Source organism: Clostridium sp. 1001271B_151109_B4 (assembly GCF_015670405.1).
Taxonomy (GTDB): domain Bacteria; phylum Bacillota; class Clostridia; order Clostridiales; family Clostridiaceae; genus Clostridium.
Genome location: NZ_JADPBQ010000001.1, coordinates 221,604 through 267,737, shown reverse-complemented (window position 1 = coordinate 267,737; position 46,134 = coordinate 221,604). Strand labels below are relative to the sequence as shown.

Annotated in this window: 42 protein-coding genes and 1 other annotated feature; of the genes, 37 read left to right on the top strand and 5 right to left on the bottom strand. The window is 27.5% G+C overall.

Features of this window, described 5'->3' with window-relative positions; translation table 11 throughout:
• The first annotated feature begins 105 nt into the window (after positions 1–105).
• The 8 genes from ribD (at position 106) to I4V63_RS01230 (ending at position 6,923) form a co-directional block, all read left to right on the top strand.
• Positions 106–1,188: a bifunctional diaminohydroxyphosphoribosylaminopyrimidine deaminase/5-amino-6-(5-phosphoribosylamino)uracil reductase RibD gene (gene ribD, locus I4V63_RS01265; RefSeq protein WP_195999487.1), complete on the top strand. Its 1,083-nt coding sequence runs from the start codon at positions 106–108 to the stop codon at positions 1,186–1,188.
• 11 nt (positions 1,189–1,199) lie between these two features.
• Positions 1,200–1,856, top strand: coding sequence for a riboflavin synthase (locus tag I4V63_RS01260; protein ID WP_195999486.1), 657 nt, complete (start codon positions 1,200–1,202; stop codon positions 1,854–1,856).
• Positions 1,857–1,876: 20 nt separating this feature from the next.
• A complete protein-coding gene (locus tag I4V63_RS01255; protein ID WP_195999485.1) occupies positions 1,877–3,079 on the top strand; it encodes a bifunctional 3,4-dihydroxy-2-butanone-4-phosphate synthase/GTP cyclohydrolase II in 1,203 nt (400 codons plus the stop codon).
• A gap of 183 nt (positions 3,080–3,262) precedes the next feature.
• Positions 3,263–3,724, top strand: coding sequence for a 6,7-dimethyl-8-ribityllumazine synthase (gene ribE, locus I4V63_RS01250; RefSeq protein ID WP_195999484.1), 462 nt, complete (start codon positions 3,263–3,265; stop codon positions 3,722–3,724).
• A 4-nt stretch (positions 3,725–3,728) separates the two neighbouring features.
• Positions 3,729–4,376 carry an HAD family hydrolase gene (locus I4V63_RS01245; RefSeq protein WP_195999483.1) on the top strand — a complete coding sequence of 216 codons (648 nt, stop codon included), beginning with the start codon at positions 3,729–3,731 and terminating at the stop codon, positions 4,374–4,376.
• 169 nt (positions 4,377–4,545) lie between these two features.
• Positions 4,546–5,001, top strand: coding sequence for a flavodoxin domain-containing protein (locus I4V63_RS01240; RefSeq protein WP_195999482.1), 456 nt, complete (start codon positions 4,546–4,548; stop codon positions 4,999–5,001).
• Positions 5,002–5,167: 166 nt separating this feature from the next.
• Positions 5,168–6,223 carry a nitronate monooxygenase family protein gene (locus I4V63_RS01235; protein WP_195999481.1) on the top strand — a complete coding sequence of 352 codons (1,056 nt, stop codon included), beginning with the start codon at positions 5,168–5,170 and terminating at the stop codon, positions 6,221–6,223.
• 172 nt (positions 6,224–6,395) lie between these two features.
• Positions 6,396–6,923 carry an FmdE family protein gene (locus tag I4V63_RS01230; protein ID WP_195999480.1) on the top strand — a complete coding sequence of 176 codons (528 nt, stop codon included), beginning with the start codon at positions 6,396–6,398 and terminating at the stop codon, positions 6,921–6,923.
• A gap of 101 nt (positions 6,924–7,024) precedes the next feature.
• On the opposite strand, the gene I4V63_RS01225 is transcribed toward I4V63_RS01230, so the two are convergent.
• Both I4V63_RS01225 and I4V63_RS01220 read right to left on the bottom strand, forming a co-directional pair.
• Positions 7,025–7,597, bottom strand: coding sequence for a biotin transporter BioY (locus I4V63_RS01225; protein ID WP_195999479.1), 573 nt, complete (start codon positions 7,595–7,597; stop codon positions 7,025–7,027).
• On the bottom strand, positions 7,598–8,578 hold the full coding sequence (locus tag I4V63_RS01220) for a biotin--[acetyl-CoA-carboxylase] ligase (RefSeq protein WP_195999478.1): 981 nt from the start codon (positions 8,576–8,578) through the stop codon (positions 7,598–7,600).
• 151 nt (positions 8,579–8,729) lie between these two features.
• Positions 8,730–8,979 (top strand) — a binding site (T-box leader).
• A gap of 110 nt (positions 8,980–9,089) precedes the next feature.
• On the opposite strand from I4V63_RS01220, the gene trpS reads away from it, so the two are divergent.
• Positions 9,090–10,106: a tryptophan--tRNA ligase gene (trpS, locus tag I4V63_RS01215; RefSeq protein ID WP_195999545.1), complete on the top strand. Its 1,017-nt coding sequence runs from the start codon at positions 9,090–9,092 to the stop codon at positions 10,104–10,106.
• Positions 10,107–10,152: 46 nt separating this feature from the next.
• On the opposite strand, the gene I4V63_RS01210 is transcribed toward trpS, so the two are convergent.
• Positions 10,153–10,725, bottom strand: coding sequence for a TetR-like C-terminal domain-containing protein (locus tag I4V63_RS01210; RefSeq protein ID WP_195999477.1), 573 nt, complete (start codon positions 10,723–10,725; stop codon positions 10,153–10,155).
• A gap of 270 nt (positions 10,726–10,995) precedes the next feature.
• Between I4V63_RS01210 and I4V63_RS01205 the strand changes: the two genes are divergently transcribed.
• From I4V63_RS01205 to I4V63_RS01080, 26 genes are all read left to right on the top strand, one after another.
• Positions 10,996–13,095, top strand: coding sequence for an MMPL family transporter (locus tag I4V63_RS01205; protein WP_195999476.1), 2,100 nt, complete (start codon positions 10,996–10,998; stop codon positions 13,093–13,095).
• Between the two features lie 21 nt (positions 13,096–13,116).
• The gene (locus I4V63_RS01200; protein WP_195999475.1) at positions 13,117–15,087 is read left to right on the top strand and encodes a hypothetical protein; all 1,971 of its coding nucleotides are present in this window, start codon (positions 13,117–13,119) and stop codon (positions 15,085–15,087) included.
• 123 nt (positions 15,088–15,210) lie between these two features.
• Complete coding sequence (locus tag I4V63_RS01195; protein WP_195999474.1) at positions 15,211–15,621, top strand: C-GCAxxG-C-C family protein; 411 nt, start codon at positions 15,211–15,213, stop codon at positions 15,619–15,621.
• 263 nt (positions 15,622–15,884) lie between these two features.
• Positions 15,885–16,085, top strand: a complete 201-nt coding sequence (locus I4V63_RS01190) for a hypothetical protein (RefSeq protein ID WP_195999473.1) — start codon at positions 15,885–15,887, stop codon at positions 16,083–16,085.
• Positions 16,086–16,333: 248 nt separating this feature from the next.
• Positions 16,334–19,993, top strand: coding sequence for a methionine synthase (gene metH, locus I4V63_RS01185; protein ID WP_195999472.1), 3,660 nt, complete (start codon positions 16,334–16,336; stop codon positions 19,991–19,993).
• Between the two features lie 507 nt (positions 19,994–20,500).
• On the top strand, positions 20,501–20,749 hold the full coding sequence (locus I4V63_RS01180; RefSeq protein WP_042402670.1) for a TM1266 family iron-only hydrogenase system putative regulator: 249 nt from the start codon (positions 20,501–20,503) through the stop codon (positions 20,747–20,749).
• 8 nt (positions 20,750–20,757) lie between these two features.
• Positions 20,758–21,894: a [FeFe] hydrogenase H-cluster radical SAM maturase HydE gene (gene hydE, locus I4V63_RS01175; protein WP_195999471.1), complete on the top strand. Its 1,137-nt coding sequence runs from the start codon at positions 20,758–20,760 to the stop codon at positions 21,892–21,894.
• An 11-nt stretch (positions 21,895–21,905) separates the two neighbouring features.
• The gene (hydG, locus tag I4V63_RS01170) at positions 21,906–23,282 is read left to right on the top strand and encodes a [FeFe] hydrogenase H-cluster radical SAM maturase HydG (protein ID WP_195999470.1); all 1,377 of its coding nucleotides are present in this window, start codon (positions 21,906–21,908) and stop codon (positions 23,280–23,282) included.
• Positions 23,283–23,291: 9 nt separating this feature from the next.
• The gene (gene hydF, locus I4V63_RS01165) at positions 23,292–24,485 is read left to right on the top strand and encodes a [FeFe] hydrogenase H-cluster maturation GTPase HydF (RefSeq protein ID WP_195999469.1); all 1,194 of its coding nucleotides are present in this window, start codon (positions 23,292–23,294) and stop codon (positions 24,483–24,485) included.
• Between the two features lie 470 nt (positions 24,486–24,955).
• Positions 24,956–25,486: a 2'-5' RNA ligase family protein gene (locus tag I4V63_RS01160; protein ID WP_195999468.1), complete on the top strand. Its 531-nt coding sequence runs from the start codon at positions 24,956–24,958 to the stop codon at positions 25,484–25,486.
• Positions 25,487–25,604: 118 nt separating this feature from the next.
• Positions 25,605–25,844, top strand: a complete 240-nt coding sequence (locus I4V63_RS01155; RefSeq protein ID WP_195999467.1) for a hypothetical protein — start codon at positions 25,605–25,607, stop codon at positions 25,842–25,844.
• A gap of 692 nt (positions 25,845–26,536) precedes the next feature.
• The gene (locus tag I4V63_RS01150; RefSeq protein WP_195999466.1) at positions 26,537–28,216 is read left to right on the top strand and encodes a peptide ABC transporter substrate-binding protein; all 1,680 of its coding nucleotides are present in this window, start codon (positions 26,537–26,539) and stop codon (positions 28,214–28,216) included.
• Between the two features lie 262 nt (positions 28,217–28,478).
• Positions 28,479–29,864, top strand: a complete 1,386-nt coding sequence (locus I4V63_RS01145) for a cellulase family glycosylhydrolase (RefSeq protein WP_195999465.1) — start codon at positions 28,479–28,481, stop codon at positions 29,862–29,864.
• Positions 29,865–30,044: 180 nt separating this feature from the next.
• The gene (locus I4V63_RS01140; protein ID WP_195999464.1) at positions 30,045–30,299 is read left to right on the top strand and encodes a hypothetical protein; all 255 of its coding nucleotides are present in this window, start codon (positions 30,045–30,047) and stop codon (positions 30,297–30,299) included.
• Positions 30,300–30,500: 201 nt separating this feature from the next.
• Entirely contained in the window at positions 30,501–30,749 is a 249-nt protein-coding gene (locus I4V63_RS15880) for a hypothetical protein (RefSeq protein ID WP_347707703.1), read from the top strand.
• A 74-nt stretch (positions 30,750–30,823) separates the two neighbouring features.
• Positions 30,824–31,678 (top strand): MurR/RpiR family transcriptional regulator, encoded by an 855-nt coding sequence (locus I4V63_RS01130; RefSeq protein WP_195999463.1) that lies wholly within the window; start codon positions 30,824–30,826, stop codon positions 31,676–31,678.
• A 17-nt stretch (positions 31,679–31,695) separates the two neighbouring features.
• Complete coding sequence (locus I4V63_RS01125) at positions 31,696–31,905, top strand: hypothetical protein (protein ID WP_195999462.1); 210 nt, start codon at positions 31,696–31,698, stop codon at positions 31,903–31,905.
• Between the two features lie 65 nt (positions 31,906–31,970).
• Entirely contained in the window at positions 31,971–32,807 is an 837-nt protein-coding gene (locus tag I4V63_RS01120; protein ID WP_195999461.1) for an aldo/keto reductase, read from the top strand.
• A gap of 269 nt (positions 32,808–33,076) precedes the next feature.
• Complete coding sequence (locus I4V63_RS01115) at positions 33,077–33,286, top strand: FeoA family protein (protein WP_042400391.1); 210 nt, start codon at positions 33,077–33,079, stop codon at positions 33,284–33,286.
• Between the two features lie 11 nt (positions 33,287–33,297).
• Positions 33,298–33,519 (top strand): ferrous iron transport protein A, encoded by a 222-nt coding sequence (locus tag I4V63_RS01110; RefSeq protein ID WP_195999460.1) that lies wholly within the window; start codon positions 33,298–33,300, stop codon positions 33,517–33,519.
• Between the two features lie 32 nt (positions 33,520–33,551).
• Complete coding sequence (gene feoB / locus I4V63_RS01105) at positions 33,552–35,696, top strand: ferrous iron transport protein B (RefSeq protein ID WP_195999459.1); 2,145 nt, start codon at positions 33,552–33,554, stop codon at positions 35,694–35,696.
• 35 nt (positions 35,697–35,731) lie between these two features.
• Complete coding sequence (locus I4V63_RS01100) at positions 35,732–35,881, top strand: FeoB-associated Cys-rich membrane protein (RefSeq protein WP_195999458.1); 150 nt, start codon at positions 35,732–35,734, stop codon at positions 35,879–35,881.
• A 131-nt stretch (positions 35,882–36,012) separates the two neighbouring features.
• On the top strand, positions 36,013–38,157 hold the full coding sequence (locus tag I4V63_RS01095) for a tetratricopeptide repeat protein (RefSeq protein ID WP_195999457.1): 2,145 nt from the start codon (positions 36,013–36,015) through the stop codon (positions 38,155–38,157).
• 77 nt (positions 38,158–38,234) lie between these two features.
• Complete coding sequence (locus I4V63_RS01090) at positions 38,235–39,935, top strand: molecular chaperone HscC (RefSeq protein ID WP_195999456.1); 1,701 nt, start codon at positions 38,235–38,237, stop codon at positions 39,933–39,935.
• Positions 39,936–40,145: 210 nt separating this feature from the next.
• On the top strand, positions 40,146–41,162 hold the full coding sequence (locus I4V63_RS01085; RefSeq protein ID WP_195999455.1) for an alpha-hydroxy-acid oxidizing protein: 1,017 nt from the start codon (positions 40,146–40,148) through the stop codon (positions 41,160–41,162).
• A 402-nt stretch (positions 41,163–41,564) separates the two neighbouring features.
• Positions 41,565–42,362, top strand: coding sequence for an HAD family hydrolase (locus tag I4V63_RS01080; RefSeq protein ID WP_195999454.1), 798 nt, complete (start codon positions 41,565–41,567; stop codon positions 42,360–42,362).
• Positions 42,363–42,416: 54 nt separating this feature from the next.
• On the opposite strand, the gene dusA is transcribed toward I4V63_RS01080, so the two are convergent.
• A complete protein-coding gene (dusA, locus tag I4V63_RS01075; RefSeq protein ID WP_195999453.1) occupies positions 42,417–43,454 on the bottom strand; it encodes a tRNA dihydrouridine(20/20a) synthase DusA in 1,038 nt (345 codons plus the stop codon).
• A gap of 113 nt (positions 43,455–43,567) precedes the next feature.
• On the opposite strand from dusA, the gene I4V63_RS01070 reads away from it, so the two are divergent.
• A complete protein-coding gene (locus I4V63_RS01070; protein ID WP_207746477.1) occupies positions 43,568–44,050 on the top strand; it encodes an N-acetylmuramoyl-L-alanine amidase in 483 nt (160 codons plus the stop codon).
• A 63-nt stretch (positions 44,051–44,113) separates the two neighbouring features.
• Here the strand turns inward: I4V63_RS01070 and I4V63_RS01065 are convergent, their stop codons facing one another.
• Positions 44,114–44,548: a MarR family winged helix-turn-helix transcriptional regulator gene (locus I4V63_RS01065; protein ID WP_195999452.1), complete on the bottom strand. Its 435-nt coding sequence runs from the start codon at positions 44,546–44,548 to the stop codon at positions 44,114–44,116.
• Between the two features lie 100 nt (positions 44,549–44,648).
• On the opposite strand from I4V63_RS01065, the gene I4V63_RS01060 reads away from it, so the two are divergent.
• Positions 44,649–46,028, top strand: a complete 1,380-nt coding sequence (locus I4V63_RS01060; RefSeq protein ID WP_195999451.1) for an MATE family efflux transporter — start codon at positions 44,649–44,651, stop codon at positions 46,026–46,028.
• Positions 46,029–46,134 lie beyond the last annotated feature (106 nt).

Sequence of the window (46,134 nt, the reverse complement as noted above, 5' to 3'; positions counted from 1 at the left end):
AGATGTAGTTAAAATAACAAGCCCTGAGATAAAACTCAGGGTTTTTATTTTTTATAAGCTAAAGATTTATTAAATTCAAATTATTATGATTGTGAGATGATGATTTTGAATGAAAAGTTTATGAAAATAGCTATTGAGTTAGCAAAAAAAGGTATAGGGAATGTAAATCCTAATCCATTGGTTGGTGCAGTCATTGTTAAAGATGGAAAAATTATTGGACAAGGTTATCATGAAAGATATGGAGAAGGCCATGCAGAAGTTAATGCATTTAAAAGTTTAGATGATGATCCAACAGGGGCTACTATGTATGTTACTTTAGAACCATGCTTTCATTATGGAAAAACACCACCTTGTGCAGATAGAATTATTGAAAATAAAATAAGTAAAGTTATTATTGGTATGGTTGATCCTAACCCATTAGTATCAGGAAAAGGAATAGAAAAACTTAAAAATGCAGGAATAGAAGTTGAAGTTGGTATTTTAGAAGAGGAATGTAGAAAGATTAATGAAGTATTTATTAAGTATATAACTACTAAAAAGCCATTTGTAGTTATGAAAACAGCAATGTCACTAGATGGAAAAATAGCAACAAAAACTGGTGAATCTAAATGGATAACTAGTGAAAAGTCAAGGTTACAAGTTCATATTTTAAGAAATAAGTTTTTAGGAATTATGGTCGGTGTAAATACAATAATAAAGGATAATCCAGAATTAACATGTAGAGTGGTTGAAGGTAATAATCCTATAAGAATAATAGTAGACAGTACATTAAGAATTCCTCTGAAATCAAAAGTGTTAGAAAATCATGATAATAAGACAATAATAGCTACTACCAAAAAAGCCAATACAACAAAGGTTCAAAAATTATTGAAAAATAATATTGAAGTTCTAATTATAAATGAAAAAAATGGACGAGTTGATTTAAATGATCTTATGAGAAGGCTTGGAGAGCTTAATATAGATAGCATCTTATTAGAAGGTGGCTCAACATTAAATTACTCTGCATTAGAAGAAGGGATAGTTGATAAAGTAATGATATATATGGCTCCTAAAATAATAGGAGGAGAAACAGCTAAAACTCCAGTTGGTGGTAGAGGAATAGATAAATTAAATAATGCTTTTAAACTAAAAAATATAACTACAATGAATGTAGGTAAGGATATTTTAGTAGAAGGCTATATAAGTTAGGTGATAGTTATATGTTTACAGGAATAATTGAAGAACTTGGAATAATTAAAGAAATTAAAAGAGGAGTTAAATCCTCAAAGTTAATTATTAAGGCAAATAAAGTATTAGAAAAAACAAAAGTAGGGGATAGTATTTGCACTAATGGTGTATGCTTGACAGTAACTAATCTAAAAGGTAATAGTTTTGAAGCTGATGTTATGGCTGAAACATTAAGAAGAAGTAACTTAGGACTTTTAGACATAGGTAATAAGGTGAATTTGGAAAGAGCATTAACTTTGGAAAGCAGGATTGGTGGGAATATTGTAAGTGGACATATAGATGGAATAGGTCAGATTATTTCATTAGAAAAAGAGGATAATGCTACTTGGGTTACGGTAAAGGCAGCAAGTAAAATATTAAGATATGTTGTCTTAAAAGGTTCAATAACTATAGATGGTATAAGCTTAACAGTTGCTTATGTAGATGAAAGTATATTTAAAGTTTCTATAATCCCACATACAGCACAAGAAACGACTTTATTAAATAAATCTATTGGTGAAACTGTTAATTTAGAATGCGATGTTATTTCAAAATATGTTGAAAAACTTATGGGATTTGCATCAAAAGAAGAATATAACCCAAATACATCAATAAGTGAAGAATTTTTAAGAGAAAATGGATTTTTTTAAGGAGAAAGGAAGTATGTAAAATGTATAAATTTAATACTATTGAGGAAGCAATTAGTGATATAAAAGATGGAAAGATAATTATTGTTGTAGACAACCCAGATAGGGAAAATGAAGGGGATCTGTTAATGGCAGCAGAAAAGGTTACAGGTGAAGCCATAAATTTTATGGCTAAGTATGGGCGTGGACTTATTTGCATGCCAGTTGAAGAAGAAAGATTAAATGAACTTAAAATAGGACCAATGGTTGAAAATAATACAGATAATCATGAAACAGCATTTACAGTTGCTATTGATCATGCTAGTACAACTACTGGAATTTCTGCATTTGAAAGAGCAATTACAATTCAAAAGGTACTTGATGATAATTCTAAACCAGAGGATTTTAGAAGACCAGGGCATGTATTTCCTTTAGTGGCTAAAAAAAATGGCGTTTTAGAAAGAAATGGACATACAGAAGCAGCAGTTGACTTGCCTAAACTTGCGGGATTAAAAGGTGCAGGAGTTATATGTGAAGTTATGAAGGATGATGGTACAATGGCACGGACTCCAGATTTAGTGGAATTTGCTAAAGTTCATAATTTGAAAATAATAACTATTGAAGAGTTAATAAAGTATAGGAAAGAAAAAGAAAGTAATGAAGCCAAAGTGGAAAGAGTTGTTGAAATTAAAATGCCAACTAGATATGGTGATTTTAAAATGTATGGATTTATAAATAAGTTAAATGGAGAGCATCACGTAGCTTTAGTTAAAGGAGATATAACTTCTAATAATTCAGTTTTAATAAGAGTACATTCTGAATGTCTAACTGGAGATGCTTTAGGATCAAAAAGATGTGATTGTGGAGAACAATATGATGCAGCTATGAAAAGAATTGCTGAAGAAGGCACTGGAATTTTACTATATATGAGACAAGAAGGGAGAGGAATTGGACTTATTAATAAGTTAAGGGCTTATGCACTTCAAGATAAAGGCTATGATACTGTTGAAGCTAATGAAATTTTAGGTTTTCCAGCAGATATGAGAAGTTATGATGTTGCAGCTGCAATTTTAAAGGATTTAGGAGTCTTTAAGGTAAATTTAATGACTAATAATCCTAGAAAAATAGATGGATTAGAATGTAATGGGATAGAAATTGTAAATAGAGTTCCCATTGCAATGAACCACAATGAAAAAAATGAGTTTTATCTCCAAACTAAAAAAGAAAAAATGGGACATATGATTTAAATTTAAGTAATAATAGAAAAAGAGTGTATGTTTAGTAAAGATATAAGAGGATAAAGTATTTAGGTTAATAAATGGATAGGTATATTTTGGCTTAATTAGTTAAAATAAGCTTTTATTAAAAAGATGTTAGATAAATTGTAAGTTGGAAATTTATATTAAATGAAATTTTAGGAGGAAAAAGAAATGAGAATAATAGAAGGAAATCTAGTAGCACAAGGACTAAGGGTTGGAATAGTGGTAGGTAGATTTAATGAATTTATAGTATCAAAATTATTAGGTGGAGCTTTAGATGGGTTAAAGAGACATGGGGTAGATGAAGATAATATAGAAGTAGCATGGGTTCCAGGAGCATTTGAAATTCCACTAGTAGCAAAGAAAATGGCTCAAAATGATAAGTATGATGCAGTAATTTGTTTAGGAGCAGTTATTAAAGGATCAACACCTCACTTTGATTATGTTTGTGCAGAAGCTTCAAAAGGTATCGCAACAGTATCACTTCAAACTGAAAAGCCAGTAATATTCGGAGTATTAACTACAGATAGTATAGAACAAGCTATAGAAAGAGCAGGTACTAAAGCTGGAAACAAAGGATATGATGCCGCAGTTACTGCAATTGAAATGGCTAATCTTTTAAAGAATTTGTAATATTATGAAGTATATTATTTTTGATTATGATGGTACTTTGCATAATAGTATAAGGATTTATGAACCGGCATTTAAAAGAGCATATGATTATTTAGTAAGCAATGGTTATGCTGAAGAAAAGGTATTTAAGGAGGAGGAAATTAGTAAGTTTCTTGGGCTTACTGTAAGACAAATGTGGAATGATTTTATGCCAAGTTTACCAGCGGATGAAAAGAAAAAATGTAGTTCAATCATAGGAGAAGCTATGATTCAATATATTGATGCAGGACAAGCTGAATTATATGAGGGTACTATAGAAACACTTGTTAAGTTAAATGAGTTAGGTTATAAATTAATATTTCTTAGTAATTGTAAGGTTGGTTATATGAAGAAACATATAGAAATTTTTAGCTTAGATAAGTATTTTATAGATTTTTATTGTAGCGAGAATTTTGGCTTTAAACCTAAGCATGAAATTTTCAAATTTATTAAAGAAAAGCATCAAGGGAATTTTATTATTGTTGGTGATAGATTTGTTGATATTGAAATAGCTAAAAAGCATAATTTATATTCTATTGGATGTGCTTATGGATATGGAAATCATAATGAACTTAAAGATGCAGATTATATTATAGATAGTATTAATGAAATTATTGATATAAGAGAGATATAGCTTAAAAAGCTATGTCTCTTTTTCAGTGTATAAAGAGATAATTAGAAGAATATTACAGGCTGAAAATAGGAATGTATATTAATTTTTATAATTTATAAATATAATTATATTTATAGTATTAAGAATTAAAACATGAGAATTTAAAAATGAATTATAAGGGGATGGAAAAATGAATGGGATTGTTATTTATGGTAGCCATTATGGAACAACACAACAATATGCAGAAGAGTTAGCTAAAAGAATAAATTTAAAATGTTTAAATTTTAAAGAGGTTACAGAGATAAACGATTATGATGAGATTATTTATCTTGGTGGTTTATATGCTGGTGGTATATTAGGCATGGAGAAAACCTTTAAGAAAATCAGTAATCCTAATAATAAAAAAATAGTAATTGTAACAGTTGGATTAGCAGATCCAAAAGATAAAGAAAATATTAAGGCCATAAAGAATAATATTGAAAAGCAGCTTTTACCTGAAATTTTTGAGAAAGTTCAAATATTTAACTTGCGAGGGGGAATAGATTATTCAAAATTAAACTTTCTGCATAAATCTATGATGAAATTATTATATAATAAAATAAAAAATATTCCTGAAGATGAAAGAACTGCAGATGTTAAATTTTAAAATAAAGCTAAGTCACCCTTAGCTTTATTTTCTTATAAATAGTTTTACAATCAAAATATTTGATAATTGTACATTGACAACTAAAAATACATTATATATACTAATGATATAACATATAGTTATAAAAACTATATAAATTAGATGGAATAACTAGGAGGATTAATATATGAAATTAAATTCATTGATTATAGGAGATTTAGAAGCAAAGGTTCCAATAATTCAAGGGGGAATGGGAGTAGGTGTAAGCTTGTCTTCGCTTGCAGGAGCAGTAGCAAAAGAAGGAGCAATAGGAGTAATATCAGCAGCACAACCTGGATTTTTAGAAGAGGATTTTGGAAAAGATTCATTAACAGCTAATATTAGGGCATTAGGTAAACATATTAAAAAAGCAAAACAAATATCAAATGGTGGAATAATTGGTGTTAACATTATGTGCGCCACTAGAAATTATGAAGAGTATGTAAAATGCGCAATTGATAATGGTGCTGATTTAATTATATCAGGTGCAGGATTACCTACTGATTTACCAAAGTTTACAGAAGGGTCAAATATAAAATTAGCACCTATAGTATCTCCACCAAAGTCTGCAAGTGTTATTTTAAAAATGTGGGATAGACGTTATGGTAGAACTGCAGATATGGTAATTATTGAAGGTCCAAAGGCAGGTGGACATTTAGGATTTTCAAGCGAAAGTTTAAAAGAATATGAATCAAAAGCTTATGACAAAGAAGTGCTTGAAATTCTTGAAATAGTAAAGGTATATGAAGAAAAATATAATAAGAAAATACCGGTAATATTTGCAGGTGGCGTTTATGATAGAGATGATATTAATCATTATATGAATTTAGGATGTGCTGGAGTTCAAATGGCAACAAGATTTGTAGCAACTGAAGAATGTGATGCTCATATTAATTTTAAGATGGCATATATAAATGCTAAAAAGGAAGATGTAATGATTGTAAAAAGTCCAGTTGGTATGCCAGGGCGAGCTATAAGTAATAAATTCATGGAAGAAAGAAAGTTAACAAATGAAAAAATAAGTAAATGTTATAAATGCTTAAAGAAATGTGATATGGCAACTATACCTTATTGCATAACAGGTGCTTTAGTACGTGCAGTAAAAGGTGATGTTGATAATTCACTTGTATTTTGTGGTGAAAATGCATATAGGTTAGATAAAATTACAACTGTTAAGAAATTAATAGAAGAATTAAATAGTTAGAAAAGATGGGGTATATATAATTGATATGCCTCATTAAAAATTTTTTAGTACATAAATTTTTTATCTTCAAAAACTATTATAATCTTGAAGATAGTATAATAATTATAACTATGGATATTTAAAATAAAATGTATAATTCTTGTATCAATTTAGAGTTAGGAGATAAAAATAAGTGTTTAATAAAGAGTTATGGGAAAAGTGTGTAAAATTTCATGGACATGAATGTCCAGGCTTAGCAATAGGTTTTAGAGCATGTAATATAGCCCAAGAAAAGATGAATTTTAAATTTTCAAAAGATGAAGAAATAGTATGTATAACAGAAAATGATGCTTGTGGAATAGATGCTATACAAGTAATTACAGGGTGTACTTTAGGAAAAGGAAATCTAATTTATAGAGGAACAGGTAAAATGGCCTTTAGCTTTTATGATAGAAAAAATGAAAAAAGTATAAGAATAATTTTAAAGGAGTTTGAATTTAAAGGAAATAGGAAAGATAAGGAGATTTATATTTTAAATGGACCAGAAGAAGTCTTATTTGATATAAAGAAAACCAAAATAATCATCCCTGAATGTGCCCGCTCTTTTGCCTCTATAAAATGTGAGAATTGTGGTGAAATGGCACCAGAACATAAAATAAGATTTCAAAAAGGCAAAAAAGTATGTTTAGATTGTTATGATGATTATTCAAGAGGATGGTAATAAGAACAATACCATAAGCACTATTATGCTATATGGTATTGTTTTTTAGCCTAAAGTTTTATATTTATTAAAAGATATTATCTATAATCTTTTCTTTAGGGTTAACTATTAAGTTCATTTGCAAGTACTTGACCTTTTATTACAGGGAGAGTTCTTTTGGCAATTAGTGAACTTACAATGCATGAAGCAATATCACCTGGAATAAATAAAAGACAACAATATAACATTACAGCACTAGCTGTGATTGGAGAATTTAGGTAATAATTTGAAATTAAATAATAATAAATCATACCTATAATATATACAATTGTTAATCCACCAAGGCTTGCAAATATTAGTCTTTTAAGAGATGGATTCTTATCTTTATGTGCAATATATCCAGTAAAATATGTGCCTATTAAGAAGCCTATTAAATAACCAAAGGTTGGTTGGAAAATATAACTTGGTCCACCACCTTGAGTAAATACAGGAATACCTATTAAACCTATAAGTAAATAAATCCCTACAGAAATAGCTCCAAGTCTAGGTCCTAATAAAAGGCCAGCTAGGGTAGTAAATAAAACTTGTAGAGTAAATGGCACTACAGGTATTGGAATTTTAATAAAAGCACCAACAGCAATTAATGCAGCAAAAAGTGAACATAAAATAAGTGATTTCGTTGATAATTTATTCATTTAATTTAACCTCCTAATAGTTACTTCACCAGAATTTAAAACTTTTATAGAACCATCATCATGTTTAACAACTAAAGAACCATCATTATTTATATCAATAGCTTTACCAACTGATGAAACACCAGCACTTATATAGACAATTTCATTATTTAAAATAATACTTCTTTTCTTATATTCAGATATAAAGTCATAACTTTTAATTTGAGGAATCATACTTAGGATATTATTTACTGTTTCTGCACAAAGAATATTTCTATTGATATTTCCATTGTTATTACTAAATAATGAAGAGGCTATTGTTTCAAGTTCTTTAGGGAAACTTTCTTTAGGCTTATTAAAGTTAAGTCCTATTCCTAAAATTAAATAATCAATAGTTCCACTTTCAAAATTAGTAGAAGCCTCTGTTAATATTCCTCCTACTTTTTTATTGTTTAAGTAAATATCGTTTATCCATTTTATTTGACATTCTATTCCGGTTACTTTTTGAATTGCATTACATATAGCAACAGAAGCAGATGTTGTTATTAAAACTGAATCCATTGCAGTTAAATTAGGTCTAAGTATAATGCTCATATAAATTCCAGTATTAGCTGGTGAATAAAATACTCGACCAAGCCTACCTTTACCTGCACTTTGTTCTTCGGAAATTATAACCGTACCATGTTTAGCACCATTTAAAGCTAAAGTTTTTGCAACATCATTAGTAGAAGAGACTAATTTGTAAGTATAGATATCAATGTTTGAATATTCATTATTTAAATATAAAGAAATACCTTCTTTAGAAATAAAATCTGTATTTGTTGCTAGGGAATAACCTTTATTAGTAACAGCATTTATTGTATAGCCTTCACTTCTAAGTGCATTAATTGCTTTCCATATGGAAGTTCTCGAAATATTAAGTTTTTTAGCAATTTCCTCACCAGAAATATTTTTACCTTTATTTTCTTCTAAAATTTTTAAAACTTTTCCTTTTATTAACATAATTACCTCCATAGAAAGTATTATATTGGAGACAAAATAGTTTGTCAATCAAAATATATTAAATGGTTAACAATTAAAGGTAATATTAAATTAGTCTTCTCAAATGTTTGACATTTACAAAATAGAGGAATATAATACATTAAAAGTATAAAAAAATCCTATGAAGAGGAAGAGTAATTAAATTTAGGTTCAATAAAGAGAGCTAGGAGTGGTGGAAGCTTAGCAAGAAAGAATTTAATGAATGGACCTTTGAGGAACAAGGTGAAATTAAAGTTTTAAGAGTATCTTAGTGGTGAACTGCACCTTACAGCAGTTAAAGTATGTTAGTACTTTATTTAAAGTGGTATAAATTTTATTTATACAATTTAGGTGGCAACACGGATAATAACTTCGTCCTATTAGTTATAGGATGAAGTTTTTTTTTATTTTTACAATTATTATTGAATCATGATAAGTCTAGAAATTTTAAATAGGTCACTAGAGAAAATATATAAAATAAGGAGTGAAAATGATGAAAAAAGAAATAATTTTAACTGGAGATAGACCAACAGGAAAACTTCATATAGGACATTATATAGGGTCATTAAAGAATAGAGTTAATTTGCAAAATAGTGATTTATATAATAGTTATATAATGATAGCTGATCAACAAGCATTAACTGACAATGCACGAAATCCTGAAAAAATACGAAAAAGCCTAATAGAGGTTGCATTGGATTATTTGGCTGTAGGAATAAATCCATCAAAATCTACTATTTTTGTTCAATCACAAATTCCAGAATTAAATGAGCTTACAATGCATTATTTAAATTTAGTTACAGTTGCAAGGTTAGAAAGGAATCCAACAGTTAAAAGTGAAATAAAAGAAAGAAATTTTAATATGAGTATTCCGGCTGGGTTTATGATTTATCCTGTCAGCCAAGCAGCAGATATTACAGCATTTAAAGCAAATATAGTACCAGTAGGTGAAGACCAACTCCCTATGATAGAGCAAACAAGAGAAATAGTAAGAACTTTTAATAATATTTATAAAGAAGAGGTTTTAGTAGAGCCAAGTGCCATTTTACCTAAGATGGGCTTAGGAAGATTACCTGGTATTGATGGAAAAGCAAAAATGAGCAAATCATTAAATAATGCAATTTATCTTAGTGATGAACCAGATGTAATAAAAAAGAAAGTAATGTCAATGTATACTGATCCTAATCATATTAGAGTAGAAAATCCAGGAAATATAGAAAATAATACTGTTTTTATATATTTAGATGCATTTTGTAAAGAAATAGATAAATTACAAGAAATGAAAATGCATTATCAAATCGGGGGACTTGGTGATGTAAAAGTAAAAAAATATTTAAATGAAATAATTCAAGCTGAACTTGAGCCAATTAGAGCTAGAAGAAAAGAATATGAGAAAAATTTAGATTATGTATATGATGTACTAAAAGAAGGAAGTAATAATGCAAGAAAAATAGCATCTAACACATTAAGAGATGTAAGAAATGCCATAGGAATTGAGTATTTTAAATAAGTTATTGAAATAATTAGACCACCTATGGTCTAATTATTTTTGTATTCTATGAATATAATATTTTTGAGGAACCTTCTACCAAATCGCTTGTAAGTTTTGCCATATATTCTATACTTTCTTGTTTATTAGTATTTATCCAATCTTGAATTAATCCTATGATTCCATAAAAAACAAAAGAGTAATAGTAGTCATATTTTTTTGGGTCAGTATTAGGATATAATTTATTCCAAACATATATACATAGCCTTTTCATAATTCCCTTAATTTTTTCTATAAAAATAGAATCCGCATTAATATGAGGACCTAAGAAAATTGATAATAGCTCACTATTCTTATCAATAAACTCTAATATATCCTTCATCAGTGAATATGGTTCATCAGGATTGGTACAAGATGAATTATGAAATAATATAACATTTTCAAATTCTACTAGTAATTGCTCCTTGATGTTGCCTAGCATATCAAAGATATCTTTATAATGTAAATAAAAAGTCTTTCTATTTATGTCAGCTAAGTCTGTAAGTTCTTTAACAGTAATTTGATTAATATTTTTATCTTTTATTAATATCATTAAAGATTCATTTAGTTTTAGTTTTGTTTTTCGTACTCGTCTATCCATATAAAAGCTCCATTCAAATAAAAATATTTACATAATATAACAATTTATACTTTTTATATATTTTAAAGATAACTTAATTATTATTCAACTCTTAATTTATCAAAACATAAGTTTATAAAATACTTTTAACAAAACCGTAATAAATTAATACACAATTTATACTCGATGTGTGTATTATACCACAGTGATTTGCTTTATTGGTAATTGTAGTGTGGGTATTTCATAAATATACTTAAACCGAATGATAATTAGTTAGAGGTGAGACGCAGTATGGAAAGTTTTTTTAGACAAATTATTAAACATAAAAAAACTGTAATTTTTACATTTGGAATTTCGCTAGTTTTATGTTTTATTTGCAGTAAATTTGTATCAGTTAATTACGATATGAATGATTATCTTCCAGATGATTCTAAGTCTACAATATCTTTAGATATTATGGAAGATCAATTTGAAGGTGGAATACCTAATGCAAGGGTAATGGTATCTAATATTACTATACCAGAAGCTTTAGAAATTAAAGATAAATTATTAAATATTGATGGTGTACAAGATGTTACATGGTTAGATGATGTTGTTAATATAACAGAACCTATTGAAACTTTAGATAGAGAAACGGTTCAAGATTATTACAAGGATCAAGCAGCGTTATTTACAGTTATTGTTGATCAAAATAAAAGAATTGAAGTAGTAAATGAAATAAGAAATTTAATCGGTGATGATAATGCAATGGCAGGTTCAGTTGTTAATACCGTAGTTGCAACAGAAGCTACTTCTAAAGAAGTTAGTCAAATTATAATATTTATAATACCAATATGTTTGATTGTATTAGCAGTTACAACAACTTCCTGGTTTGAACCAATATTGTTTATGTTAACTATAGGTGTAGCAATAATGATAAATCAAGGAACTAATCTTTTATTTGGAGAGATTTCCTTTGTAACAAATGCAGCCGGAAATGTATTACAGTTGGCAGTATCTATGGATTATGCAATTTTCTTATTACACAAATTTACAGAGTTTAGATTGCAGGGGTTAGAACCAGAAGAAGCAATGGTACAAGCATCTGTCAAAAGTGTTGGATCAATCTTTTCAAGTGGGATAACAACAGTTATTGGATTTGCAGCCTTAATATTAATGAGATTTAAAATTGGTCCAGATATGGGAATAGTAATGGCAAAAGCCATAGCTCTAAGCTTAGTTACTGTGATAGTTTTACTTCCTGTACTTACAATGTATTGTTACAAGATTATTGATAAAACTGAACATAAGTTATTAATACCTAAATTTGATAAATTTGCAAATTATGTTAGAAAAATAATGATACCTTTAGTTATTATTTTTTTAATTGTAATGGTGCCATCTTATTTAGCACAGACAAAAAATACTTTTAATTATGGATCTTCAAAAATATTTGATGAAAGTACTAAGTTAGGTAGTGATACAAAGCTAATAGAAGATACTTTTGGTAAATCTAATTCATTAGTTATTATGGTCCCGAAAGGTGATTTTGCAACAGAAAAGGAGTTAAGTAATGAACTAAAAGAAATAGAACAAGTTAGTTCAATAATTTCATATGTAGATAATGCTGGAGTTGAAATACCAACACAATATGTAGATGAAAGCATATTAAGCAACTTAATCTCAGAAAAATATAGTCGTATGGTGATAAATGTAAAGATGGATTATGAGGGAGAAGAAAGCTTTAAAATTATAGAAAAAATAAAAGATATAGTAAGTGAGCATTATGGTGACAACTATTATCTTGCAGGAGAAAGTGTAAGTACTTATGACTTAATGGACGTAATAACGTCTGATAATATTAGGGTTAACCTTATTGCAATTGGAGCGGTATTTTTAGTGCTATTAATAGCTTTCAAATCCATTTTATTACCTGCTATTTTAGTTTTAGCTATTGAAACAGCAATCTGGATAAACTTAGGGATACCATATTTTATAGGAAGTAGCTTACATTATATAGCCTATTTAATTATTAGTACTGTCCAATTAGGAGCAACTGTCGATTATGCAATATTATTATCAAATACTTATGTTGATAATAGAAGGATATATCTAAAAAAAGAAGCTTTATTAAAAACTATTTCATCAGTAACATTATCAATACTCACATCTGCTACAATACTTACAATTGCAGGATTATTATTAGGGGTTATATCTACTCATGGAATTATAAAACAATTGGGAGTTTTGATAGCCAGGGGAACTGTTTTATCAACAATAATAGTACTATTTGTTGTACCAGGACTTTTATATATTTTTGATAAACCAATACAAAAGACAATGTATAAATCAAATTTTAAAAATAAAAGCAAAATTGAAATAAAAAATAAAAATAAAGCAGTAAATAGCTAGTTTAAGGGAGAATGATTTACTATGAAAAAAAGTAAAAATAAAATTATAATGATAGTTTTAACAGCAACAATAATTAGTAATACTATGGTTCCAATATCTACTTTGGCAGAATCAAATACAATTTTAAAGAGCCAAAATTATGTAGCTGAAAGTCAAGGGAAAGAGGAAGTTATTTATATTAATTTAGATGGTAACGGTGAAGTTAGTAGTGCTTATGCAGTAAATATTTTCGATAGCCAAAACATTTTAGATTATGGCGATTATAGTGAAATCAGAAATATGAATACTAATGATACTTTATCATATGACAATGGGGAAATAACTGGAAACAGTAGTATTGATAAACTTTATTATGAAGGTACTTTAAAAGAAGTTGAAATTCCATGGAATATAAATATAAAGTATTATTTAGACGGTAAGGAGATAAGTTCTAATGACTTAGCAGGAAAAAGTGGAACTTTAGAAATAAAAATTTCAATAACAGACAATGAAAAGTGCAATAGTACATTTTTTGAAAATTATGCGCTACAAACTACTATTACATTAGATACTGAAAAGTGTAATAATATTGAAGCTGAAGGGGCTACAATAGCAAATGTAGGAAGTGAAAAACAGATTTCTCATATTATTTTACCAAACAAAGGAAAAGAAATTAGTATAAAAGCTGATGTTAATGATTTTGAAATGGCTTCAATGACTATAAATGGTGTTAAATTAGGATTAAGTGTAGATGTAGATACTAATAGTTTATTAGATAGAGTAAATGAATTGACAGATGCAATAGAAAAATTAGATTCAGGAGCAATTTCTGTTAATGATGGAAGCACAGAATTAAATAATGGGACTTATGATTTATCCAATGGAATGAATAGTCTCAGTACTGGAGTGAATTCTTTAAATGATGGTATTATAACTGTATATAAAGGACTTCAAGAATTAAATAGCAATTCAAAAAATTTAACAAGTGGATCAAAGGAAGTTTTAGATGCATTAAATGAAATAGGATCTGCATTAAATAATATTAATATATCTAATGAAAGTATAAGTGAATTAGTTTCAGCATCTTCTGATGTTCAAACCGGAATTAATGAATTAGTTTCAGCAATTACATTGTTACAAGGAAATACAAATTATGAAGCTTATAAATCTATTATGAATGCTAATGGATTAGATATTGATTATCTTCAAAGTAATAATGCTAGTGCTATAGAAAATATGAAATCACAAATATCAGTTCTTACTGAAGCAAGAGATAATTTATTAGTAGCAGGGGTACAAGCAGATGATAGTCAAATTATACAAATTCAAACTCAAATAGAGATGTATAATCAAATTATAACTTTACTTCAAGGAAATATGGCATCGATTAGTGGAACAGAAAGTTATTTAAATAGTGTTTCAGATGGAATAGGGCAAGTATTAGGTGGTGCAACTGAATTACAAACTAAATATACTGAATTTAATAATGCAATTCAAGGTTTATCTGCATTATTAAATGATATGATATATAATATGTCAAACCTATCTACAGCAATAAATACATTAATATCAGAATATAATAAATTAGATGTAGGAATTAATGAATATACAAATGGAGTAGCAACATTGCTGCAAGGATATTCTCAGCTTGTAGAAGGATCAACAAATTTAGTAAACGGAACATCTACTTTAAAAAGTGGAGCTGAAAAATTAAGTTCAGGTGTTGCAGAATTAAAAGATGGAACTATGGAATTATCAAAGGGAACAACAGAATTAAATGATAAGACAGCAAATCTTGATACAGAAATAACAGATGAAATTGATAAAATGGTTGATGATTTAGATGGAACAAGTGATGAAATAGTATCATTTACTTCTGAAAAAAATACAAATGTGAAATCAGTACAATTTGTAATTAAGACGCCAGAAATAAAAAAAGTAACTATAGAAGTTTCAAAGGATGAAGAAAAAAGTCCTACTTTATGGGAAAGAATAATAAATTTATTTAAATAAAATATAGGTCTTCAAGGTAATTAAATCTTACCTTGAAGGCCTATATTTTTTTCAAATAAGTGACATTACAAAGAGAAAATTATATAATAAATTTATAAGTCAAATGAAAAGGGAGGATTTAAAATGGGCTTAAGAAAAGAAAAGGCAATTGAATTACACAAGAATAGATATACTTGTTCACAAGCAGTAGCATGTGCATTTTGTGATCTTGTTGATGTTGATGAGTCTACTATGAAAGATATGGTTAGAAGATATAGTGGAGGAGCTTATAAACTATGTGGAGCTGTAATGGGAGCATACGTTATAGTTAATTATTTAAAAGGAAATGTAAATCCAGATAATCCTGCTGAGCCAATAAAGGATGATGTAAAGTTATTAAATGAAATAGAAAAAAGATTTAAGGAAAAAAATTCATCTGTAGTGTGCAAAGAATTAAAAGGAATAGGTACAGGAAATGTACTACGTTCATGTAGAGGTTGTGTAGAAGATGCAGCTGAAATTCTTGAAGAATTAATTGATGAAAAAAATAATTAATGTTTATAAAATAGAAAATATAATTATTTTTTATAACACACCTAGTTTGATTTTGTTAAGCTAGGTGTATTTGTATATTTAGATAAAATAGATTTATAGTAGCAATAATAGAAAATTTTCATATAATAATGTTATTCAATATTTGTATAGTTGGAGATAATAAATATGTAAAAATTAAAAAATAATAGAGAACTTTTTGTATAATGTATAAGTCTAATTAATATAAGAAATAATTTGGCAATATATTATGAGGTGTAAAGGAATTGTGGAAGAAGTTAATTTTATCAGAAAAGGATTATGAATATTTAACTAAAGGACTAACTGCTGGTGTTGGGCTTGGAATTATTATAGGCTCAATAGCAGAAAATATAATATTATTCTTTGCACTTGGAGGAGTTTTAGGAATTATAGGTGCAACTATTTTTTCAACTATAAAAAAGTTTAAGCTTAAGCATAAATCTTAGAGACTATTAGTATTATTATTATAAAAATATATATAGTTATACGTTAGATTTAATTAATTACAAGAGGAGTGGGCAGTGCCGATTCCTTTTTTTTGTTTTAATTATAATAATTTTATAATGATATTATATACAAATTCAATTTAATTAATTTTTCTATTTCCATATAGAGCATTTATATTATATTGTAAATAATGCTAATAAATTGTATAATTATTCTAAAACATTTAGAAGTAAAGGCAGGAAAGCAAATGAATAGGGGCAATTTAATTGAAATTTTAAAAAAGAAAATAGTAGTTCTTGATGGAGCTATGGGAACAAGTATACAAAATTATAATTTAAATGAAAAAGACTTTAGAGGGGATTTACTAAAGGATTTTCATAAAGATCAAAAAGGTAATAATGATATATTATCTATAACAAAGCCAGAAATCATAAAGGAAATACACAGAAGCTTCTTAGAGGCAGGTTCAGATATGATTGAAACTAACTCATTTAACTCAACAAGTATTTCTCAAGAGGATTACGATTTAGCACACTTAGTTTATGATTTAAATTATCATTCAGCTAAAATAGCAAGAGAAGTTGCAGATGAATTCACAGCAATGAATCCTAATAGACCAAGGTTTGTTGCAGGATCTGTTGGACCAACTAATAAAACTGCTTCATTATCACCAGATGTTGAAAATCCTGGTTATAGAAATATTACATTTGATGATTTAGTTAATTCTTATAGTGAACAAATTGGGGCATTAGTAGATGGTGGAGTAGATTGTTTATTAATAGAAACTGTTTTTGATACATTAAACTGTAGAGCAGCAATAGTTGCGGCAAACAATGTATATAAGTTAAAAGGATTTACTTTACCAATAATGATTTCAGGTACATTAACAGACAAATCAGGAAGAACATTAGCAGGGCAAAAATTAGAAGCTTTTGCTCAATCAGTTAGAAATGAAAATGTAATTTCTATAGGGTTAAACTGTTCCTTTGGCGGTGCAGATTTAATACCTTTTATTAAAGAATTAGCTGATACACAGGATTTATATATATCATGTTATCCTAATGCTGGATTACCTAATGTTTTAGGTGAGTATGATGAAATTCCAAGCATAACAGCAAAATATATTAAAGAATTAGCAAGTGAAAAAAAGGTTAATATAGTAGGTGGATGTTGTGGAACTACAGCAGAACATATCAAAGCAATTGCAGAAGTAGTTGAAGGTGTAGAGCCAAGAGCTATTCCTAATATTAAAAAAGAAAGTATTTATTGTGGACTTGAAATTGTAAGAAGCAATAAAGAAAATAATTTTATAAATATAGGTGAAAGAACTAATGTTGCAGGTTCTGCAAAATTTGCAAGACTAATAAGAGAAAAGAAATATGAAGAAGCCTTATCTATTGCAAAGGACCAAGTAGAAAATGGAGCTCAAATTATAGATGTTAATTTTGATGATGGTTTATTAGAGAGTGATAAAGAAATGGAATATTTCTTAAGACTTATAGCTTCAGAACCAGATATAGCTTCAAGACCTATAATGATTGATTCATCAAGATGGGAAGTAGTTGAAGCAGGTCTTAGAAGTATTCAAGGTAAACCAATAGTAAATTCAATTTCATTAAAAAATGGTGAAGAAGAGTTTTTAAAGCATGCTAAGGTTGTTAGGGACTTTGGTGCTGCAGTTGTAGTAATGGCTTTTGATGAAAATGGCCAAGCTGATACTTATGAAAGAAAAATATCTATTTGTAAAAGAGCTTATGATTTATTAGTAAATAAATTAAATTTCCCACCAGAAGATATAATTTTTGATCCTAATATTTTAGCTATAGCAACTGGTATTGAAGAGCATGATAATTATGCAGTTGATTATATTAATGCAACCAAATGGATTAAAGAAAACTTACCATATGCTAAAGTTTCAGGTGGAGTATCAAATTTATCCTTCTCATTTAGGGGAAATAATACAATAAGAGAAGCTATGCACTCTGTATTTTTATATCATGCAATTGAGGCAGGAATGGATATGGGAATTGTAAATCCAGGAATGATTCAAATTTATGATGATATACCTAAGGAGTTATTAAGATTAGTTGAAGATGTTGTATTAAATAAACATAAAGATGCAGCTGAAAGATTATTAGATAAAGCTGAAGATTATAAAGCTGGTAATGTTGTTAATAATAAAAATAAAAATATATGGAGAGAAAATACTTTAAATGATAGATTAAGTTATGCTTTGGTTAAAGGTATAACAGAGTATTTAGAAGAAGATTTAAAAGAAGCAATAAAAGAATATCCTAAGCCTTTAAGTATAATTGAAGGTCCACTAATGAATGGAATGACTAGAGTAGGAACGTTATTTGGTGAAGGAAAAATGTTCTTACCACAAGTTGTAAAGTCAGCACGTGTTATGAAAAAAGCGGTATCATATTTACTTCCATATATTGAAAAGGATAAAAAACAAGGAGAAACTTCAAGTGCTGGAAAAATTCTTTTAGCAACTGTAAAAGGTGATGTTCATGATATAGGTAAAAATATTGTAGGGGTTGTTCTTGCTTGCAATAACTTTGAAATAATAGATTTAGGAGTAATGGTTCCATGTGAAGAAATACTAGATAAAGCTATTAAAGAAAATGTTGATATAATTGGATTAAGTGGACTTATAACTCCATCTTTAGATGAAATGTGTCATATTGCTACTGAAATGGAAAAGAGAAAAATGAATATTCCTTTGATTATTGGTGGAGCTACTACTTCAAAAGCACATACAGCGCTTAAAATTGATCCTAATTATAGTGGTTCAGTTATTTATGGATATGATGCATCTAAAACAGTTGAAATATCAAAGAATTTATTAAGTAGTAATAAAAATGAATATATTAAAGCTATTAAAGAAGAGTATGAAGAAGTTAGGAATAATTATAATAAATATGAAAGCAAGATGATTTCTTTAGAAAAGGCAAAAGAAAATAGTTTCAAGATTGACTGGACTACTAGAGAAATTTCTAAGCCAAACTTTATAGGAATAAAAGAAGTTATGGATTATACTGTATCAGATTTAAGACCATATATTGATTGGACATTTTTCTTTATAGCATGGGAAATGAAAAAGTTATATCCAGATATATTAGAAGATTCGGTTTATGGAAAAGAGGCTAAAAAGATTTTTAATGATGCTAATAAAATGTTAGATTTCATAGAAGAAAATAATATTATTGATATTAAAGGTGTTTTTGGAATTTTTGAAGCTAATTCTAATGGAGATAATATAGAGGTTTATAATAAAGATAAATCAGAAACAACTATATTTAATTTATTTAGAGAACAAAGAGAAAAAAGTAAGGGTGAATATTTATGCCTTTCAGATTTCATTGCACCCAAAGAAAGTGGTAAGGATGATTATTTAGGTGGATTCATTGTAACTGCAGGATTAGGTGCACATGAGTATGCTAAAAAACTTGAATCAGAAGGTGATTCTTATAATGCAATTATATTAAAGCTTGTTTGTGATAGATTGGCAGAAGCATTTGCTGAAAAGCTTCATGAAGACATTAGAAAAAAACATTGGGGATATGATCCAGACGAAAACTTATCTATGAAAGAAATATTTAAAGCAAGCTATAGAGGAATAAGACCTGCATTTGGTTACCCATCACTTATCGATCAAAGTCAAATGAAAAAATTATTTAATATTTTGGATGGAGAAAAAGTAACTGGTGTTAAGCTTACTGAAAGTTATATGATGGATCCAGTATCATCTGTTTGTGGATTATATTTTGCTTCAGAAGATTCTAGATATTTTAACTCTAACTATATAGATAAAGATCAAGCATCAGACTATGCAAAAAGATGTGGAGTGACACTAGAAGAGTTAGAAAAATCATTACCTAATATATTAAGCTATAAGTAAAGTATATTTAATAAACTGAGGGTAGATAATAACCTTCAGTTTATTTATTTTGTTTTGATTAAACTAGTTATTCTGATATTACTTCTTCAGATCCAATTTATCTTGCTAATAGTATTATGAGATTAGCATAAGAGTTTAACTTTAATATTTTTGGTGGGTGTTGTGGTACAGATAATATATATTTAAAGGAAATAGCAAAAAGAATAAGATAAATATTTTAATAAAAAATCCAGTATACAATTAATATGCTGGATTTTTTTGTATTAAGTAAAAATATTATTTTTATTGACATCAAATATAAAGAGGAATATCATTTAATCATAAATCTATTTACAATTATGGAATATAATTCAATCTAATAGAAAAGTTAAATCTAATCTAAAAGAGAGTAATTAATGGTTTTGCTAAAGATATATAAGCGCCCCTATAAGTTTATATATTTTATTAAGCTAGCTTTCTTTTATTAGAAGCTAGCTTTTTTATCGTATTAATAAGGGGATGAGAATTTTGAAAAAAATAGCTGTAATAAGTGCAATATTAGAAGAGCCGAAAGAATGTCAAGAAAGATTCAATAATGTAGTTTCAAGCTTTAGAGGAAGTATAAAGGGAAGAATGGGTATTCCTTTTGAAGAAGGAATATCAGTAATAAGTATTACTGTAACAGGAACATTAGAAGAAATAAATAGTTTAACTGGAAAGCTAGGAAATATACAAGGCGTTGTAGTGAAAACAGCAATTGCTAAAAGGGAGATTTAATAAAAGGTATGGGTGTTATAGAAATTATAGACAAGCTATATAATACAAATACTGCAACTAGAGAAGAACTTAATTATTTATTAGATAATTTAACAATAAGAGATAAAGAGTATTTAATAGAAAAGTCTCATGAAATAGCTTTAAATAATTATGGTAATAATGTCTATATTAGAGGGCTTATAGAATTTACAAATTACTGTAGTAGAGATTGTAAATACTGTGGTATTAGGAAATCAAATAATAAAGCAGATAGATATAGGCTTAGTATTGAACAAATATTAGAATGTGCAGAGCTTGGAGAGAAATTAGGATATAAGACATTTGTACTTCAAGGTGGTGAGGATCCATATTTTACTGATGAAATAATGGTTGAGATAATTAAAAAGATAAAAGAAAAATATCCATATAATGCAATTACTTTATCTTTAGGTGAACGTTCATATGAATCATATGAAAGGATGTTTAAAGCTGGTGCAGATAGATATTTATTAAGACATGAGACAGCAAGTAAAGAATTATATGAATCTTTACATCCAAATTCTAGCTTTGAAAATAGAAGAATGTGCCTTGAAAATTTAAAGAAGATTGGTTATCAAATAGGGGCTGGATTTATGGTAGGTCTTCCAAACCAGACAAATAATGATTTAGTTAATGATTTGTTATATTTAAAAGAATTAAATCCACATATGTGCGGAATAGGTCCATTTATTCCTCATCAAGATACACCTCTTTATAATGAAAAATGTGGAACATTAGAAAAAACTACTACAATGCTAGCATTAGTTAGATTAATGTTACCTAAAGTTTTATTACCGGCAACAACAGCACTTGGTAGTATAGATCCTCTTGGTAGAGAAAAAGGATTAAAAGCAGGTGGAAATGTTGTAATGCCAAATCTTTCACCTACAAATGTTAGGGAAAAGTATTCATTGTATGATGGAAAAATATGTACTGGTGATGAAGCAGCAGAATGTAGAGCTTGTATAGAAAAAAGAATTAATAAAGCAGGTTTCAAATTAAATATTAGTAGAGGTGACAGCTTAGTATTATCAGAAGAGGAAATTAATAATATAAATCAAAATATTAAAATAGAAAAAATTATTAAAGAAAATTTAGATAATATAAGTTTAGTAAAAAAAGGGTAGGAGAATAGATTATGTATATTAATCATGAAGAAGTCTGTAAATTATTAGAAGATGGTAAAAATGCTACTAGGGACGATGTTTTAAAAATTTTAGATAAAGCAAGGGGAAAAAAGGGTATTTCTCATAAGGATATTGCAGCTTTATTGCAATTAGAAGATAAAGAATTATTAAATGAAATGTTTAATGTAGCTGGTGAAATAAAAAAATCAATTTATGGAAATAGAGTAGTTTTGTTTGCGCCACTTTATATAAGCGATTATTGTGTTAATAATTGTGTTTATTGTGGTTATAAAAAATGTAATAGTTTTAATAGAAGAAAGCTCACACAAGATGAAATAAGGGAAGAAGTTAAAATATTAGAAAAGATGGGACATAAAAGATTAGCTTTAGAGCTTGGAGAAGATCCTATAAATGCACCAATTGATTATGTTTTAGAAAGTCTTGATACTATTTATAAAACACAAAATGAAAATGGAAATATTAGAAGAGTTAATGTAAATATTGCAGCAACAACAGTTGAAAATTATAAAAAACTTAAAGAAGCTAATATAGGAACTTATATATTATTTCAAGAAACATATCATAAAGCAACATACGAAATTATGCATCCACATTCATTAAAATCAAGTTACGAATATCATTTAAATGCTTTTGATAGAGCAATGGAAGGTGGAATTGAAGATGTTGGTGGGGGAGTTTTATTTGGACTAGCTGATCCTAAATTTGAAGTTTTATCATTAATGATGCACAATGAACATCTTGAAAAAAAATTCGGAGTTGGATTCCATACAATTTCAGTTCCAAGAATAAGGCAAGCTGAAGGTGTTACTTTAGAGAATTTTCCACATCTTTTAAGTGATGAAATGTTTAAAAAGGTAGTAGCAATTATAAGAATTGCAGTACCATTTACAGGAATAATCATGTCTACTAGAGAAGATGAAGAAATGAGAAGAGATGCTCTTAAATTTGGTGTAACCCAAGTAAGTTCTGGTTCTTCAACAGGAGTAGGTGGATATAAGCAAAGAGAAGAAGGAAAAAGTATTGAACAATTTAAGACTTCAGATGAAAGAACACCATTAGAAGTATTAAATTGGTTATTAGATGAGGGATACATTCCAAGTTATTGTACAGCATGTTATAGAAAGGGTAGAACTGGTGAAACTTTTATGGGGTTAGCTAAAAGTGGAGAAATTCAAAATATGTGTGAACCAAATGCGTTAATGACTTTAATGGAATATGCATTAGATTATGGTGATAAAGAAACCTGTGAAAAAGCTGAAAGATTAGTTAATGAGGAAATAATTAAAATTAATAATGAAGCAATAAGAAATTTTGTCATTGAAGGAATAGTAAAATTAAAGGAAGGTAAAAGAGATATTTATATCTAGGAGGAAAGTATGAATAGTACACCAAATGCTAATAGAAAACACATAGCTATATTTGGGAAGACAAATGCAGGCAAGTCATCTTTAATAAATAGTATTTGTGGGCAAGAGATTGCAATTGTATCAGAAACAGCAGGAACAACAACAGATCCAGTATTTAAAGCAATGGAATTAATTCCTCTAGGACCTGTTTTATTTATAGATACAGCCGGTCTTGATGATAAAAGTGAAGTTGGTAAACTTAGAATAAAAAGAACTAAGGAAATGATGAAAAGAACTGATTTTGCTTTATATGTGATGGATATAAACAATATAGATGATAATGATTATAAAGAAATAAAGTTAGAATTTAAAAAATATAACATGCCTTATATGTTGATTATTAACAAAATAGAAGATACCGAAAAATCAAAGCTTGATGAATTAAAAAGTAAATATAAAGAAGCAAAGTTTGTATCTACTTATAGTAAAGAAGGTATTGATGAACTTAAAAATGAATTAGTAGCAAAGCTACAAGATAGTGAAAATGAAATGCCTATAATAGGCAATTTAGTTCCTTATGGAGGAAAGGTCATATTAGTAGTTCCAATAGATTCAGAAGCACCAAAGGGGAGAATTATTCTTCCACAGGTTCAATGTATTAGAGATTGTTTAGATAATGGAATTAAAACATATGTAGTTAGAGATACAGAATTAGCTTCAGCTTTAGAAGATATACAGGATGTTGATTTGGTAGTAACTGATTCTCAGGCATTTAAAAAAGTAAGTGAAATAGTTCCTAAAAATATAAAATTAACAGGTTTTTCAATACTTTTTGCTAATCATAAGGGAGATTTAAAATCATTTGTTACTGGAGCTAGAAAAATAAATGATTTAAATAAAGATTCTAAAATTCTAATTTGTGAAAGTTGTACCCACAATGTATCTCATGAAGATATAGGTAGAATTAAAATTCCAAAACTTCTTAATAAATATGTTGGTACTAAACTTAATTATGAATTTAAAGTTGGTCATGATTTTCCAGAAGATATTAATAAATATGATTTAATAATTCACTGTGGTGGATGTATGATTAATAGAAAAACTATAGTTAATAGAATTGAGATTTGTAATAAAGAAAAAGTAGCCATTACAAATTATGGAGTTGTATTAGCTTACTTAAATGGAATTTTAGATAGAAGCTTAGAAATATTTGAAAACAATTAGTATAAAATAAGGTTGTCTTTTTAAGGCAGCCTTATTTATTTTTGGTATTCTTTTTAAGGAAGATAAAATCTATTAGCGGCTTCTAATAAAAATTTATTATAACTACTATTTTCAATAACAGTTGGGCATGATAATTCAAGTGGACTAATTAAACTTTTAAACCTAATATCATTTAAAAGATGAAGTGATTTATTTAAGCTAATAGCTAATATATCATTAAAATCATAATTGTTAGGAGATATTTCTATAGAATTAATAAGTTCACTTAATATGAGTTGTTAAATTCGGCATAATAGCTCCTTCATATTATACTCTTTTATTGATTTATATGAAAATATATTAAAAATTATTTCTCTTATAAACATAACACTCTTATATAATATACTCGTAAATGAGAATAAAATAAAAAACAAAATGCAAATGAAAACATAAAATAAATATTAAAAATAAATTAGAAAGGAAATAAAGTGATGAGATATGTAATTGTAAGCATTGTAAAAGGTACTGCAGGAGATTTTAATAATAATTTAAGAAAAGATATCTTTAGTAAATATAAAGCTAAATCTTCTAAATTACCTGCACATTTTACAATAAAAGCACCATTTGAATATAACGAAAATATAACTGATTTAGAAAATTGTATAGAAGAAATAAGTAAAAAAGAAAAAGCTACACCTTATAAAATAGATGGATATAATCATTTTGATAATAGAGTAATATATATGGATGTAAATATGTCCAAAGAAGCAAAAAAAGTACATGATGAACTTATAGATAAACTTAGCACTATTTCATATATAGATTTTAAAAATAATGAAGGTAAAGATAAAATTTTTCATGTTACTTTAAGCTCAAAAAAAATACAAAAAATATATAAGCAATTATGGGATTATGTAAATACGATTCCCTGTTGTTTTGATTGTATGTTTGATAATATTTGTATCTATAAATGGCAAAATAATACTTGGGTTTTACACAGAGAATACAAATTAGAAAATTGAATAATTTATAAAACACATATAATCAGAATAGTGTTATATGTGTTTTTAATATCCTAAACATATAAATACTTTTGTATACATACATTATTATAAGAAAAAATTCTGTTTGGGGGAAATGATGAAAAGATTATTAATTATAAAAACTTTAATAGCTGGTATTATAATAATGCTTATTTATACTATTATTTTTAAAACAAATTTGATATTTTCAGAAGCTGAGATTTCAGCTTTTCTTACTTATATGAAAGAAAGAAATAATTTCTTAGGTGCTAGTAATTTTTTTATTTGGATTGTAATTATATCAGCATTAGTTATTACTGCTTTAAATAAAATGAGTAAAGTAAATAAAAAAAGTTAAATATATTTATTTATTTTAATTTTAATGAAAAATATTAAAAAATGAATAATATAATTTTTGTGCAAAGACTAATATAGAAGCATCAGTAAAGCTTGCTTATTAAATAATAGTAAGCTTAAAAGATAATATTGATAAAATATTATAGTAACTTAAAGTTTACAATTTGTTAAGTATTTATAATAAATTGTAGACTTTTCATATTAAAATAAGAAATCTTGCAAATAGAAAGTTTTTCTAGAATGGTATAGATTTAAGGATTTGTTTGTGAATAGTAAGTAGTTAGAAAATTATTGATTTAATAATTTAACTTGTAAAATAATGCATAGATATGCCCAGATTAACTACGGAAAGTCTGTAAATAAGCTTTCGAAAACGTTAACTAAAGCAATTGAAAGCTATTGTTAAATTGATTGAAATTTTTAAAAATAGTTAAGAATATATTAAAAAATATAACTTATATTAACTATATGTTTTGACAAAGAAAAAAAAGCAAGTATAATTAAATTATAAATTAGCAATAAATAATTAAACAGTAAATAATTAGTATTTAATTTACCGGTAAGTAAATTAGCATAGTTTATAATTATGCAAAAATATTAAAAATTGATTTTTAATTAATATAATTCATAATTTTAATGAGATAAATTGCTTAAAGCAATTTATATATATATTACAAAGGGGGCAAATATAAGATGAAAAGTTCAAAACTAAAAAAACTATGCGCTGTTATAATGGCAGCAACAATTAGTACAACATTATTCATTGGCTGTGGAAGCTCAAATAATGGTAGTGCTTCAAGTAAAGGCGATAGTAGTGCCAGTGATACAGTTAAACAAGAATTAGTATTTAATTTAGGAGCTGATCCAGAAACAATTGATCCTACAATTAATACTGCTTCAGAAGCATCAACAGTTATTCTTAATGCTTTTGAATGTATTATGACACTTGATGAAAATGATAATGCAGTAGAAGGTGCTGCTGAAAGTGTTGAAGTATCAGATGATGGTTTGGTATATACTATTAAGTTAAGAAAAGATGGTAAGTGGTCAGATGGGGAACCAGTTGTAGCTGATAACTTTAAGTACTCTTGGGTAAGAGCACTTACTAAAGAAAATGCTGCAGAATATGCTTATCAATTATATTATATTAAAAATGCTGAAAAATACTATAATGGTGAAGTAACTGCTGATGAATTAGGAATTAATGTTATTGATGATTATACTTTAGAAGTAACTTTAGAAGCTCCAACAGCATACTTTCCTCAATTATTAGCATTTCCAACATATGCTCCATTAAGAGAAGATATTGTTAGTGCTGATCCAGAAGGATGGGCTACAAAACCTGAAACTTATGTAACTAATGGTGCATTTAAATTAGTTCAATGGGATATGAAAGATCAATTAGTATTTGAAAAAAATGAAAATTATTGGAATAAGGATAGTATTAAATTAGATAAATTAACTTTTAAGCTTGTAACTGATGACACTACAGCATACTCAGAATTACAAGCAGGAAATTTTGATGTTGTTAACTCTGTTCCAACAAATGAAATTGAACCTGGTAAAGAAGCTGGTTTAGTTCATGTTTCACCTAAATTGGGAACATATTATTTTGGTATTAACGTTGGTAAGCAAGATAATATGGCGGAAGATGTAAAAACAGCATTAAGTAATAAATTAGTAAGACAAGCTATTAATTTAGCTATTGACAGACAAGAAATTATTGACAATGTTGGTAAAGCTGAACAAGTTGCAGCTTATAGCTTTGTACCAGAAGGTATCTATAATCCAGATGGTACTGAATTCGCAGATAAAGAATATTATGATCCTTCTGATATGGATGGAAATATAGAAAAAGCTAAAGAATTATTAAAAGAAGCTGGTTATGAAAATGGTGAAGGTCTTCCTACAATAGAATTAATGTATAACTCAGAAGGTGCTCATAAAGATATCTGCCAAATAGTTCAAGAGAATCTTGCTAAAATTGGAATTAATATAGAATTAGCCAATCAAGAATGGGCTGTATTCTTAAATACTAGACAACAAGGTGGATATGAAATAGCAAGACAAGGTTGGATTGGGGATTATAGTGATCCAATGACATTCTTAGATTTATTTGTAACTGGTGGTGGTAACAATGATTCAGGTTACAGCAATCCAGAATACGATGCATTAATTGAAGCAGCAAAAGTTGAATCAGATCCAGATAAAAGAAAAGAACAATTAAGAGAAGCAGAAGATATCTTAATGGATGATATGCCTATACTTCCAATTTACTACTATACAACTGTTATGGGTTGGAATGAAAATGTTAAGGGTATCCAAGTTTCTGTATTAGGAACAGTTTACCTACAAGGTGCATATATAGAATAGTTAATAGAAAAGATGATTTCTAATTATTAGAAGTCATCTTTTTTACTTTTAAAATATTAAACTAATTATAAAAACTAAAGAAAAAAATCATTATACAATATACATATTTTAACATATATAAACAATTTTTAGTATTTTATAAATATAAAGTGAAATTTGTTTAGGATAAATTTAAAATTAGTAAATGATTACAAATAATATTATGGAGGTGTAAATTATATTAATTACTTGTAATCGTACTAAAATTAAGGGGGATTATAGAATGAGTAAATTTATTAAAAATTTCAAAAAATCTATTATAGCTGGAGTGATTGTATTAGTACACATAATTTCAATGATAACACCTATTACAACATCTGCATCTACAGCAGTAAATGGATTTAAAATTAGGGGAAGTAAATTGTATGATGCAAATGGGAATGAGTTTGTAATGAGAGGAATTAATCATGCACACGCATGGTATAAAGGTCAAGAAAACATAGCAATTCCTGCAATTGCAAATACAGGAGCAAATACAGTAAGAGTTGCACTTGGGGATGGTGAAACTTGGGGGTATGATGATATTAATACTGTAAAAAATATAATTTCTTTATGTGAAGAAAATAAAATGATTGCTGTTTTAGATGTACATGATACTACTGGATTAGATAATTATTCATCATTAGATAATGCAGTAAACTATTGGATTGATATAAAGGATGCAATAATTGGCAAAGAAGATACAGTTATAATTAATATAGCGAATGAATGGTATGGTACTTGGGATGGAGAAGGCTGGTCCAATGGATATAAAAGTGCGATTAAGAAATTAAGAGATGCAGGTATAAAAAATACATTAATGGTTGACTGTGCTGGTTGGGGGCAATATCCAAAATCTGTTCATGATTATGGTAAAGAAGTATTTAATTCTGATCCAGAGAAAAATACTATGTTTTCTATACACATGTATGAATACGCTGGTGGTGACTCAAATACAGTAAAATCAAATATAGATAATGTAATTAATCAAGGTTTAGCTTTATGTATTGGAGAATTTGGTTTAAAGCATACAGATGGTGATGTTGATGAAAATACTATAATGAATTATTCACAAGAAAAATCTGTGGGATATATTGGATGGTCATGGTATGGAAATGGAGACTCATGGAAATACCTAGATATTTCAACTGATTGGTCTGGTAGTTCATTAACAGAATGGGGAAATATTTTATTAAATCATTCAAATGGATTAAAGAATACTTCAAAAATTTGTTCAGTATTTAATGGTTCTACTACAAATAAATTAGTAATAGAAGCTGAAAATGGAGACTTAAATGGCGTGGAAACAAGTACAAGTCGTTCAGGATATTCTGGAAATGGTTATGTAACTGGATTTAATAATAGTTATGATAGTGTAGAAGTCACGTTTAATATTGAAACTCCTGGAGAATACCATATTAACTTACAATATGCTTCAGAATATGGAGATAAGTATACTACTTTATATATAAATAATAATAATTATGGAGATAAATTATTAAGTCAATCATCAAGTTTTACCGATGCATACTTGGAAACAGTATACTTAAATTCAGGAGAAAATAAGGTTAAATTACAAAATAGTTGGGGATATTATGATATAGATAAATTTACACTAACAAAAAAATAATAATATAACTTATGTAAGCGATGAATTTTTAGTTTAATACTGTATTCATCGCTTTTATTAACATTATAGTATAAACATTTTACATAAGTTTAACTGTAAGCTATAGAGAATCATGTTAATATTAAGCAAGAGAGTTTATGATTATAAAATTATTATTTCATTATAAGAGGGGGATGTAAATTGGCATTAGTAGAAAATGTGAATCCATTAGTCATGCAACTTGTAATAATACCTATAATATCAATTGGTAGCGGAGTTTTAGTATCAATTATTAAAAAGAAATTTTATATAGGTCCTATTATAACATTGATATTTAATTTATTAGTAGAAATTTTATTTTTTAATAAATTAAGTAGTTGGATTTTTGTATTTCTAATTTTATCATTAGTTTTTTCATTCATATTTGTAAAAAATGATAAGTATGATAGCGTATAATTTGAAATAAGGGATAAATATTAATATTATCCCTTATTTTTTCGTACTTTTCTAGGAGCACAATTAAATTTGGAAATATTAGCAGAAAGATACGGTAAAAGAAAAGGCCTTTACGGAATTCAAATATTAAATGAGCCTATAACTGAAAAAATGTGAGATTTATTTGATATCCAAAATAGGTATAAGCCAGTTGATGAAGAAATGGCTAAAGGGAATGGTCCTATTCCATTAAAGTTTTTACGTATTTTTTATATTGATGCTTATAGGGTTATGCGTAAGCATATGCCAGAAGATAAAGCTGTAGTATTCCATGATGGCTTTGATTTAAAATCATGGAAAGACTTTATGAGAGAAGAAGAGTTTAAAAATGTAGTTTTAGATACACATCAATATTCAATGGTTATTGATGATAGTCTTTTATTTTATGTCGCAAAAATAATTTTCGTGTGATTGCTTATTTACAAAATTAATTTTTATTGGTATGTTTTAATTAAGGAATTTATCTATAGAAAGGAGGATATACCATGAAAAAAAATAAATCTGTAATTGACATAATTTTTGCTGAATATAATAACTTTTATGAAGCTGAAAAGAAAATAGCTGATTACATTGTTAACAATACACAAAAAGTAATTGATATGACAATTTCAGAATTAGCGGAATCTGCTGGAGCAAGTGATGCAACAGTTACTAGATTTTGCAAGAAGTGTAATATGAAAGGGTTTCATCATTTAAAAATAACTTTAGCAAGAGAAGTTGTTGAATCTAAAAAAGATGATGTAAAAACTTCAGGCGATGTAAGTGATAACAATATAAAAGAATCATTAAGTAATATATTAGCTAATAAAGTTGAAGAATTAAAACAAACAGTTTCTATGATAGATGAAAAAGAATTAAGTGAAATATTAAATTTAATTAGAAAGGCTGGAAATGTACAGTTTGCTGCTGTAGGAAATACAATACCTGTAGCGCTTGATGGTTGTTACAAATTCAATCAAATTGGGATACCTTCTGTTACAAATCCAATATGGGAAACGCAAATAGCTTATACATTTAATTTATCAAAAGGTGATGTTGTTATAATAATATCAAATTCAGGATCATCTAAAAGACTAATTGATGTAATTGAAGCTGCAAAAGCTAAAGAGGCTTATATCGTCTCTATCACAAACAGCAATAATTCTCCAATTGCTAAACTCTCCGATTATCATATTAAAACTGCAACGCGTGAGAAATTATTTTTGGATGAATATTACTTTTCTAGAATTTCTGCTATGACTGTCATAGAAATATTGTATTTATTCTTAACAGTAGGAAAACCTGATGTTTATAAAAATTTAAGTAAACATGAACAGTCTATTGCTGATAGCAAAATTTAATTCTAGAAGTGAAATTAATGAAGAAAAGATGTGCAAGAGAAGCGTTGAGATATATTAAGGACAATACAATTATAGGATTAGAGGGTGGAAGTACTATTTCATACCTTATATCTTTTATAAAAGAAGCAGGTTTAAATATTGAAGTAGTAACACCATCTTTTAAAACGGCTAGTCTTTGTATAGAAAAATGGATTAAAAGTTCTTCCAACATGGTCATAAAAACTTAGGATGAATACCTAAAATGTGAACATGAAGTAAGATCAATAGAAGTTGAAAGGTAGGTAATTATAAAATGATTAAAAAATTTAGAGTATTAAATAATGATGTGAAAATGCCATCTATAGGATTTGGAACATATAAATCTGGAAGCGATGAAGAAACAGCTAAAATTGTTAAATATGCATTAGAATCTGGATATAAACAAATAGATACGGCTTCATTTTATGGAAATGAAGTTGGAATTGGTAATGGTATAAAAGAAAGTGGAATTAAAAGGGAAGACTTATTTTTAGTCACTAAACTTTGGAATGATGATCATGGATATGATAAAACAATAGAATCATTTAACAAATCTTTAGAAAGATTACAAGTTGATTATTTAGATTTATATCTAATTCATTGGCCCAATAAACTAAATTCTGAAACATGGAAGGCCTTTGAGTATCTTTATAAAATAGGTAAAGTGAAAGCTCTAGGAGTATGTAATTTCAAGATAGGCCATTTAGAGGAATTAAAGAAAACTGCTGAAATAATGCCTATGGTAAATCAAGTAGAAGTACACCCTCAAAGTTCTAAAAATGATATGCTAAGATACTGTGAAGAAAATAATATTCAACTTGTTGCTTGGAGCCCAATCATGAGAGGTAAGTTATCTACTAATGAGTTAATGTTAAAATTAGCAGAAAAATATAAGAAATCTATAGCACAAATAACCTTAAGATGGCATATACAAAGAGGCGTAATTCCAATACCTAAGTCATCAAATGAAAGAAGAATAAAAGAAAACTTAGACATTTTTGATTTTGAGCTTTCTATGGAAGATATGGATGCAATTAATTCATTAGATGAAGGTTATAATGCTTCAATAACAGGGGTGCCAGAAAATACTACTTATCTTGATTTTAAATAATTATATTTAAAATTAACTAGATTCAATAATAAAAACGAACCACAAATAAAAGAAATTTATTTGTGGTTCGTTTTTATTTCTATAATCCTTTGGTGAGAATATATATATTGCTTTAAAAGTTCTATTAAAACGATATACATTTTTATTCTATTTAGATTTATTTATAAAAATATTTGGAAAAATATATAAATATATTTACAAATACTAAAATATGGGTATAATATAATTATAAGTAATGATAATCATTATCAATAAAAGAAGGTGTAAAAATGTCTTTAATTTTATCTCAAGTTGGACAAGAAGTCACAATAAAAAAAATAACAGGTAATGCTGAAACAAAAAAATTTCTTAATAGCTTAGGTTTTGTAATTGGAGAAGGAATAACAATAGTATCTGATTTAGGTGGGAACTTAATTGTAAATATCAAAGGAGCTAGAATAGCACTAGATAAAGGAATGGCTAGTAGAATCTTAGTTTAGGGGGATTAAATATGACTACATTAAAGGATGTTAAATGTGGACAAACAGTAAAAGTAAAAAAAGTAGAAGGTATAGGCCCAATTCGTAGAAGAATAATGGATATGGGAATAACTAAAGGAAGTGAAATTTACGTTCGTAAAGTGGCTCCATTAGGTGATCCAATTGAAATTAATATAAGAGGATATGAATTATCAATTAGAAAATTTGATGCAGAAATGATTGTAATTGAGTAATTATACAATTAAACAAATAAGGGGGAAAAACTATGTCAATTAAAATTGGATTAGCTGGTAATCCAAATTGCGGTAAAACTACAATGTTTAATAATCTTACAGGTGCAAAGCAATATGTAGGTAATTGGCCAGGAGTAACGGTTGAAAAAAAGGTTGGTAAATTAAAGGGGCATAATGATGTTGAGATTGTAGATTTACCAGGGGTTTATTCTTTGTCTCCATATACTTTAGAAGAGGTAGTAACAAGAAATTTTATGATTGATGATAAACCAGATGCAATTATAAATATAATTGATGCCTCAAATATTGAAAGAAATTTATATTTAACAACTCAAATATTAGAATTAGGTATACCAACGGTTATTGCATTAAATATGATTGATGTGGTTGAAAAACGTGGTGATATTATAAATTTAGATAAAATATCACAAATCTTAGGATGCCCGGTAATTAAGACTAGTGCATTAAAAGGAACTGGAACTAAAGAAGTTGCTTTAAAAGCAATTGAAATAGCTAAAAATAAAACTTCTAATAATTTTAATATGAATTTTTCTCAAGAAGTAAAATCTGCACTTAATGAAATAAAAGCATTAATAAGCAGCGAAAACTTGAAAAAAAGTGATATTAACGATAATTGGATGGCAATAAAACTTTTTGAAAGAGATAGCAACTTATTAGAAAAAATAACTATTAACAATGAAGTAAATGATAAAATCGAAAATATCATTATTCAATGTGAAAAAGAGTTTGATGATGATGCTGAAGGTATAATTACTGCAGAAAGATATGAGTTTATAGGTTCTATTGTTTCAAAAATTATAAAGAAAAAAGACAACTCTAAGCATACAATTTCAGATAAAATTGATAAAGTTGTTACAAATAGAATACTTGCATTACCTATTTTCGCTTTAATAATGTGGGGAGTTTACTATATTTCTGTTAGTTCATTAGGAGCAATACTTACTGATTGGACTAATGATACGCTATTTGGTGAAATTATTGGAGAAAATGTAGCTGCATTTTTAGAAAACATAGGAACTGCACCTTGGTTGCAAGGATTAATTAATGATGGAATAATAGGCGGTGTTGGTGCTGTATTAGGATTTGTTCCTCAAATTATGTTATTATTTTTCTTATTAGCAATATTAGAAGATTGTGGTTATATGGCTAGAATAGCTTTCATTATGGATAGGATTTTCCGTAAGTTTGGTCTTTCTGGAAAATCATTTATTCCAGTTCTTATAAGTTCTGGCTGTGGAGTTCCTGGTATAATGGCTACTAGAACAATGGAAAATGATAAAGATAGAAGAATTACAATAATGCTTACAACATTTATTCCTTGTGGAGCAAAGCTTCCTATCATCGCTTTATTTGCTGGTGCAATATTTGGTGGAGCATCATGGGTAGCACCTTCTGTATATTTCTTAGGAATTTTCATGATTATAATTTGTGGAATTATATTAAATAAAACAAAGATGTTTAAAGGTGAACCTGCTCCTTTTGTAATGGAACTACCACAATATCATATTCCAAGCTTTAAAGGTGTAATACTTCATATGTGGGACAGAGCAAAAGCCTTTATTGTTAAAGCAGGAACAATTATATTTGTGGCTTGTGCAGTAATCTGGTTTACAAGTTCATTTAGCTGGACATTACAAATGGTGGATGCTCAAGATAGTATTCTTGCAAGCATAGGAAAAGTAATAGCTCCTATATTTGCACCACTTGGATTTGGAAATTGGCAATCAGCAGTTTCAACAGTAACAGGCTTTGTTGCTAAAGAAAATGTAGTTGGTACCTTTGGAGTATTATTTGGAATAGCAGAAGCAGCAGAAGATACGCCTGTATTATTAACTCAAATAGGATCAATGTTTACAGCTGCTAGTGGATTAGCATTTATTGCATTTAACATGTTAAATGCTCCTTGTTTCGCAGCTATAGGTGCAATTAGAAGAGAAATGGGATCATGGAAATGGATGTGGATTACTATAGGATTCCAAACACTTACTGCTTATATTGTTGCCTTAATAATTAATCAAGTAGGTAGTTTTATTTTAGGTACTGGCAGCCTAATTGGTGCAATTGGTTCTGTTTTAATTGCAGTATTTGCAATTTCTATAGCAGTATTATCAGGTAGAGAGATAAAAAGCAACAAAAAAGTAACAAATGCCAACTAAGATAATTTATTATACTCAATAAGGAAGTGAATAGTATGGCAAACTTTATTATTGGTGGAATAGTTTTAGTGCTATTAATTTTAGCTATTAGGAAAATAGTTAAGAATAATAAGAGTTGTGGATGTCATTGTTCAGGATGTTCTGAAGCGAAATCTTGTAATAATAAACTTGAAATTAAAAAATAACCATTTTCAATAAGCTGAGATTTATGAGTCTCAGCTTATTTTTTATGTAAATTATTTTGTTTAAAGATAATAATTTAATAATTGTTACATATTATATAATATGGTAGTTAAATTAAAATATAGGAGGAAAAATGGATATTTGGATGGTTTTGGGGATAGATAAAACTAAAGATAAATCTTTAATAAAAGATAGGTATTTCGATATGTTAACCAAAGTAAATCCAGAAGATAATCCAGAAGGATTTAAAATTCTAAGAGCTGCATATGAAAAAGCTCTTGAATATGCTAAAAATGAAAATATTGATGAGGATAATTCTGCCTTAGAAAAATGGATTGAAAAAGTTAAAACTATTTATAAGTCATTTTCATTAAGAATAGACATAAATGAATGGAATAAATTACTTAATGAAGATATAAGTTTTTCTTTAGAAACTAAAGATGTGGCCTGTGAAAAATTACTTCAATATTTAATGAATAATATTAATATTCCATGCGAAGTATGGAGATTAATTGATTCACATTTCGAAATAAAGGAAAGAAAAAAAGAACTTTATGAACAATTTCCAACAGAATATATTGATTTTATTATTGATAGAGTTGAAAATAATGATATTATAAATTATTACCTTTTTAAAGTTGAAGATAATAAAGATTATGATTCATGGATTAATTTATATTTTAATATAATACAGGAGCTAAACAATAATAACATGGAAGTAGTTAAAACATATTTAGAACAATTACAAAGTTTTAACATATATCATCCATATTTTGATTTGCTTCAGTGTAGATATCATATGACTTTAGGTAATTACGCTATTTCAAAAAATATAATTTCTAATTTAATAAAAAGTTATCCAAATAATATGGCTATAAATTATTATGCAGCAGAATTAGAATGGGTAGAAAAGAATTATAAACAAGCTAAGGATTTATATGAGCACTGCTTAGATATTTCTCCAAATAATTTTAATGCAAAAGTAGGACTTGCTGATTCACTTCTTGAACTTGGTGAATTAGAAAAATCCAAGAATACATTTATTGATTTAATTAATATCGATCCATATTATGATTATCTTCGAGAAAGAGTTTCATATATAAATAGCATTTTGATTGCTAAGCTAAATGATCAGTTAACAACAAACCCAAATAATAATAAATTAAACTTTGAGTTAGCTTGGTGCTATTATGAAAATTTTAATTATGAAAAAGCAATAAATTTAGTTTTGAAAATTAAGTGTAATAATAAAAGTGACATTATCCAAAAGTATGATATTTTGGGTAACTCGTACTTTCATCTGGAATCCTATGATAATGCATTAAAATATTTTCATGAACTTTTAAAAAACAAAAAAGCTAAAAATAATGAAATTGAGCTTGTCAGTATATACAATAAACTTGGTCGAATATATTCAAAATTAAGAAGATATGATGAGTCACTTAAATTTTTTGATAAAGTTTTGAACTTAATGCCTAATAATATCTATTATATAAATTGTAAGTGCAATACATTAATTAAGTTAGGTAAATATGAAGAGTGTTTAGAATTAAGTGATATTGGTATAGAAGTAGATAAAAATGATTCGCTTATTTACAGTTTTAGAGCTGAAGCATTATATAATTTAGGATATTTAAAAGAAGCATTAGATTCTGCTAATACATGTATTAATCTTTGCCCATACATTAGTACTCCTTATATTATTAAAATGAAAATATTATTAGATAATCAAGAAAATGAAGAAGTATTGATGGTTTATAATGAAGCAAATAAATACAAAATCAGTGATAGTGAAATTATATTATGCAAATGTGAGGCCTTAATAAAATTAAATAGAGGAGAAGATGCTGAAGATTTAATTAAAAATTTACTAATAAATATTAATGACTCTAATGAAGAAAATAATGAGATAAAATGTAAGGCTTTTTACTTACTTTCACTAAATGAATTAAATAAAGACAATTTTAATTTTGCTTTGGAATTAATTAATGAAGCAATATCTTTTAATGATAAAGATTTAGATAATTATTATTTAAGAGCATATATTTATAGATGTATTTTTGAATATAATCTTGCATTAAATGATTATAACTTTATAATCAATAATAATGGGAATATAGCATTTTCATATTATCAATGTGCAATTATATTCAGAGAAATTGGCAAATATAGACTTGCAATAAGTTATTTTAATAAAGTATTAGAAATTGACCCAGATTACCCAAATGCAAAAAAAGAGATTTTTAAGTTACAACAAAAGTTAAATAGTTATTTATAATATTAATTTTTAGTTGGGAGGGATATGGCTACGATTAAATTAAAATATTAATATATTTTGATTTGTAGTCTATGAATATGATAATAGGAATTGATCTTGGTACTACAAACAGCTTAGTATCTTATTTTAGTGAAAAGGGAGCTGTAATTATACCAAATAGATTTGGAGAAAAGCTAACACCATCAGTTGTAAGTTTTGGAGATAATGGAGAAGTTTATGTTGGTAAAGTAGCTAAAGAGAGAATAATTACTTATCCAGAAAGTACAAAAGAACTTTTTAAAAGAAGTATGGGCAGTAAAAAAGAGTTTTTAATAAATGAAAATAAATTTACTGCTGAAGAATTATCTTCGTTTATTATAAGATCTTTAAAGGAAGATGCTGAAGAGTATTTAGGAAGTGAAGTTAATGAGGCTATAATAAGTGTGCCAGCATATTTTAATGATAAGCAACGTAAAGCAACTCAATTGGCTGGAAAACTAGCCGGACTAAAAGTTGAAAGAATAGTAAATGAACCTACTGCAGCTGCTATAGCTTATGGATTGCAAAATAGAAATACTAACACTAAATTTTTAGTATTTGACTTAGGGGGCGGTACCTTCGATGTGTCAATTCTCGAAGTCTATAAAAATATAATGGAAGTTCATGCTGTTGCTGGTGATAATTATTTAGGTGGAGATGATTTTACCGAGATATTAGTTAATATGTTTTTAAGGGCTAATGAATTAGAATCATGTAATCTTGACTCTACAACAATTGCTATTATAAAAAAGCAAGCAGAAGAAGCAAAAAAAATGTTTTCTAAACAAAAAAATGTAGTAATTAAATGTAAAGTTAATGATAAGATACTTAAATATAAAATATCATTAGATGATTATGAAAAAAACTGTGAATTACTACTAGCTAAAATACGTAAACCAATTGAAAGAGCATTAAAAGATGCAGAAATTAAATTACATGATATAGATGAAATACTTTTAATAGGTGGTGCTACAAAGCTTCCTATTATACGAAATTTTGTTGGTAAGCTTTTTGGACGTCTACCAAATATATCTATTAATCCTGAAGAAGCTGTAGCGCTTGGAGCTGGTATACAAGGTGCTATGAAGGAAAGAAATGAACTAATAAAGGATATTGTCTTAACAGATGTATGTCCATATACATTAGGAACTGAAATATCTGTATTAAAAGAAGGAGAATATTATGAAGGTGGGCATTTTTGTCCAATAATTGAAAGAAATACTGTAGTTCCAGTAAGTAGAACAGAAAGATTATACACAATTCATGATAATCAATCTTCTATTAAAGTAGAAATATTACAAGGTGAGAGTAGGTTTGCTAAAAACAATGTTTACTTAGGAGAGATAAACATTCCTGTACCAATAGGCAAAGCAGGTGAACAAGCTGTTGATGTTACTTATACTTATGATATTAACTCTATTTTAGAGGTTGAAGTTACAGTTGTATCTACTAAACTTAAGAAACATCTAATTATAAAAAAGAGTGATAATGACATGAGTGACGAAGAAATTCAAGAAAGATTTAAAGAATTATCTGAGCTTAAAATACCCCCTAGAGAACAGGAAGAAAATAAACTTGTACTTTCTATGGGTGAAAGTATTTATGAACAAAGTGTTGGAGAAACTCGAAGAGAGGTTGAATTTTATTTAAGGAAATTTGAAAATATACTTGATAAGCAAAATAGAGATGAAATTAAAGCTGCTGCTGAAGAACTAAAAGAAAAATTTGAATTTATATTAAATAGAAATAATGAATGTTAATATATACCTTCTAATTATCATACAAAATATTTGAATAAAATAAGTTGCTATTTCATTTTGTTTTAGCAACTTATTTTCTTTATAAAGAAATTTGATACAATATTATAAATCAATTAATCTAATATAATAAAGATAATGTGAAATAAATATGTTACTATAATACTAAATAGAAGATATTAAATTTAATATAAAAAAGAAAGGTGTACTTAAATGAATTATAAAGATGTTTTAATTAATGCTAAAAGTTGTATTGGTCAATATTGTAAGGCCTGTGTTGAATGTAATGGAAAAGCATGTAAAAATCAAATTCCTGGACCTGGTGCAAAAGGAGTTGGAGATACTGCAATTAGAAATTATGATAAATGGAAAGAAATAAGAGTTAATATGGATACATTAACTGAAAATAAACCTGTAGATATGAGTTGTGATCTGTTTGATAGGAAGTTTAAGTATCCTTTTTTTGCAGGACCAGTAGGTGCTGTTAATTTACATTATGGGGAAAAATATGATGATATGACTTACAATAATTTATTAGTTTCAGCATGTGCTAATGAAGGTATCTTAGCATTTACAGGAGATGGAACTAATCCTGATGTTATGAAAGGTGCTACTACTGCTATAAAAAATGTAGGAGGTTTAGGTATTCCAACGATTAAACCATGGAATATTGATACTATTAAAGAAAAAATAGAACTAGTAAAGAAAAGTAATGCAATTGCAGTAGCTATGGATATAGATGCTGCTGGTCTTCCATTTTTAAAAAATATGAATCCTCCAGCAGGAGCAAAATCAGTAGAAGAATTAAAGGAAATAATTGAAATTTCAAATTTACCATTTATAGTAAAGGGAATAATGACTGTAAAAGGAGCTTTAAAGGCTAAGGAAGCAGGGGCATATGCTATAGTGGTATCTAACCATGGTGGCAGAGTCTTAGATCAATGTCCTTCAACAGCAGAAGTTTTAGAAGATATAGTAAAAGCAGTTGGTGATTCTATGAAAGTATTTGTAGATGGTGGAATACGTTCAGGAGTTGATGTATTTAAAGCTTTAGCCTTAGGTGCTGATGGCGTACTTATATGTAGGACTTTTGTAACAGCTCTTTATGGTGGAGAAGAAGCTGGTGTTAAATCATATATTCAAAAGTTAGCAAGTGAACTTGAAGACACAATGGCTATGTGTGGAGCATACTCAATAAATGAAATAACACGAGATATGATTAGGTATTAAAGTGAATTTAAAAAAAGAAAATATAATAAAAATGTTAGTATTTTATAAAAATTATATACTGCTAAAATAAATTTTGGGCAAAAAATTATGCACAAACTCACTATAACCTTAAAGTAAAATCAAAATTCTCAATGAAAATGACAAGATCAATAAGGTTAACTGTTAAAGAGTGATCAGGAAATAAAATTTAACTATTAAAAGTTACTATATAAGTAACAAGTACTTTCGAAATACCATATAAGCTAAGTAGTTATTGCGGTAAATGGAAGAATAAAAGGCTTGTTTAAATTGCATAAAGATATATATTCTTACTACTAGATAAGTATATATGTCTTTATTAAAAATATTTACAGTATAATTATCATAGGATAAAATAGGCATGAATAGGATGGAGGGGATTAAATGAAAAAAGCTATATTTTTCGATATAGATGGAACATTATTAGATTATATGAATGGAATTATTGATATAACACCAAAAGTTAAACAAGCTATTCATTCCTTGCAAAAAGAAGGGCATTATGTTTTTATAGCAACTGGTAGACCATATGCCTTTTTAAGTAAATCAATATTAGATTTCGGGTTTGATGGATTTGTGCTAGCTAATGGAGCACATGTTATAATTAAAAATAAAACTATTTTTAGTGAATATCTAGATAAATCTTTTGTTAGCAATCTAGTAGCTGAGTTAGAAAATCTTAATATTCAATATGTCTTAGAAGGTGAATATTACTCATATATGAAAGATTGCTTTAAAGAATTTCATGATTTTTACGACACAGTAGGAGTTTCAAAAGAATTGTTTAAAGTTAATTATTCGTTAGATGATATTGGAATATATAAAATTGAAATGATGTGTCCTAATGATGAAACAGTAGAAAAATGCTTAAATATAGTTCAAAGAAATGAGGATTACGATTATGTTAATAGCATAGCGTTAAAATCATTTGAATTATACTCAAAGAAAAATACAAAAGCAACTGGTATAATTAAAGCTTTACAGTACTTAGATATTGATATAAATGATAGTTATGCTTTCGGTGATGGTAAAAATGATATTGAAATGTTAGAAACCGTTGTATGTGGAATAGCTATGGGGAATGCATGTGATAGTATTAAGAAATATGCTAATGAAATTACGACATCAATACACGATGATGGTGTAGCAATTGGAATTGAAAGATTTATACTTAAAAAGTAATGAAAACTCTCTTAATTGATTTGATATCTTTTAAGAGAGTTTTGACTTTTACATTTAGCACCAAAGGCTATTCTCTGGCATGCTTTCTAAAATATTATATAAAATTTGAACAAAAGTATCCTTTTTTATATTTCCAGATGATAAAAGCTGTTTATATTGTTTACTTCCAGGTTGACCTTGAAATAAGCTATGTAGTGGAGCAGCTAGTAGATGCACATTACTACCATTAGCGATTTCTTCTTTAACATATGGAATATATGATTTTATTATTTCTCCACGGGAAATAGGTTTTAAATTTTCATTATCAACTTTTTGTAAATTAGCTAATAGATAACAATCCTCATATGCAGCTCTACCAATCATAACCCCATTAACTTTAGTAAGAGCATCTTTAATTGATTCAACTGTTTTAAATCCACCATTGATTTCAATATTTAAATAATCAAAATCTTTTTTTAATCTATAAACCATATCATAATCTAGAGGAGGTATTTCTCTATTATCTTTTGGACTTAATCCTTTTAAAATTGCTGAACGCGCATGAACAGTGTACCTATCTGGTTTTGCTTTAGATACAGTATCTAAAAATTCTAATAAATCATCGTATCCATCCATTATTACTTTAGAATTTTTATCTTGAATTATTCCTGTGCCATCAATACCAATTCTATGCTTAATAGTTATTGGTTTATTTGTAGCTTCTTTCATAGCAAGTAATATTTCATATACTAATTTTCTATCTGACATTAATGCGGCACCCATTAAATTTCCAGAAACCCTATCAGATGGACAGCCACAATTTAAATTTATTTCAGAATAATTATATGAATTTGCTTTCTTAACTGCTTTATAAGCATCTTCAGGATTAGATGCAGCTATTTGCAGTGCAACATTACCTTCTTCTTCTCTAAAATAAAGAATTTTATCTAACTCACCATTTAGTATTGCTTGTGCTGTTACCATTTCTGTATATAATAGAATTTCTTTATTCATTAATCTGCAGAAATATCTAAAATGCCTATGTGATTTGTCAACCATTGGAGCAATACTTATTTTAGGTGTTTTTATATTTGAAATATATTTTTCCATCATTTGTATCCTTTCTAATTTTTGAAATTAGTCAATTTTATTATAGCATAATAAATTTTGATTACTTATATAAATAAACATAAATATGATAAATTTTTAAAAGTAGGAGATAGGTAATGATTTTAATAAAGCAAAGATTTATTAAATTTAATTTCACAAAAAGAAATGAAAAACCTAAATACATTGTGATACACGATACTGATAACCCAGGCTTAGATACTGAATACCACTATAATTACTTTAATAGCGAAAATAAAAATGCTAGTGCAGATTTCTTTGTAGATTCAAAACAAATTATTCAAACAGTTGACAGCGATATTAATTATAGCTGGCATTGCGGTGATGGTCATGGAAAGTACGGAATAACGAATCAAAATTCTTTGGGTATAGAGATATGTATTGAAAAAGATGGGAATCCTACTGAGGCAACTTTACAATCTACAATAGAATTAACCAAATTTTTAATGAAAAAGTATAATATTTCTATTAATAATGTAGTTAGACATTACGATGTTTCAAGAAAGAAATGTCCAAAATCATTTATGAAAAATAATTGGTTCAAATGGCATGAGTTTAAAAAAATGATTTGTAACTTATAATATTAATTTTATATCAATAAATATAAGAACAGATATTTAAAATGTTCTTATATTTATTTAATATTATATATGAGCATTATTTGCAAACTTTTCTGTTACTTCAAGAAATGTTAATATATCTTCTTCTGGAATATTATTTGTTAATTTCTTAAGGAACTCCAACTGCATATTGTGTAATTCACTAACGATTTCTTTAGATTGAGATGTTAATTTTAAATGCTGACATCTTCTATCTAATTTATCAACTTCTATTGAAATAAGTCCCTTTTTTAATAATGGCTCTACAGCTTTAGAAACATACGCTTTGGAAAGTCCTTTTAATTGAACAATATCTTTAGCAGTATCACATTCGGGATTATTAAATAAAAAAGCTAAAATATCTGCTTCCGGTTTAGTAATTCCACATTTTTGGGCTACTTCGCAAGAAAGTTTATAGTAAAATTCATTAATATTTTTAAATGAATATAACATTTTTGTAATATTTAAATTGTGTATCATAATAATCCTCCAATATAGTTGACAGAAAAACAGTTTCTTTGTAAACTATTTTATATAAATACTTTATATTTGTCAATTTATATTTAAAGGAGAATTTATTATGCAACAAAATCAAACGGAAGAATTAGGAACCTTAAGTGTTGGTAAATTGCTGTTCAAATTGGCTGTTCCTGCAATTGCTGCACAAATAATCAACTTATTATATAATTTAGTTGATAGAATGTATATAGGGCATATACCTGGAGTTGGTAAGTTAGCTCTTACGGGAGTTGGAGTATGCTTACCACTTATTATGCTTATTTCTGCCTTCGCAGCATTAGTAAGCATGGGAGCAGCACCAAGAGCATCAATCTTTTTAGGAAAGGGAGAGAAGGACAATGCCGAGAAAACATTAGGAAATTCATTTTCTTTATTGATACTTATCTCAATTATATTAACTGTTATTTTCTTTTTCTTTGCTGAAGATTTATTATTATTATTTGGGGCAAGTGAAAATACTATAGCTTATGGGACTAGCTATATGAAAATTTATAGTCTTGGGACAATATTTGTACAATTAACATTAGGATTAAATGCTTTTATTAGTGCTCAAGGATTTGCCAAAGTAAGTATGATGACTGTTTTAATTGGGGCAATTTTTAATATAGTACTTGATCCAATTTTAATTTTTGGTTTTAATATGGGAGTATCAGGTGCTGCACTAGCAACTATAATATCACAATCATTATCAATGCTATGGATTTTAAAATTTTTAACAGGCAAAGAAACAACACTAAAAATTAAAATAAAAAATTTGCATTTATCAAAAGATATAGTTTTACCTTCTATTGCATTAGGATTAGCACCATTTATTATGCAAGCAACCGAAAGTATAATAACTGTTTGCTTTAATTCATCGCTTTTAAAGTATGGTGGAGACATTGCAGTTGGAGCAATGACAATACTAACTAGTGTAATGCAATTTTCAATGCTGCCTCTTACTGGTTTAACTCAAGGAGGACAACCAATTCTTAGTTATAATTACGGGGCAAGAAATCCAGAACGTGTAAGAAAAGCGTTTAAAATATTACTTATATCTTGTGTAACTTATTCTATTATATTATGGGCTTTAGCTATGATAACTCCAAAATCCTTTGTATTAATATTTAATAATGATCCTGAGCTTTTAGAGTTTACAAGCCACGCATTAAGAATATATATGGCCTTATCGGGTATATTTGGAATACAAATAGCTTGCCAACAATCTTTTATTGCTTTAGGAAATGCAAAGACTTCATTATTTTTAGCTTTATTAAGAAAAATAATATTATTAATTCCATTAATATATATTATGCCAATATTTATATCTAATAAAACAACAGCAGTATTTATGGCTGAACCTGTAGCAGATTTAATTGCTGTTTCAACTACTGCAATATTGTTTTACATTCAATTTAAAAAAGCTATGAATGAAATATCAAATAATACTGAAGAAGTATAGTAAATAAAACTAAAGTAAAATATAAAAAAATATCCGCAAGGATATTTTTTTATTTTATAGATTAATAATTATTTTCATAATGTTAAATTTCTATAATATTTCTAGA

Excerpts from the sequence above, each read along its gene's own strand:
- I4V63_RS01240 (WP_195999482.1), top strand. The coding sequence starts at position 4,546 with ATGAATGGGATTGTTATTTATGGTAGCCATTATGGAACAACACAACAA.
- I4V63_RS01210 (WP_195999477.1), bottom strand. The coding sequence starts at position 10,725 with ATGGATAGACGAGTACGAAAAACAAAACTAAAACTAAATGAATCTTTA.
- I4V63_RS01130 (WP_195999463.1), top strand. The coding sequence starts at position 30,824 with ATGAAAAAAAATAAATCTGTAATTGACATAATTTTTGCTGAATATAAT.
- I4V63_RS01115 (WP_042400391.1), top strand. The coding sequence starts at position 33,077 with ATGTCTTTAATTTTATCTCAAGTTGGACAAGAAGTCACAATAAAAAAA.
- I4V63_RS01255 (WP_195999485.1), top strand. The coding sequence starts at position 1,877 with ATGTATAAATTTAATACTATTGAGGAAGCAATTAGTGATATAAAAGAT.
- I4V63_RS01125 (WP_195999462.1), top strand. The coding sequence starts at position 31,696 with ATGAAGAAAAGATGTGCAAGAGAAGCGTTGAGATATATTAAGGACAAT.
- hydE (WP_195999471.1), top strand. The coding sequence starts at position 20,758 with ATGGGTGTTATAGAAATTATAGACAAGCTATATAATACAAATACTGCA.
- I4V63_RS01100 (WP_195999458.1), top strand. The coding sequence starts at position 35,732 with ATGGCAAACTTTATTATTGGTGGAATAGTTTTAGTGCTATTAATTTTA.
- metH (WP_195999472.1), top strand. The coding sequence starts at position 16,334 with ATGAATAGGGGCAATTTAATTGAAATTTTAAAAAAGAAAATAGTAGTT.
- I4V63_RS01205 (WP_195999476.1), top strand. The coding sequence starts at position 10,996 with ATGGAAAGTTTTTTTAGACAAATTATTAAACATAAAAAAACTGTAATT.
- hydF (WP_195999469.1), top strand. The coding sequence starts at position 23,292 with ATGAATAGTACACCAAATGCTAATAGAAAACACATAGCTATATTTGGG.
- dusA (WP_195999453.1), bottom strand. The coding sequence starts at position 43,454 with ATGATGGAAAAATATATTTCAAATATAAAAACACCTAAAATAAGTATT.
- I4V63_RS01060 (WP_195999451.1), top strand. The coding sequence starts at position 44,649 with ATGCAACAAAATCAAACGGAAGAATTAGGAACCTTAAGTGTTGGTAAA.
- I4V63_RS01080 (WP_195999454.1), top strand. The coding sequence starts at position 41,565 with ATGAAAAAAGCTATATTTTTCGATATAGATGGAACATTATTAGATTAT.
- I4V63_RS01160 (WP_195999468.1), top strand. The coding sequence starts at position 24,956 with ATGAGATATGTAATTGTAAGCATTGTAAAAGGTACTGCAGGAGATTTT.
- I4V63_RS01070 (WP_207746477.1), top strand. The coding sequence starts at position 43,568 with ATGATTTTAATAAAGCAAAGATTTATTAAATTTAATTTCACAAAAAGA.
- I4V63_RS01085 (WP_195999455.1), top strand. The coding sequence starts at position 40,146 with ATGAATTATAAAGATGTTTTAATTAATGCTAAAAGTTGTATTGGTCAA.
- feoB (WP_195999459.1), top strand. The coding sequence starts at position 33,552 with ATGTCAATTAAAATTGGATTAGCTGGTAATCCAAATTGCGGTAAAACT.
- I4V63_RS01065 (WP_195999452.1), bottom strand. The coding sequence starts at position 44,548 with ATGATACACAATTTAAATATTACAAAAATGTTATATTCATTTAAAAAT.
- I4V63_RS01145 (WP_195999465.1), top strand. The coding sequence starts at position 28,479 with ATGAGTAAATTTATTAAAAATTTCAAAAAATCTATTATAGCTGGAGTG.
- I4V63_RS01150 (WP_195999466.1), top strand. The coding sequence starts at position 26,537 with ATGAAAAGTTCAAAACTAAAAAAACTATGCGCTGTTATAATGGCAGCA.
- I4V63_RS01095 (WP_195999457.1), top strand. The coding sequence starts at position 36,013 with ATGGATATTTGGATGGTTTTGGGGATAGATAAAACTAAAGATAAATCT.
- I4V63_RS01110 (WP_195999460.1), top strand. The coding sequence starts at position 33,298 with ATGACTACATTAAAGGATGTTAAATGTGGACAAACAGTAAAAGTAAAA.
- I4V63_RS01090 (WP_195999456.1), top strand. The coding sequence starts at position 38,235 with ATGATAATAGGAATTGATCTTGGTACTACAAACAGCTTAGTATCTTAT.
- I4V63_RS01195 (WP_195999474.1), top strand. The coding sequence starts at position 15,211 with ATGGGCTTAAGAAAAGAAAAGGCAATTGAATTACACAAGAATAGATAT.
- trpS (WP_195999545.1), top strand. The coding sequence starts at position 9,090 with ATGAAAAAAGAAATAATTTTAACTGGAGATAGACCAACAGGAAAACTT.
- I4V63_RS01260 (WP_195999486.1), top strand. The coding sequence starts at position 1,200 with ATGTTTACAGGAATAATTGAAGAACTTGGAATAATTAAAGAAATTAAA.
- I4V63_RS01220 (WP_195999478.1), bottom strand. The coding sequence starts at position 8,578 with ATGTTAATAAAAGGAAAAGTTTTAAAAATTTTAGAAGAAAATAAAGGT.
- I4V63_RS01225 (WP_195999479.1), bottom strand. The coding sequence starts at position 7,597 with ATGAATAAATTATCAACGAAATCACTTATTTTATGTTCACTTTTTGCT.
- I4V63_RS15880 (WP_347707703.1), top strand. The coding sequence starts at position 30,501 with ATGGCTAAAGGGAATGGTCCTATTCCATTAAAGTTTTTACGTATTTTT.
- I4V63_RS01120 (WP_195999461.1), top strand. The coding sequence starts at position 31,971 with ATGATTAAAAAATTTAGAGTATTAAATAATGATGTGAAAATGCCATCT.
- I4V63_RS01235 (WP_195999481.1), top strand. The coding sequence starts at position 5,168 with ATGAAATTAAATTCATTGATTATAGGAGATTTAGAAGCAAAGGTTCCA.
- hydG (WP_195999470.1), top strand. The coding sequence starts at position 21,906 with ATGTATATTAATCATGAAGAAGTCTGTAAATTATTAGAAGATGGTAAA.
- I4V63_RS01200 (WP_195999475.1), top strand. The coding sequence starts at position 13,117 with ATGAAAAAAAGTAAAAATAAAATTATAATGATAGTTTTAACAGCAACA.
- I4V63_RS01245 (WP_195999483.1), top strand. The coding sequence starts at position 3,729 with ATGAAGTATATTATTTTTGATTATGATGGTACTTTGCATAATAGTATA.
- I4V63_RS01155 (WP_195999467.1), top strand. The coding sequence starts at position 25,605 with ATGAAAAGATTATTAATTATAAAAACTTTAATAGCTGGTATTATAATA.
- ribE (WP_195999484.1), top strand. The coding sequence starts at position 3,263 with ATGAGAATAATAGAAGGAAATCTAGTAGCACAAGGACTAAGGGTTGGA.